We start from the raw sequence: 57,671 nt of genomic DNA, 5'->3' as shown, positions 1-57,671 counted from the left end.
CAGACCGCGGTCACGGCGACCAGCAACGCCGCGGCGTAAACCGACATCCTTCGACGCCATCGGGAAACTTCGGTCATGTCACCGCCAGACTAGCGAAGCGATGGCGAGCCACTGGCCGCTTGCTTTACCGCGCTATACCGAGATCGCCGAGGGAATTCCTGATTCCGCCGTCCATGTGGATCTGCGCCGCTGCCACCGCGACCATCACCGCCGACGTCACCAGATGCACCACGGCATCGGTGATGTTGTTGGGGAAGGTGAACACGTACGCGACCTGATGCGAGAAGAATGCCCAGACACCCGGTGCCGCACCGGCGAGTGCGGCAAGCACGAGGTAGAGCACGGCCCACGATTTGCGGAGGGCGAACACCAGGCCAGGACCGAAGAGTGCCAGGCCGGCGACGGCATGCCAGCCGTTGTAGTCCATGCCGAGGAGTTGGACGGTCGGCGCGTGGGGTCCGGTCGCGAAACTGGGTTCCATAATGAACCCGATCACGGCCTGGATGACGTGCAGAGCACAGATGATCAGCAGCCCGATCTGGGCGAAGCTCCACCTCATACGGCACCTCCTCGTGCTGACGGGTTCGACCCAATACTACGCCCTGTAGTAGGGGTCCCCGCCGAGTCGCGGCAACGTGCAACCGCGGCGCCGGCAAGCGGACACACCCGATCTGCGCATAATTCTCGCGGCGCCAGCTAACGCAGTAGACCCTCGCCAGGCGAATGGTCCCAATCCAGGAAGCGCCGTAGAATGGGCGCGCCGATACATATTGTTGAATTTGTCTAACCAATAGTCATACGCGTGTCCCAGAAATAGCTGCACCACCTGGCAATCTCTGCCAAGAACGGCGCGGTCCCTCCCCAAGCCGGGTTAAAGTCGCAGCTCAGCGCAATACCTACCGGCACAGCGGGATTTCCTGCGGTCGGAGCAGGCCGACCGTAATAATTTTCTGGATTAGTCGGCACGAACAGTTGAAACCGGCGTCACTCTATGGCAGCCTTCGTGTCCGTGATGAAATCGTTATAGAGATCCAGGCGCGACCCAGCCTGAGGCAGATATAAGAAAGTTATGTGGCTGTTATAAGACCGTGATTGAGCAAAGGATTGTGCATGTCGTATGTGATCGCGACCCCCGAAGCGCTGGCTGCGGCGGTGACGGATATCGCCGGAATCGGATCCTCGCTCAGCGCCGCCAATGCCGCGGCAGCCGTTCCGACGACCGAGATTCTGGCCGCCGCCGCCGATGAGATATCAACCGCCGTCGCCTCGTTGTTCGGCGCCCACGCGCTGGACTATCAGTCACTGAGCGCCCGGGTGGCCTCATTTCAGACCCAGTTCATGGACTCTCTTTTCGCCGGAGCGCAGCGGTATGCCGGCGCCGAGCTGCTCAACGGTTCGCTGTTGCGCGGCGTTGCGGACCGGTTGCTGAGCGGCGGACGGCCGGGCAGCGACGTTTCGAGTGCGCGACCCGCCAGTGCCGAGGCGACCGGTGCGGCAACGAGCCAGCCGACCGGCACGACGGCGACGACGACGGCAGCCGCCGCGACCGCCACCTCGACACCGGCGTCCGGCAGCGCGACCGGCGCCGGGATAAAGGCGACATATGCCACCACATCGCAGTGGAACAGCGGTTTCGTGGCCAATTACACGATCACCAACACCGGCACAGCGCCGTTGACCAACTGGCAGCTCCAATTCAGCCTGCCCACAGGCGAATCCGTGGCGAACCTGTGGAACGGACACGTCACGCAGTCCGGCGCGCAGTACACGGTCACCCCGCAGAGCTACAACGCCACCATCGCTCCGGGTGACTCGGTCACGGTCGGATTCCAGGGCGCTCAGTCCGGGATCTATTCACCGCCGACCAGTGTGTCGATCGGCGGTCAGCCGGTCATCGGCGGCCCGACCCCGCCCGTCACGACCCCGCCGGTGACGACCCCGCCCGTCACCCCTCCGCCGGTGACGACACCGCCCGTCACCACCCCACCGGTCACGACACCGCCGGCCGGCACCGGCGGGCTGACGGCCGCGTATACGGCGACGTCGCAGTGGAACAGCGGATTCAACGGGAACTACGCGATCACGAATTCAGGTACCACGCCGCTGAGCAACTGGAACCTCCAATTCGACCTCCCCGCAAACGAATCCATCACCAACCTGTGGAACGGCCAGGTCACTCACACCGGCTCGCACTACACGGTGACCCCGGCCAGCTACAACGGCTCGATCGCGCCGGGCAGCACCGTCAACGTCGGCTTCCAGGCGTCCCAGACCGGCTCCTACGCCGCGCCGACGAACGTGCTCATCAATGGTCAGGCCGTCACGGGCGGCACGACCACGCCACCGATTACCACGCCCCCGACCACCACACCGCCGATCACCACACCGCCGACCGGCGGCACCCTCATCTCCAACCAGTACGGGACCACCACGGTCGGCAACGCCTACGTCGTGCAGAACAACGCGTGGAACAACCCGGGCGGACAGGCGATCACCGTCAGCCAGACCGGCTTCACCATCACCACTGAAAACGGCTCTGCCCCGACCAACGGCGCACCGCTGGGTTACCCGTCCATCTACACGGGCTGGCACTACGGCACGGGTTCACCGGGCACGATCCTGCCGATACAGCTAGGGCAGATTCAAACGGCGACCAGCAGTATCAGCTACACCTATCCGACCAGCGGGATCTACGACGCCGCCTACGACATCTGGCTGAACCCGACGCCCATCACCACCGGCGTCAACCAGCAGGAAGTGATGATCTGGTTCAACCACACCGGCCCCATTCAGCCGGTCGGCTCGGTGGTGGGCAATGCGACCATCGACGGACAGAACTTCGTGGTGTGGAAGGGCAGCAACGGCCAGAACAACGTGGTGTCCTATGTGGCGAACTCGCCGATCACCACGTGGAACAGTTTCGATGTGATGGGTTTCATCGACAACACCCAGACATGGGAGCCGGTGACCGACTCGTGGTACCTGACCAGCATCCAGGCCGGCTTCGAGCCGTGGAGCGGCAGTGTCGGCGCGGGCGTCAACAACTTCTCCGCCAGCATCAACGGCCACAATTAAGCGTCGATATTCATCCGAATTCATCCGACCGCTGAACTCAGCACAGGCAGCGACACCCCACTCGCGGTTCACTCGGCTTGCATCGCCGGCGAAGGTCTCGCACCCGGCATTCGACTTACACCAGCGGCAATCTGTGAGAATCTGCCACGCGATGCTCGACAGTCTGAATACGGTGGATCGTCATCAGGGAGATCGCCGGCAACGCCGTTCAAGGATGTTTCGATGAATCGTGAGCGCCTCTTGCGTGCGACGGCAGACTATGTGAGTCGCCGCCCCAGTGCCACCCAAGATGAGATTGCGGCTGCGGTCGGGGTGAGCCGGGCGACGTTGCATCGCCAGTTCGCCGGTCGCGAGGCTTTGTTCGAGGCGCTGGACGTGCTGGCGATCACGACGGTGCGCGACGCCCTGGAAACCTCGCGGTGGCAGGAGTGTCCACCGGAGGAGGGGCTGCGGCGACTGGTCGCTGCCTGCGAACCGGCCGCTGGTTACGTGGCTTGGCTTCACTCTCGAATCGAAGAAGGTGAACGCCGGCAGTCCAGCGCCGGTTGGGATGAGATCAATGCTGAGATCGAGCGATTTTTTCTGCACGGCCAGCAAGCAGGCGTATTCCGCCCTGATGTGACCGTGGTTTGGCTTGCCGAGGCTTTCTACAGGCTCGTTTCGGGGGCTAGTTGGTCGATTCAGCTCGGACACGCGGCCAGTCGCGATTTCACCCGGATGATCACCGAGTTGATGCTGCACGGCGTACGGGCTTCAACCAAGGGCAATCTTCCCGCGCCGTTGCCGGGCTTTGTCGGACGCGCGGCCGAACTCGCCGAACTGGAAGAGATGATCCCGGCGTCGCGGCTGGTCACGCTCACCGGAATCGGCGGCATCGGCAAATCCACCCTCGCGCTGCAAGCCGCCCGTCAACGCGTCGCCGACTTCAGCGGTGGAGTGTGGCTGATCGAGCTCGGTGAGCTGAGCGATGGCGAGCTGCTGGCCGCCGTGGCCGCCGCAGCGCTGGGGGTTCGCGATCTGAGCAGCCGGCCGCTGCTGGACGTGATGGTCGATGCCTTGGCCGACCGAGAGGCCCTGCTGGTGCTCGATAACTGCGAGCACGTTCTGGACGCGGCGGCCCGCTTTGTCGAGACGCTGCTGGCAGGGTGTCCGAAGGTACGGATTCTGGCGACCAGCCGCGAATTTCTCGAGGTCGACGGAGAAGCGGTGCTGCCGGTACCGCCTCTTCCCGTTCCCGACACCGATGCGGTCGGCCACGAAGAGCTGGCGCGCTGCGACGCCGTGGCATTGTTTCTCAAACATGCCCGCACCACCCAACGCAGTTTTCTGCTCACCGAGCGCAATGCGCCGGCGGTGGCGCGCATCTGCAACCAGCTCGATGGCTTGCCGTTGGCGATCGAACTGGCAGCCCCACTGCTGCGGACTATGTCTATCGAGCAGATCGCCGCCCGAATCTCGAACCGATTCAAGCTGCTTTCCCACGGCAAGCGTGCGGCATCCAGTCGTCAGCAAACTCTGGATTACTGTGTGGCCTGGAGTTACAAGCGGTGTACCGAAACCGAGCGGCAACTCTGGTCGGGGTTGTCGGTGTTCGCCGGCAGCTTCGAGCCGGCTGCTGTCCAACATGTCTGCGCCCCGGACACGCCCGAGGACAAGCTGCTCGAGATGCTGTGCACCTTGGTGGACAAATCCATCCTCATCCGCACATCGGCCGATGACGCGGTGTATTTCCGCCAGCTGGCGACCCTGCGTGAATACGGCCACGATCAGCTGAGTTCGCAGGAGCAAGCGGAACTACGTCGCCGACACCTCGACTGGTATCACCAACTGGCCGCCGAACAAGCCGGCTTTGAATGGTATGGCGAGCACCAGCTCGTCTGGCTGCAACGCCTCCGACACGAAACGTCGAATCTCCGCGCAGCGCTGCGGTTTGCGCTGGACGAAGCACCGTCGGTCGCTCTGCAGATGGCCACCCACCTGCGCGGCCTCTGGACTGCGATCGGCATGATGCAACAAGGGCGCCGCTGGATTGAGCAGGCGTTGGACGCCGCCTCCGCCGAACCTTCCGTAGCGCGCCTCGCGGCCGTCATCTCGGTTGCTGAAACGGCCGTCTTACAAGTCGATATACCCACGCTGGCCGCACGGCAGGCCGAAGCTCGCGAGCTGCTCACCAGCGTCACTGAGGAGCGGGCGCTTGCCCACTTCACGGCCAACGAGGCAGCCCTCGCCTTGCTTCGTGGACAACCACACTCGGCGCAGACCCTGGCCGAGCAATCTCTGAATGGCACCACGTATGTACCCGTGCAGATTTACGCCTTGCTGTTGATGATCGGAGCCTGCGCGGCGGCCGGTGATGCGCACACAGCGATCGCGCACGCCGAGCGCGGTCTTGCGCTGTCCGAAGCCAACGGCCACGACATCGTCCTACGGACCTACCTGCTGGCGGCGCTCGCGCTGAGCCGCCTGGCGCTGGGTGAACTCGACCAGGCCGAGCAGGGAGTGCGTGAGGGGCTGCAACTGGCTCGGATGATCAACGACAGCGTCACCTGTGCCACCTTCCTCGAGACGGCATCGTGGATTGCCGCGGCCAGACAGGATCCGCGGCGTGCCGCGGTGCTGATGGCCGCCGCAGCCGCCATCGGCCGCGCTGCCGGCGCCACCGGCGCCGTCTCGGCATACATAGGGCCTTTCCACGAAGCCTGCGAGCGCCAAGTGAGAGACCAACTCGCGCCTGCCGATTACCGAATGGCGACCAATGAAGGCAGACTGCTGTCCCTCGACGAAGCCGTCGCCATCGTCCTCGAGGAACTGGTGTAATTGAGCTGACCGCTAACCCCGGCCCAGTCGAATATTGCTGCGCGAGAACAGGTTTGATCAGTTCGCCGGCGCGGGGGTCATCGATCCGATGAAGTACGTTTCGCGGCCGGTGGGATAGCCACCGCCATTGGTGGCGATATGGACGTGGTCGTAGTGGTTGGCCGTTTCGTTGCCCAGGTCGGCGGTCCAGCTTCCCGAGGCGGGGCCGAGGTAGATCTTCTGCCGCCAGATGACGTGGTCGATTCCCCAGCGTTTGGCGTTGGCCAGGGCCAGCCCCGCGATCTGATTGCCCAGCGCGATGCCTTCCGGGCTGTCATGGTTCGGGATCATCACGTCGATCGCCAGACCACTTGGGTGCCAGCGCAAGGCATCCTGCCGGAAGCCGCCGATGGTCTTGATCTCCGGGAACAGCAACTCGATGACCCGGGCCGCCCAGATCGTCTTGACCTGCAAACCTCCCTCAGGGGCGATCCCGGCAGGTAGCGCCATCTGAAAGTCCTGGGCTGACATGGGCGCGTTGCCGGCCAACATCGCCGCCTCGGCCGCGCTTGCGGTCTGCGGGGCGGCGACCGAGGGGGACGCCGTCGAGCTTGTCGCCGGCGGCGCCGCGACCAGAGGGCTGTCGGCGCAGCAGGGCGTGTTCTGCTTGGTGTCCTGGGCGTAGATCATCCCGCCGGCCAGCACCAGCGAGGCAGCGATCGCCAACCAGCGGCCCCAGCCTTTCGCATCGGCGTCTTTGCCCACCTGGAGCACTCTAGTGTCGTGTGGGGCGGATGTGGCACTCTTCGCCAGGTTGTCGGCGTTTTCTCAGCTCACTTGCAGCTCAGTTCCGCCCTGGCAGTTTCATCACGGTGCGCACGATGGGCAGCAGCGACTTCTGCCAGAGGGTCGAAGGAAGACCAAAGGGCGGATCGAGATTGAACACCCGCGCGGTCGCGATCGTCTGCGACTCGGTGTATTTCAACAGGCCCTCGGGTCCGTGCCGGCGACCGACACCGGACTGGCCCATTCCGCCCATCGGTGCGCTGAGGCTGCCCCAGGCGAATGCGTAACCCTCGTCGACGTTCACCGTTCCCGAACGCAACCGGGCGGCGATCTGCTGGCCTTCGGCCGGCGTGCGGGCCCACACGCTTGCGTTCAGCCCGTACTCGGTGTCGTTGGCCTTCTCTACTGCTTCATCGACGTCGGCCACCGGGTAGATCGAGACCAGCGGCCCAAACGTCTCGTTGGCCGCGCATTCCATCTCCGGGGTGACGTCGGTGAGCACCGTCGGCTCATAGAACAGGGGGCCGACGTCGGGCCGGGCCTTGCCGCCCGCGATCACCTTGGCGCCCTTGGACGTTGCGTCCTTCACGTGCTCGGACACGGTCTCGAGCTGGCCTTCGGAGATCAGACTGCCCATGTCGACCGAGAAGTCGTAGGCGGTGCCGAGCTTCATACTGCGCACGGCATCGCCGAACTTGCGGGTGAACTCGTCGGCGATGTCCTTCTCGACGTAGATCCGCTCGATGGAGATGCAGAGCTGGCCGGCGTTGGAGAAACACGCACGGGTGGCCGCCTTGGCCGCTTTGTCCAGGTTCGCGCCCCGGGTGACGATCATGGCGTTCTTGCCGCCGAGCTCGGCGGAGAAACCGATCAGACGGCGACCGGCCTGTTCGGCGAGGTGGCTGCCGGTCTGGGAGGAGCCGGTGAACATCAGATAGTCGCAGTTCTCGGTAATCGCGGTGCCGACCACCGAGCCCGGGCCGGGCACGATCGCGTACAGCGCTCGCGGAAGACCGGCCTGGTACAACAGTTCGGCGCAGGCCAGCGCGCAGTACGGTGTCTGGCTGTCCGGCTTGAGCACCACCGCGTTGCCGGCGAGCAGCGCCGGCACGGAGTCCGATGCGGTCAGCGTCATCGGGTAGTTCCACGGTGAGATCACACCGACCACGCCCTTGGGCTGGTAGCCGACCGTGGTCTTGCCGATCGCCGGCAGCAGCGCCTGCACTTTCTGCGGTTTGAGCAGCTTGGCGGTGACGCGAACGTAGTAGTTCGCGTTCGCCATCAGGTCGACGATCTCCTCCTGCGCCGCCCACCGCGCCTTGCCGGCCTCGGCCTGCAGCAGGTCCATCAGGAACTCGCGGTTCTCGATCACCAGGTCCCGGTAGCGGCGGATGATCTCGATGCGCTCGGCGACGGGTCGCCTGGCCCATTCGACCTGTGCCGCCCTTGCCTGGGCGAACGCGGCAGCGACGTCGTCGGCGGTGCCGACCGGGATGGTGGTCAGCGGCTTGCCGGTGAAGACTTCGTCGATCGTCTTGGTCGGACGTTCGTTGATGTCCTTGATCGCGGCGAGCTGACGCAAGCGGTCGAAGACCTCGGCTGACGGTGCAGGCATATCGCTACCTCTCCAAGCACACGGGGTATCTGTGACCTCAGCCTATCCGGCTGGGCAATGTGGCGATTGCGCGCTGGTCAGCGCTGAGCTGTCAACGAGCCGAAATACGTTGCGCAATATCGCCGTATCGTTCGAACCGGTCCGGATCGCTCAGAGCGTTGTAGAGAACGATGCGGGTGGCGGTCCCTTCGTACTTGTCGACGAGCGCGTCCGCCAGCCCGTCCCAGGTCGCCTCGGTGGCGAATACCGCGATGTGCTCGTCGGTGATCTGGGCTGCCATCCCTTTGACGTCACCCGCCTTCTGCTTCTCCCGGATGCGCGCCGTTGTGCCGTCGAATCCGGCTTCGTCCAGGATGAAGGCGTAGTTGGGGGTACTGGCGTAGAAGCTAAGACTTGCCCGCACGAGTTCCCGCTCGTTGTCCTGCTCCTCGTCGGTGTCACCGACGATCGTCATGACCGGCACGATCACCGCGATGTCGGAGGTGTCGCGACCGGACTTCTCGGCGCCGGCGGCGACGTTCGGTGCGACGTGGCGCGCCAGGTATCCGGGTTCCCCGAGGGGGTGGATGTGCACGCCGTCGGCGACTTCGCCGGCCATGCGCAGCATCCAGGGATTGACCGCGGCGACATCGACCTTGGGGTCCGCCGCATCGATCGGGCCGGCGCTCCACTGGGGGGTGATGAAATCGAGGTCGTAGAACTCGCCGTGGTGATCGAGTTTTCCGGTTCGGAACGCGCTGAAGCACGCCTTGACGGCCCGCACGTAATCGCGCAGGCGCGGGCCGGGACGTTCGAACGGCATTCCGTAGCGACGCACCACGTGGGTGCGCACCTGGGTGCCCAGACCGAGCCGGAAGTTGCCGTTGGTCGCTTCCTGCAGTTCCCACGCCGTCGCGGCCGTGACGAACGGACTGCGCGGGAAAGCGACGGCGACACCGGTCGACAGCTCCAGACCGGGAGCGGCCTGGGACGCCACGGCGGCGTTCAAGTAGGCCGTGCGTCCGGTTTCGGTGAACAGCAGGCCGGAGAACCCGGCTGCCTGAGTGCGCCTGGCGGTGTCTCCGATCTGCTTCAACGGCTGCGGGATAGTCATCGCGTCGACCTGCACGGACTGAACGCTACCTGCGGTGGCCCGGTGTGCGCATCAACACCGCACATCTGACCGACCCGGCGCCGGCGCGACTGAATGCGGCTGATCGTCAGCCGATTTCGGCGCAAGAATTCCGCAAGAAGTTCGCGAACTTGTGGCAAGCGTTGTGGCGCATCGTATGTGGTGACCGACGGTTGCCTGGCGATCTTGGGATCGGTAGCGACCCGATGGGCATGCAATGTGACCCGACCGGCCCGGTCTCGACAACGTGGGAGGCAGTGGCCGGTAGGGGTTGGGAAAGCCGGGCCGGCCCGAGCGGAATATCGCAGCTCGTTCCGGCCGCGGATTGAAGGTTGCTGGTGCTATGTTGACGACGCTGTCGGTCTTGTCCTTGGATAATTACTGCTGGGTGGTTAGGGGAACGAGTGAGTGCCAACCCATTCGACGATGACAATGGTCGCTTCTTCGTACTCGTCAACGATGAGGAGCAGCACAGCCTTTGGCCGGAATTCGCCGACGTGCCCGCCGGCTGGCGCGTGGTGTACGGCTTGGCCGACCGGGCCGCTTGTCTTGAATACATCGAGCAGAACTGGCCCGATATACGACCGAAGAGTCTGCGCGAAAGGCTTGCGCAGGACGCGGGCCGCTGACCGACCAGCCGTCTGGGCATCGGCGGCGTCATGACAACACTTGAGGGCGAACTCAAGCACAGCGACTCGCAGGAACCTTCGGTCGAACAGGTTTTGACCGATATCTACGCTCATGTGCTGGGTGTGGAGCGCGTCGGTGTCGATGAGTCGTTCTTCGACCTCGGCGGGGATTCGCTGTCGGCTATGCGGGTGATTGTCGCCGTCAACGCCGCGCTGAACGCCGACCTGCGCGTGGGCACCCTCTTCGAAGCGCCGACGATAGCCCAACTGGCGTCGCGGATCGCGGGTGATTCCGGGCGGCTCAAACCTCTGCGCGCCGGTCCGCGGCCTGCGGTCGTGCCGTTGTCCTATGCGCAGAGCCGGTTGTGGTTCATCGACCAATTGCAGGGCGCGTCCCCCGTATACAACCGGGCGGTGGCGTTGCAGCTTCGTGGTCAGCTCGATGGGCAGGCGCTGGGTGTCGGTCTGACCGATGTGGTGCGCCGGCACGAAGCGCTGCGGACGGTGTTCCCGGCCGTCGACGGAGTCCCCAGGCAGGTCGTGTTGCCGGCCGCGAGTGCCGACTTCGGCTGGCAGGTGGTGGACGCGACGGGGTGGCCAGCCGAACGGCTGGCTGCGGCGATCAAGGAAACGGCCCGCCACCCATTCGATCTTTCTGCCGAAATTCCCTTGTGGGCAAGGCTTTTCCGGGTCGATGCGCAGAATCACGTGGTGGTGGTTGTGGTCCACCACATCGCCGGGGACGGTTGGTCGATCAGCGTTCTGGCGAGTGACCTGATTGCGGCCTACATCAGCCGGTGCGCCGGGCGGGCGCCGGACTGGGCCCCACTGCCGGTGCAGTACCCCGATTACGCGCTGTGGCAGCGGGACAATCTCGGGGATCTGGCGGATCGTGACAGTCCGCTCGCGGCTCAGGTGGCCTACTGGGAAGAGACCCTCGCCGGGATGCCGCAGCGGCTGGAGCTGCCCACCGATCACCCCTATCCGCCTGTCGCCGATCATCGGGGCGATCAGGTCCGCGTGGACTGGCCGGCGCTGTTGCAGCGGCGGATTCACCAGCTTGCCCGTGAGCACAACGCCACCAGCTTCATGGTGGTACAGGCCGCACTCGCCGTGCTGTTGTCACAGCTGAGCGCCAGTCCTGATGTGGCCGTGGGCTTTCCGATCGCCGGCCGCGGCGACCCGGCACTCGACGCCCTGGTGGGATTCTTCGTCAACACCCTGGTGCTGCGGGTAAACCTGGACGGCGACCCCACTTTCGCCGAGTTACTCGCCCAGGTGCGCCAGCGCAGCCTGGCCGCTTACGAGCATCAGGATGTGCCGTTCGAGGTGCTGGTCGACCGGCTCAACCCTCCTCGCTCGCGGACGCACCACCCGTTGATCCAGGTCATTCTGAACTGGCAGAACAACGACCCCACGGTCGGACTGGTGGCGGGCGAGTTGCAGATCACGCCGATTCCCGTCGACACCGACACCGCCCGTATGGATTTGGCGTTCTTCCTGATCGACCGCGTCTCCCCGAGCGGGGAACTCGACGGCATCGGCGGGCGGGTGGAGTTTCGGACCGATGTGTTCGAGGTGAGCACGATCGAGGCGCTCATCGCGCGACTGGAAACGGTGCTGGCGGTGGTCACCGCCCATCCGCGACAAGCGTTGTCGAAGCTGGACCTGTTGGATGACCGTGAACGCGCCCGGTTGGCCAGGTGGGGTAATCGCGCCGCACTGACCCGTCCGGCCCCTGCCGCGATGTCGATCCCAGCGGCGTGGGCGGCCCAGGTGACCCACACACCCACGGCGGTCGCGCTGACCTACCGGGACCGGTCGTGGACCTATCGTGAGCTCGACGAGGCGTCGAACCGGTTGGCGCATCTGCTGTCTGGTTTCGGGGCAGCTCCGGGCGAAGTGGTGGCGTTGTTGATGGAACGCTCCGCGCAGGCCGTGATCGCCATCCTGGCGGTGCTCAAGACCGGCGCCGCCTACCTGCCGCTGGACCCCGGGCTGCCCGTCTCGCGGCTGGACTTCATGCTCGACGACGCCGCGCCTTGCGCAGTCTTCACCAGCGCCGGCCTCGCCACCTCGCTGACCGGGCGGGAGTTGCCGACGATCGATGCCGCCGCCTTCGATTCCGCTGAGCTGCAATCGAGTTCGTACACAGCCTGGTCCGGGCCGGATCCCGGGGACATCGCCTACCTGATGTACACCTCCGGAACCACAGGTGTGCCGAAAGGTGTGGCTATCGACCACCACAACGTCACGCGGCTGATGGCGTCGCTGGACGCGCAGCTGGGATACGCGCCGGGGCAGGTGTGGACACAGTGCCACTCGCTGGTTTTCGACTTCTCGGTGTGGGAGATCTGGGGAGCGCTGCTGCACGGCGCCCGGCTGGTGGTGGTACCCGACGACGTGGTGCGCTCACCCAACGACTTTCGCGCCCTGCTGGCTGCCGAACAGGTCAGCGTGCTCTGCCAGACCCCGTCGGCGTTCTTTGCGCTGGCAGCCGTGGACGCGGCTCGACGCGGTGTGGCCGGGCGGCTTCCGTTGCAGGCTGTGATCTTCGGCGGTGAGGCGCTGCAGCCGCAGCGTCTGCGGGGGTGGCTGCACGACAACCCGACGTCGCCGCGGCTGTTGAACCTCTACGGGATCACCGAGACGACCGTGCACGTCTCGGTGCGAGAGATCGTCGCAGCCGACGTCGATTGCATCGTGAGCCCGATCGGGGTGCCGTTACCCGATATCACGTTGTTTGTGCTGGACCGCTGGTTGCGAACGGTGGCTGTCGGGGTGGTGGGCGAGTTGTACGTGGCCGGCCACGGGGTCGGCGTCGGTTATGCGGGCCGGGCGGGGTTGACCGCGTCCCGGTTTGTGGCGTGCCCGTTCGCCGGGGCGGCAGCGGCGGGAACACGCATGTATCGCACCGGAGACCTGGTGCGGTGGGGTGCCGACGGCCAGCTCGTCTACGTGGGACGTGCGGACGAGCAGGTCAAGATCCGCGGGTACCGGATCGAGTGTGGTGAGGTGGCCGCCGCGTTGGCAGAGGTCGACGGGGTGGAGCAGGCCGCGGTGACGGTCCGCGAAGACCGCCCCGGCGACAAACGTCTGGTGGCGTACGTGACCGGGCCGTTCGCGGCGAACCTGGACCCGCAGGCGGTACGTGATGCGGTGGCGGAGCGGCTCCCGTCCTACATGGTGCCGGCCGCGGTGATCGCTCTCGAGGCGCTGCCACTGACGATCAACGGCAAACTCGACACCAGGGCCTTACCGGCGCCGGCGTATGTCGCCGACGATCACTACCGGGCCCCCTCAACGCCGATCGAAGAAATCATCTCCGGCATCTACGCTCACGTGCTCGGCCTCGGGCGGGTCGGTGTGGATCAGTCGTTCTTCGACCTCGGCGGCGATTCGCTGTTGGCCATGCGGGTGGTCGCGGCGATCAACGGGGCCCTGGATGCCGGTCTTGCCGTCCGGACCCTTTTCGATGCGCCGTCGATCGCCCAGTTGGCGCCGCGGGTCGGAGTGGGGGACAACCGGACAGAGCCGCTCACGGCGTTCTCGCGGCCCCCCGCGATTCCGCTGTCGTACGCCCAGAATCGTTTGTGGATCATCGACCAGTTCCAGGGGCCGTCCGCGATCTACAACATACCGGCGGCCGTGCGGATGTGTGGCCCGCTGGATGTCGAGGCACTCGGTGCCGCGCTGACCGACGTGGTGCGCCGCCACGAGAGCCTCCGCACGGTGTTCACCGCGGTCCAGGGAGTGCCCAGTCAGACCGTGATCCCGTTGCGGCAGGCAGACTTCGGCTGGCGCGTCGTGAATGCGACGACGTGGCCGGCGGACCGGATCACCGCGGCGGTCGCTGCCACGGCGTGTCACCGCTTCGACCTGGCCAGCGAAATCCCGCTACACGCAGCACTTTTCAGGGTCGCAGACCAGGAACAGATCCTGGTGGTGGTCGTACACCACATCGCCGGCGATGGCTGGTCGGTCGGTGTGCTGGCGGCCGACCTGGGTACGGCGTATGTGGCCCGGTCTGCCGGACAGGCGCCCGCCTGGGCTGAATTGCCGGTCCAGTACGCCGATTACACGCTCTGGCAGCGTCGGACCCTCGGTGATCCGGCCGATCCGGACAGCCCGGTGGCCGGTCAACTGCGGTATTGGGAGCAGGCGCTGGCCGGGCTGCCCCCGTATGTGGAGTTGCCCACCGACCGGCCGTACCCGCCGGTGGCCGAGCACCGTGGGGACAAAGTCGCCATCGAATGGCCGGCCGCGGTGGCCCGACGGGTGCGTGAGGTCGCCGGTGCCTACGGTGTGACCAGTTTCATGGTGGTCCAGGGCGCGCTGGCCGTGCTGCTGTCCAAGCTCAGCGGCAGTCGTGATGTGGCGGTCGGCTTTCCGATCGCCGGTCGCGGCGACCCGGCACTGGACGGGGTGGTCGGATTCTTCGTCAACACCCTGGTGCTGCGGGTCGACCTGAGCGGGAATCCGAGCTTCGCTGACCTACTCGCCCAGGTGCGGGAGCGCAGCTTGGCCGCCTACGAGCGTCGCGATGTCCCGTTCGAAGTGCTGGTCGAGCGCCTCAATCCGGCCCGCTCACTGACCCATCACCCACTGATCCAGGTGATGCTGGCCTGGCAGAACAACACCGCTCCCAACCTCGCGCTGAGCGATCTCGACGTCACGTCCATTCCAGTCGAGACCCACACCGCGCGAATGGATCTGGCGTTCTCGCTGGCCGAACAGAGCACCGAGGACGGCCGGCCCGCGGGGATCGCCGGGACCGTGGAGTTCCGCACCGACGTGTTCGACGCGGCTACCATCGACGCGCTGGCCGGTTGGCTGGAGACGGTACTGGTTGCCGTAACCACCCGCCCGAAGCACCCGCTGTCGTCGGTAGATCTCGTCGCAGCCGAGGAGCGGTATCGGCTGAACCGGTGGGGAAATCGCGCGGTGCTGACCCAGCCCGCACCGCCCGCCGTGTCGATTCCGGAAGCGTGGGCGGTGCAGGTGTCGCGCACCCCGATGGCGGTGGCGTTGACATGCGGAGCGCATTCGTGGACCTACCGCGAACTCGACCAGGCGTCAAACAGGTTGGCCCACTACCTGTCTGCTCGCGGCGCGCATCGCGGAGCTCTGGTCGCGCTGGTCTTCTCGCGATCCGCCGAAGCGATCGTTGCGATGCTGGCGGTGCTCAAGTCCGGCGCCGGCTACCTACCGGTCGACCCGGCGCTCCCGCAGGCGCGGATCGGGTTCATGCTCGCCGACGCCGCGCCGGTGGCCGTGATCACCACCACCGGGCTGATCGAACGCGTCGAGGTGCACGGCGTGCCCGTCATCGACATCGCCGACCCGTACCTGCGGTCCTGCCCCGTCACACCGCGGCCGATGCCGACTCCCGACCATCTTGCCTACCTGATCTACACCTCAGGCACCACGGGTGTGCCGAAAGGCGTTGCGATCACCCACCACAACGTCACGCAACTGTTGCGCATCACCGGCTTCTTCGGCCGCCCGGACCAAAGCGGCCCGGCCGCATTCGCCGCGACACAGTGGCACTCGTATTCGTTCGACGTCTCGGTCTGGGAGATCTGGGGCGCACTGCTGCGCGGCGGACGGTTGGTGATCGTGCCAGAGGATGTGGCCGCCTCACCCAGCGAATTCCATGACCTGTTGACCACCGAGCGCATCGACGTGCTCACCCAGACCCCCTCTGCGGCAGGCATGTTAGAGGTTGCGGGGCTGGAATCGACAGCGCTGGTGGTCGGCGGTGAGGCGTGCCCACCCGAGCTGGTGGATCGATGGGCCCCCGGCCGGGTGGTCATCAATGCCTACGGACCCACCGAGACCACCGTGTACGCCGCGATGAGCGCACCGCTGCAACCGGATTCGGGTGCGCCGCCGATCGGGTCACCCGTGTCGGGTGCGGCGCTGTTCGTCCTGGACCGGTGGCTGCGTCCGGTGCCGACCGGTGTGGTCGGCGAACTGTACGTCGCGGGGCGGGGTCTGGGGGTCGGGTACTGGCGGCGGGCGGCCCTGACGGCGACCCGTTTCGTGGCGTGCCCGTTCGGCGGACCGGGATCACGCATGTACCGCACCGGCGATCTGGTGCGGTGGCGTGCTGACGGGCAGTTGGTTTACCTCGGGCGCGCCGACGAGCAGGTCAAAATTCGCGGCTACCGCATCGAGCTGGGGGAGGTGCAGGCCGAACTTGCCGCGATCGATGGTGTCGGCCAGGCGGTGGTGGTCGCGCGTGAGGACCGTCCCGGCGACAAGCGTCTGGTCGGATACGTCACCGGGGCATGTGACCAGTCCCGCATTCGCGCCACCCTGGCCGAGCGGTTGCCGTCGTACATGGTGCCGGCCGCCGTGGTCGCGCTGGATGCGTTGCCGCTCACCGTCAACGGCAAACTCGACGCACGCGCCCTGCCCGCGCCGGAGTATCAGGACACCGACCGCTACCGGGCGCCGGACGGCGTCGTCGAGGAGATTCTGGCCGCGATCTACGCCGAAGTCCTCGGACTCGATCGCGTCGGCGCCGACGAACCGTTCTTCGACCTCGGCGGGGACAGCATCCTGGCGATGCAAGTGGTGGCGCGTGCCCGGGACGCGGGCGTGGTGTGCCGGCCGCGTGACGTTTTCGTCGAACAGACCGTCGCCGGGCTGGCGCGCGTCGCCGTTCTCACCGACGACGACGCGCGTCAGGGCGACGAAGGCATCGGGGAACTGGTGCCCACCCCGATCATGCGCTGGTTGCAGAGTCAGCGTGGCGCGGTTGATCAGTTCAACCAGACGATCGTGCTGCAGGCGCCGGCCGGCGTCACCGAAGCCGACGTCCTGACGATCCTGCAGGCCTTGATCGACCGGCACGCGATGCTGCGGCTCACGGGTCACGGTGACGGCTGGTGGGTGCCCGAACCGGGCGCGGATGCCCGCGACCGGCTGCAGCGGGTGCCCGAAATCACGCCGGAAACGTTGGCACAGGCCCGGTCTCGGTTGGACCCGGCGGCGGGTCGGATGCTGTGCGCGCAGTGGGATGCCGATGCCGGTCAGCTGGCCCTGGTCATCCACCACATGGCCGTCGACGGGGTGTCCTGGCGGATTCTGCTGCACGACCTCAACACGGCCTGGGGCCAACTGCGCGCTGGCCGTGAGGTGGCGCTGGCTCCGGCCGGCACCTCGTTCCAGCGCTGGGCGTCGTTGCTGAAAGAGCACGCCCATGCTCGGTCGGTGATCGACACGGCCGACATGTGGCGGCAGCTACTGACCGCCGCGACCCAGCTACCGCCGGTGCAACCGCACGTGGACACTCTGGGCACCGCCGGGCACGTCTCGGTGGCCTTGGACACCGAGACCACTCGAATGGTGCTCGCAGCGGTGCCGACGGCGTTTCACGCTGGGGTGCAAGACATTCTGTTGATCGCATTCGCCCTGGCGTGGGCCGAGTTTCTCGGCAGTGACGGCGCGCCGATTCTGGTCGACGTCGAGGGACACGGGCGTCACGACGAGATTGCGCCCGGGATGGACCTGTCGCGCACGGTGGGCTGGTTCACCACCAGATACCCGGTGGCCCTGACCGTCGCGGGACCTGATTGGGCCCAGGTGGTGACCGGGGCCGCGGCGCTCGGGTCAACCATCAAGGATCTCAAAGAGCAACTGCGCAGTGTGCCGCATCCCATCACCTACGGCCTCTTGCGCTATCTGAACAACGATGTCGATCTGTCCGGGGCCGAGGCGGCGATCGGCTTCAATTACCTGGGCCGCCTCGGCGCGCCCGCCAAGTCGGATGGCCAGGGCTGGTCGATCGGCACCCGAGTCGCCGACAGCAACGCGGGGCTGGCGCTGTCGCTGTCGCACACCGTGGAGGTGAACGCCTTCACCGTCGATACCGAGGCCGGCCCACAACTGCACGCGGACTGGATGTGGGCGCCGTCGGCGCTGGACCGGGTGCAGGTAATCCGGTTGAGCCAGTTGTGGTTTGAGGCCCTGTCCGGCGTCTGCGCGCAGGTGCGCGGCGGTGGGGGCGGGTTGACGCCGTCGGACATCGTGCCGGCCCGGCTGACCCAGGAACAAATCGACGAACTGCAGTCGCAGTACAGCATCGTTGATGTGCTGCCGCTGACCCCCGTGCAGCAAGGTTTACACTTCCACGCCGCCGCCACCGGCGGCGACGTGTACGCGGTGCAACTTGATTTCGAGATCGTCGGTGCTCTCGACCCCCAGCGGCTGCGTGATGCCGTGCAGATCGTTCTCACCCGGCATCCGAATCTGGCGGCCCGCTTCTGTGACCATGCACCGGTTCAGCTCATCCCGGCCGACCCTGCGCTGCCGTGGCAGTACCTGCAACTCGGCACCGACGAGCAGGTCCGGCAGGTGTGTGCCGCCGAACGCGCCGCGGTGTGCGACCTCTCGGATCCACCTTCCTTTCGCGCGGCCTTGATTCGCACCGGGGAGGACCGGCACCGGTTGGTGCTCACCAACCACCACATCGTCGTCGACGGCTGGTCGATGCCTGTCATCCTGCGGGAGATCTTCGCCGCGTATCACGGGCAGCGGTTACCGGCGGCGGTGCCCTACCGGCGCTTCGTGACGTGGCTGGCCGACCGAGATGGTGTAGCCGCGGGGGAAGCCTGGCGGCAGGCCCTGCGGGACTTCGACACCCCCACGCTGATCGGTACGCCCGGTCGGTCGGGGCCCGGCCCTCGGCGCGCGACTTTGTTCCGGCTACCTGCCGCTACCACGCGGGCCCTCAACGAGCTGGCGCGCGCTCACCACACGACTGTCAATATTGTGCTGCAGGGTGCATTTTCGCAGCTTTTGGTGCGCCTGACCGGTCAGCACGACATCGCCTTCGGCACCACGGTATCGGGGCGGCCCGCCGAGGTGGCCGGTGCCGACGCGATGGTTGGCCTGTTCATCAACACGGTGCCGGTGCGCGCGAAGCTCACAGCGGGCACCACCACGGCGGACCTGCTGAGGCAATTACACGGCGCGCACCGCGACACCCTCGAGCATCAGCACCTGGCGCTCAGTGAGATCCATCGAATCAGCGGTCACGACATACTCTTTGACACGCTGTTCGTGTATCAGAACTTTCCGATCGACGCCGCGGCGCTCTCGGATGCCGACGGGTTGGTCATCTCGGAGATGTCGCGGCACGACTACAACCACTATCCGCTGACGATCCAGGCGCTCCCCGGCGCCGAACTGGGGTTGCGGGTCGAATTCGATCCCGACGTTTTCGAGACCGCCGGCATCGACGCGCTGATCCATGGCTTCGAGCGGGTACTGGTCGCGATGACGGCCGATCCGGGCCGGCCGCTGTCGTCGGTGGACGTCCTTGATGACACTGAGCGTGCCCGCATGGAGCAGTGGGGTAACCGGGCAGTGCTCAGTCGGCCGGTGCCCGCGGCGGCATCGATTCCGGTTTTGTGGGCCGCTCAGGTCGCGCGGTCGCCCGACACGGTAGCGCTGCGCTTCCAAGGTGATTCGATCACCTATCGCGAACTGGAGGACACTGCGAACCGGCTCGCGCACGTATTGGCCGGGGCCGGCGCACGCCCGGGAACATCTGTGGCGCTGGTGTTTCCGCGTTCGGCCCAGGCAGTCGCGGCGATGCTGGCGGTCCTGAAGACCGGGGCCGCGTATCTGCCGATCGATCCGGCACTGCCGGAGGCCCGCGTCGCCTTCATGCTCGAGGACACCGCTCCGGTTGCCGCGGTGACCACAGGTGCGCTTGCCGACCGGCTCGCCGGGCATGACCTACCTGTCATCGACATCAGTGAGCTTGCGGATCTCGGCAGTCCACCGGGCACCGCCTTACCCGCGCCTGTGCCCGACGACATCGCCTACCTCATTTACACATCGGGCACTACCGGCGTCCCGAAAGGCGTTGCCGTCAGCCACCGCAACGTCACGCAACTGCTCGGTTCGCTCGTTAGCCACATCCCGCACTCGGAGCAGGTATGGTCCCAGTGGCATTCGCTGGCGTTCGACGTCTCGGTGTGCGAGATCTTCGGTGCCCTGTTGTCCGGCGGCCGCCTGGTCGTGGTGCCCGAGTCGATGAGTCGCGCACCCGAGGAATTTCATGCACTGCTTGCCGCCGAGCGGGTGACGGTGCTCAGCCAGACACCTTCGGCGTTCTACGCGCTGCAGGCCGCTGACGGGCTGTCACCGGCCGCACGCCGGTCGCTCCACCTCGAAACGGTGTTGTTCGCCGGGGAAGCGCTGGAACCGCAACGGCTTCGGGCCTGGCTGAGGCATCACCCACGATCGCCGCGTCTGCTGAACCTGTACGGCACCACCGAGACCACGGTGCACGCCTCCGTGAGGGCGATCGCCGCGAGCGACATCGATGCCGGCGACAGCCCCATCGGTGTGCCGTTGAGCCATCTCGGCTTCTTCGTGCTGGACGGCTGGTTGCGTCCGGTGCCGCCCGGGGTGGTGGGGGAGTTGTACGTGGCCGGCAGTAGCGTGGCAGTGGGGTATTGGCGTCGGGGTCCGTTGACGGCGGCACGGTTCGTCGCCTGTCCGTTCGGGCGCCCCGGGGCACGGATGTACCGCACCGGGGATCTGGTGTGCTGGGGAGTGGACGGTCAGCTGCGCTATCAGGGGCGCGCGGACGAACAGGTCAAAGTCCGCGGGTACCGGATCGAACTCGGCGAGGTGCAGAACGCGCTACTGGCCTGCCCGCAGGTCGACCAGGGCGTTGTCGCCGTGCCGGAGAACGTCACCGGCGGCGCCAACCTCGTCGCTTACATCACCCTGTCGCACGACACCACAGCCGCACCGGATACCGGTCGGGACACCGAGATCGTCGAACAGTGGCAGCATCTCTACGACGACCTGTACGGGCCCGGCGACCCAGCCGCCGCAACGGGTTTCGGCCAGGATTTTCGGGGCTGGAACAGCAGCTACACCGGTGAGCCCATCCCTGTCGAGCAGATGCGGGAATGGCGTTCGGTCACGGTGGATCGGATCCTGGCACTGCAGCCGCGGCGCGTGCTGGAGATCGGCGCCGGCTCCGGACTGCTGCTGTCGCAGATCGCCCCGCACTGCCAGGAGTATGTCGCCACTGACCTGTCCGGGGTTGTCATCGGCAACCTCGCGGCGGCATTGCGGCACATCCCGTGGCGTGACCGTGTCCGGCTGCTGGCCCAGCCCGCCCACGTGCGGGCCGGACTGCCGCACAACCACTTCGACACCGTCGTCCTCAACTCGATCGTCCAGTATTTCCCGAACGCGGGGTACCTGAAACAGGTCATCGACAACGTCATGGACCTACTGGCCCCCGGCGGCACCCTGTTCCTCGGTGATATCCGCAATCTCACCCTGCGGAGCGCGTTCTACACGTCTGTCGCGTATGCCCAAACCGCCGGTGACGCCGACGAGATCCGCAGACGGGTCCGCCGCGCCGTCATCAGCGAATCCGAATTGCTGCTGGCGCCCGAATTTTTCACGACCTGGGCGGCCGATCATTCGTCGGTGGCCGGGATCGACATCCAGCTCAAACGCGGGTCCGCCGACAACGAGCTGAACCGGTACCGCTACGACGTGGTCGTACACAAGTCGCCGGCCCCGGTGCGGTCACTTGCCACTGCACCCAGGTGGCCGTGGAGCGGGGGCGCGCAGTTGCTCGCCCGGTTGCGCTCGGATCGTCCCGCCGCCGTGCGCATCACCGACATTCCCCGCATAGGACTGATCGACGACGTACTCCGCGAGCAGTCCCTCGTCGCCGGTCTGTCCCCGGCCGACGCCGGTACCCGTGTTGAGAGCGTCAGGCCCGAAGAGCTGTACCGCCTCGGGGCGGCCGCCGGATACCGCGTCGCGGTCACCTGGGGTGCCCAGCCCGGAACCCTCGACGCCGTCTTCCTGACCGACGAAGCGCCATTGACCGATGTGTATCTGTCCGGCAGGGACATTCGGCGGGGCGCCGCTCACGCCAACGACCCGCACACCAGCAGCACGATCGATGCGGTGCGCCGGCAGTTGAGCGCGCAGCTGCCCGCCTACATGGTGCCGGGGCACATAGTAGTGCTCGACGAGTTCCCTCTGACATCGTCGGGCAAGTTGGACCGGAAGTCTCTGCCCGCACCGGAATATCAAGACGCGCAACACTATCGGGCGCCGGTCGGCGTCGTCGAGGAGATTCTGGCCGGGATCTACGCCCAGGTGCTGGGGTTGGCGCGGGTCGGCGTGGACGAATCCTTCTTCGAGTTGGGCGGCGACAGCATCCTGTCGATGCAGGTGGTCGCGCGGGCGCGGGCCGCCGGGGTGCTCTGTAAGCCCCGCGACATCTTCGTGGAACAGACCGTTGCCGGGGTGGCCAGGGTGGCCACGGCCACCGACGGCGCCGTCGGCGTGGTCGACGACGACGGCGGGACGGTTCCGGCCACTCCGATCATGTGGTGGTGGCGCGGCCTCGAAGGCGGCCGCGACCAGTTCAGTCAGGCCGTGGTGTTGCAGGCGCCCGCCGACGTGACCGAGGACGACGTGGCGGTCGTGCTGCAGGCCCTGCTCGACCACCATCCCATGCTTCGGCTACGAGTCGTCGAAGACGCGTCGGGGCAATGGTCACTCACGGTGCCCGACCCGGGTACGGTGTCCGCGGCGAGCTGCCTGCAGACAGTGCCGGAATGGTCCGATGAGGCGCTGACGGCGACCCGGTCGCGCCTGCGGCCGGCCGCAGGAGTGATGTTGAGCGCCCTGTGGGTGGCCGGCGATCGACAGCTGGTCTTGATAATTCATCACCTGGCCGTCGACGGCGTATCGTGGCGAATCCTGCTCAGCGACTGGATAACCGGGTGGGCTCAGCACAGTCATGGACAGCATGTGGCCTTGTCCGGAACCGGCACATCTTTTCGGCGCTGGGCGTCGCTGCTGGGCGAGTATGCGGGCCGCCCCGAGGTGGTGCGAACGGCGCGGGCATGGCGGCAGGTGTTGGCGACTCCCGCCGCGCTACCGGGGGTTCGTCCGGACGTGGACACCCACGCCGGTGCAGGCCACCTGTCGGTGTCTCTCGACGCCGAGACCACATCCATGCTGCTCGGTGCCGTACCGGCAGCCTTTCATGCCGGCCTGCAAGACATCCTGCTGATCGCCTTCGGTTTGGCATGGGCAGAGTTCGCCGGCCGCGGGCGCACCGCGATCGGCATCGACGTCGAAGGGCACGGACGATACGAGGACGTGGTGGCGGATGTCGACCTGTCCCGCACCGTCGGTTGGTTCACCACGAAATACCCGGTGGCCCTCGAAGTGGACCGGATGGACTGGACGCAGGTCGTCACCGGCGACCCGGCGCTGGGCGCAGTGATCAAGGCAACAAAGGAACAGCTGCGCGCGCTCCCGCACCCGCTGACTTTCGGGGTGTTGCGTTACCTCAACGAGGACGTTGACCTGTCCGGCCCCGATCCGGCAGTCCTGTTCAATTACCTGGGCCGGCTGGGTGATTCGCTGGCGCTGCTGCCCGCAGACGGTTGGCGCCCGGTGCAGCGGCCACTACCCACTGACGCGATCCCGACTCCGTTGACGCACGCCCTCGCGGTCAATGCCGGCACGCTCTACACCGGGGAAGGGCCGCGCCTGCAGGCGAACTGGACATGGGCGCGCTCGGCCCTGGACGAAACGCAGATGAGTCGGCTGAGCCAACTCTGGTTCGACGCCCTGGCCGGCGTATGCGCGCACGTGCGACGCGGCGGAGGGGGGCTGACGCCGTCCGACATCGCTCCGGCCCGGTTGAGTCAGTGCCAGATCGATGAGCTGCAGTGCGGTCAACCGGTTGCCGACGTGCTGCCGCTGACCCCGTTGCAACGAGGGTTGCTCTTTCACGCGGACACCGCGGAGGACGATGTCTATGCGGTGCAACTGGATTTCACCGTCACAGGTCCGCTCGATCCCGATCGCCTGCACGCCGCGATACGGGCCGTGGCCGCGCGGCATCCCCACCTGTGCGCCCGATTCACCGAAGAGTTCGACGAACCGGTGCAGATCATCCCTGCCCGTCCGGACGTGCCGTGGCAGTACCTGGAACTCGAGAACCACCAGATCGAGGCGGTATGCGCGGCCGAGCGTGCCGCCGTCTGCGACCTGACGAACCCGCCCGCGCTGCGGACGGCTCTGATCCGCACCGGCGAACACCGGCACACCTTCGTCCTCACGAACCACCACGTCGTGCTCGACGGCTGGTCGCTGCCGATCCTGCTGCAAGAGATTTTCGCCAGTTATCACGGGCACGCGCTGGCTTCTCCCGTGCCGTTCCGCCGTTATGTCACCTGGCTCGCCGATCGAGATGTCTCCGCGGCCCGGGCCGTATGGCAGGAGATGCTGGCCGGTTTCGAGGTACCGACGCTCGTCGCGCCGGGCAATCAGTTGCAGGCAGGGCGGCAAAGTGCTGCCTCGTTCACGCTGCCCGCCGAAATAACTACGGCGGTCGGCGATTTGGCGCGCTCCTGTCACACCACCGCCAATATCGTGCTGCAAGGCGCGTGGGCGCAGCTGCTGATGTGGCTGACCGGAAGCCGCGACGTCGTCTTCGGGACCGTCGTCGCCGGGAGGCCGTCCGAGCTGGCCGGCGCCGAGACGATGCTGGGACTCTTGATCAACACGGTGCCGGTGCGCGCCACGATCACCGCGGCCACCACCACCGTAGAACTCGTCGACTTTCTGCAACGCGCCAACAACGACACCCTGGAGCATCAGCATCTGGCGCTCAACGAGATTCATCGCATCGCCGGCCAGCAACTGCTGTTCGACACGCTTTTCGTATACCAGAACTACCCGGTGGACACCGCGGCGCTGCTCGATGCCCAAGATCTGGTCATCGCCCAAGGCGTCGGCCGCGACCTGACCCACTACCCGTTGACCATTCGCGTCCTGCCAGGGACCGAGTTGACCCTGCGGGTGCAATTCGACGCCGACCGGTTCGCCGCCGAAGACATCAACACGCTTGTCGCGCGGTTCGAACATCTGTTGGCGGCCATGACCGCGGACCCGGCGCGCCGATTGTGCTCTCTCGATGTGCTCGACGACGATGAGCATGTCCGGCTGGCCGAGTGGGGCAACCGGGCGGTGCTGGGTCGGCCGGCCGACGAGACAGCGTCGATTCCGGTGACGATAGCGGGTTTGTGGGGTGCTCAGGTTGGGCGTACCCCCGCGGCGGTCGCGGTGTGCGCCGACGGCGATTCGATGACTTACCGCGAGCTCGACGACCTCGCGGATCGAATCGCGCAGCTGTTGGCAAGACACGGTGCCGGCCCTGGAACGGTTGTCGCTCTGCTGCTTTCGAGATCCGCCCCGGCCATCGCGGCGATTCTGGCGGTGCTGAAAACGGGGGCAGCCTATTTGCCGATCGACCCGGGACTGCCCGCGGCGAGGATCGAATTCATGCTCACCGACGCCGCGCCGATGGTCGCGCTCACCACCGGTGCCCTGGCTGCACGGCTCGACGGGTTCGCCGGCCCGGTGATCGATGTCGATCACTCTGACCTGCAGGAGTTCCCGGGCACACCGCTGCCGGGACCGGCGCCCGACGACATCGCCTACCTCATCTACACCTCTGGCACTACCGGAGATCCCAAAGGTGTTGCCATAACTCATCACAACGTGACCGAAATGCTCAAGGTGCTGGCTGACCGCCTGCCGCGCCAGGGAGTGTGGTCGCAATGTCATTCGCTGGCTTTCGATTTCTCGGTGTGGGAGATCTTCGGCGCGCTGCTCAGTGGTGGGCGGCTGGTCGTGGTGCCCGACTCAGTGGCCCGTTCGGCGCAGGACCTCCATGCCATGCTGGTCGCTGAAGAGGTCAGCGTGTTGAGCCAAACCCCTTCTGCCTTCTACGCGTTGCAGTCCGCGGACGCGGTCAGCTCCGAGTCGAGCCTTCGATCGCAGCTCGACACCGTGGTCTTCGGTGGCGAAGCGCTCGAACCGCAGCGGCTCGGCGCATGGCTGGACGATCACCGCGGCTTACCGCATCTGCTCAACCTCTATGGCATCACCGAGACGACGGTGCACGCGTCGATACGGGAGATCGTCGCCGACGATCGTGACAGAGCTTGCAGCCCCATCGGAAGGCCGCTGGATCACCTCGGCTTTCTCGTGCTGGACGGCTGGCTGCGACCGGTGCCCGTGGGTGTGGTGGGTGAGCTGTACGTCGCCGGTGCGGGGCTGGGAACCGGTTATGTCGGACGGCCCGGGCTGACGGCAGCGCGATTTGTGGCGTGCCCGTTCGGCGCTCCCGGAACCCGCATGTATCGCACCGGGGACCTGGCGTCGTGGGGCGCCGACGGGGAACTGGTGTATGTGGGGCGGGGTGATCATCAGGTCAAGATCCGTGGCTATCGCATCGAACTCGGAGAAGTCCGCGCGGCTCTGGCCGGGTTGCCCGGGGTGGAGCAGGCGGTGGTCATTGCCCGCGAGGACCGTCCCGGGGACAAACGGCTCGTCGGTTACCTCACCGAGTCAGTGCCCGGTGTGGTCGACGCGTCAGCAGCGCGGCAAGCGCTCACTCAGTTGCTGCCCGCGTACATGGTGCCGGCCGCGCTCGTGGTGGTCGACGCGATGCCGTTGACCGTCAACGGCAAACTCGACCAGCGGGCTCTGCCCATGCCGGATTACGGCGCCGGGGTGTCTAGTGCTCCCGCCAATCCGCTCGAGGAGATCCTGGCCGGTATCCAAGCGCAGATACTCGGTCTGGAGCGGGTAGGCGCGGAGGAGTCATTCTTCGATTTGGGCGGTGATTCGCTGTCAGCGATGCGTCTGGTCGCCGCAGTCAACACCACACTCCATGCCGGGCTGTCGGTGCGCATGGTGTTCGAGTCGCCGACAGTTGCCCTGCTGGCGGCGCGCGTCGGTTCCACCCCTGCCGGCCGGGATCCGCTGACCGCGGGCCGGCGGCCCGCCGTAGTTCCGTTGTCGTCCGCGCAGAGCCGATTGTGGTTCCTGCACCAATTCCACGGCCCCTCAGCGATATACAACATTCCGGTGGTGTTGCGGCTGCGCGGGCAGTTGGACGAGAACGCCTTGGGCGCGGCGTTCGTCGACGTGCTCACCCGCCACGAAATCCTGCGCACGGTGTTCGCGATGTCGGAGGGGATACCGCAGCAGGTGGTGCTGCCCGTCGGCAAGGCGGACCCGGGCTGGCGCACCATCGACGCGACAGCGTGGCCGGACCGGCAGCTCACCGAGGCCATCGACGCGGTGGGCCGGTACGCATTCGACCTGACCACTGAAATCCCAATACGAGCAGAGCTTTTCGCGGTGAAACCGGACGAGCACCTGCTGGCGATCGTCGTGCACCACATTGCGGGGGACGGGTGGTCGGTGGCCCCGCTGGCCCGCGACCTGGGACTGGCCTACGCGGCGCGGTGCGCGGCGGGCTCGCCGCAATGGTCGGAGTTGCCGGCCCAGTACGCCGATTACGCGCTGTGGCAACGAGAGAGCCTCGGCGATCCGTCGGATCCGGACAGCCGGTTGAGTCGCCAACTGGCCTACTGGGAAGACGTGCTGGCCGGCCTTCCCGAACGGGTGCAGTTGCCCACCGACCGCCCCTACCCGTCGGCGGCCGACTATCGCGGTGCCAGCGTGGCGGTGGAGTGGCCGGTGCAGTTGCAGCGGCAGGTGCGCGATCTGGCCCGCGCGCACCACGCGACCGCTTTCATGGTGGTGCAGGCCGCGCTCGCGGTGTTGTTGGCCAAACTCAGCGCCAGTTCTGATGTCGCAGTCGGGTTTCCGATCGCCGGCCGCAGCGACCCGGCGCTGGATGATCTGGTGGGGTGTTTTGTCAACACCCTGGTGCTGCGGGTCGATATCGCCGGTGACCCGACGGTGGGTGAGCTGCTGGACCAGGTGCGCGAGCGCAGCCTGGCGGCCTACGAACACCAGGACGTGCCTTTCGAGCTCCTGGTCGAGCGACTCAATCCGACCCGGTCACTGACCCACCACCCGCTGATTCAGGTGCTGTTGGCCTGGCAGAACAACATCGCGCCGCGTTCGGTTCTGGGCGAGCTGCAGGTCGAGCCGCTGCCCATCGATACCCACACCGCCCGAATGGATCTCGCATTTTCGCTGTCCGAGCGATTTACCGGGACCGGAGAACTCGCGGGGATCGGTGGGTCGGTGGAGTTCCGCACCGATGTCTTCGACACGGCCACGGTCGAGAACGTGGTGTCGCGGCTGCAGCGCCTCCTGCAGGCCATGACGGCCGGGCCGAACATGCCGGTGTCGTCCCTGCACCTGCTCGAGGCCGCCGAACTGACGAGACTGTACGGCTGGGGCAACCGCGCCGTGCTGACGCAACCCGCACCGCCGGCGACATCGATCCCGGCGGCTCTGGCTGCCCAGGTCCGGCGCACTCCCGACGCCGATGCGTTGACCTGTGACGGGCGGTCGATGACGTATCGACAACTCGACGAGGCGTCAAATCGCCTGGCACATCTGCTCGCCGAGCACGGCGCGGCGCCGGGGGCCTGCGTGGCGTTGCGGTTCGCAAGGTGCAGCGAGGCCATCGTGGCGATAGCGGCGGTGCTGAAGACGGGTGCCGCCTACCTGCCGATCGACCCGGCCTGGCCGGCCGCCCGGGTCGAGTTCATGATCGGGGACGCGGCGCCCGTCGTCGCCCTCACCGGACTGGCCGGCAGCTTCGACGGCTACGACCTGACGGTCATCGATATCGGCGACCCGAGAATCGCGAACTGCCCCGCCACCGGCCTGCCGGCGCCCTCGGCGCAGGACGTCGCATACCTCATCTACACCTCGGGCACCACCGGAGTACCCAAAGGCGTTGCTGTCACTCATCACAACGTCACGCAACTCGTCGGGACGCTGGATGACTCGCTGCCTCCCGCGGGCGTCTGGGCGCAGTGCCACTCCTATGCCTTCGACGTGTCGGTGTGGGAGGTCTGGGGTGCGTTGTTGCGCGGCGCCCGACTGGTCGTGGTGCCCGAGGACGTGCTGGCTGCGACCGACGACTTTCACGACCTGCTGGTCGCCGAGCAGGTCAGTGTGCTCGATCTGAGTCCGTCTGCGGCACAACTCCTTTCCCCGCACGGCCTCGAGTCCCTGGCCCTGGTCGTCGGTGGTGAAGCCTGCCCGGCCGATGTGGTGGACCGGTGGACCGCTGATGGCCGGCTGATGATCAACGCCTACGGACCGACCGAGGCGACGGTCGACGCCGCCAGAAGCGCGCCGCTGACGGGCGGCGTGCCCCCGATCGGATCGCCGGTGTCGTCGGCGGCGCTATTCGTCCTGGACGAGCGGTTGCGACCGTCGCCCGCCGGGGTGGTGGGGGAGTTGTATATTGCAGGGCATGGCCTCGGCGTGGGGTATTGGCGCAGAACGGCTTTGACCGCGTCGCGGTTTGTCGCGTGCCCGTTCGGCGGGACCGGAACACGGATGTACCGGACCGGGGACCTTGCCTACTGGGGTGCTGACGGGCAGTTGCGGTACGTCGGGCGCGCCGACCAACAGGTCAAGATCCGCGGCTACCGCGTCGAACTCGGAGAGGTGCAGGCAGCGCTGGCCACCGTCGAAGGGGTCGATCACGCGGTGGTGATCGCCCGCGAGGACCGTCCCGGGGACACCCGCCTGGTGGGATACATCACCGGAACAGCGGACCCGATCCGGGTCCGCGCCGACTTGGCCGGACGCCTGCCGTCGTACCTGGTGCCCGCCGCCGTGGTCGCCGTCGACACAATCCCGTTGACGATCAACGGAAAACTCGATTTCCGCGCCCTTCCGGCACCGGACTACCACGATGCGGTCCAGTATCGCGCCCCCGCCACCCCCCTCGAAGAAATCCTGGCGGCCAGCTACGCCGAGGTTCTCGGCCTGCCCAAGGTCGGCGTCGACGAATCGTTCTTCGATCTGGGCGGCGACAGCATCTCGGCCATGCGGGTGATCGCCGCGATCAACAAGGCCCTCGATGTGCCGGTGAGCGTACGCACCCTATTCGACACACCCACGGTGCGCGGGCTAAGCCGGGTGATCGGCACGGCACCGGCCGTCGATCCGCGCTATGCCGCCGTGCACGGGCAGGGCGCCGGCGAGATACACGCCGCTGATCTGTCGCTGGACAAGTTCATCGACGCCGCGACGCTCAATGATGCGCCCGGCCTGCCGGGGCCGAGCGCGGAGGTGCGAACCGTCCTGTTGACCGGCGCAACCGGTTTCGTCGGGCGCTACCTGGTCCTGCAGTGGTTGCAGCAGCTGGAACTGATCGGCGGGACACTGATCTGCCTGGTGCGTGGGCAATCGGACGAGGACGCGCGGCGGCGCCTGGACGAGACCTTCGACAGCGACCCGCACCTGTGGCGCCTCTATCAGGAGCTGGCCGCCGACCGTTTGCAGGTGATCGCCGCTGACAAGGACCAGGTCGATCTGGGACTCGACCGGCGGATTTGGGACCGCCTGGCCGAAACGGTTGACCTGATCGTGGATTCCGCGGCGGTGGTCAGCGCGGTTCTGCCCTATCGCGACCTGTTCGGGCCCAACGTGGTGGGGACCGCCGAACTGATCCGGCTCGCCATCAGCACCAAGTTGAAGGCCTACGCATTCGTGTCCACGGCTGACGTCGGGCGCCAGGTCGAGCCGTCTGAATTCACCGAAGACGCCGATATCCGAGTCGTGAGTCCCAGCCGCGCCATCGCCGCCGACCCGGCCAACGGTTACGGCAACAGCAAGTGGGCCGGTGAGGTGTTACTGCGTGAGGCCAACGACCTGTGCGGGCTTCCTGTCACGGTCTTCCGCTGCGGCATGGTGCTCGCCGACACCACCTTCGCGGGCCAACTGAACCTGTCGGACACCTTCAGCCGGATGGTGCTGAGCCTGGTGTCGACCGGCATCGCGCCGGCATCGTTCTACCGACCTGATCCCGACGGCAACCGGCCGAGGGCGCATTTCGACGGACTGCCCGTCAACTTCGTCGCCGAGGCGATCACCACTCTGGGCGCCCAGAGCGGTTCCTCGGTGACCGGGTTCCAGACCTACCACGTCATGAATCCACACGACGACGGCATCGGACTGGACGAGTACGTCGACTGGCTCGTCGAGGCCGGCTACCCGCTCCGGCGCATCACCGACTTCGGCGAGTGGGTGCGCCAATTCGAGGCAACCCTGCATACCTTGCCGGAGTGGCAGCGCCGCCATTCCGTGCTGCCGATGTTGACGGCCCGCAATTCCGCTGCGGTGCAGCCACTCCCGCCGACGAACGGTGCCTACGCGCCCACCGATCGATTCCGCGCCGCGGTGCTGGAGTCCAAGATCGGTCCCGACAAGGACAATCCGGATATTCCGCACATCTCCCCGCCGGTCATCGTCAAGTACGTGACCGATCTGCAGTTGCTCGGACTGCTCGGTGCAGGACCACCCGAATGCTGAGTCTGCTTCGCCCGCACTGGGTCTCGATGACCATGAGTATGTCGCTGCTCAGTGCCGCGACAGTGCTCATCATCTGGCAACCGCTGCTGGTCGGCCGGCTCGTCGACCGGGCGACGACGGGTGCGCTGCACCTCGGCGCCGCACTCGCGGTGCTCGCTGTCCTGATGTGCCAGCTCGCGCTGGAAGGCGTGGGGCACTTCCAGCTGGACCGCACCGGTGAAAGGATCGTGCTGCGGCTGCGCGCCGAGTTCACCGAACATGTCGTACGCCTGCCGATCGGACTGCTCGACCGGGCCCGCACCGGTGACCTGCTGGCCCGCGGAACGAGCGATGCCGGGCAGTTGCGAGACATGCCCCGCGCCGTGGGCGACATCGCGTTCGGAATGCTGACGCTGCTGGGCGCGGGAGCGTTCATGCTGTCGATCGACGCGCTCACCTTGTGTGTGGTGGTAGCGGTCATGACGGTTGCGTTCGGTGCCGGTAGCCCGTTCCTGTCCCGGATCCAGCGTGACTCACTGAATCGCCAAGTGGCCCTGAGTGACTACACGGCCGGCTTGGACCGGGCGCTGGGCGCGGCCCGCACGGTCAAACTGTTCGGGGCCGAAGGCCGCGAAGTGGGATTCATCGGTCTCAGCGGGGCAGCCGCCTACCGGGCCGGGGTGCGGGTGGCGTCGTCCACGGCCATCAACATCCTGGCAATCCGGCTGGGCGTCACGGTCTCGTTCCTGACCATCATGGTCATCGACGGACGCCGGGTGGCCGACGGAGGACTGTCCGTGGGTCACTTCGTCAGCCTCTTCGCTTTCGCCATGTACGCGGTCTTCCCGATCACCGCCGGCTTCGCCGCACTCGCCACCTTCCGCACCGCCGCGGGTGCGTATCAGCACCTCGTCACCACCCTGCGCGAGCTGCCCGAGGGCGACCCACCGGTGCGTGCGGAGGCCGCCGCGCCGCCGAGCCCGATGCCGCACGCGGCCGGCGCGCCATTGGTCGAGTTCGACCACGTGTCGTTCTCCTATGGTTCCGGCGCAGCGGTGCTCGACGATGTCTCTTTCACACTCCACGGAGATCAGATCACCGCGCTGATCGGCCCGTCCGGCGCGGGAAAATCGACGATCCTCGCGCTGCTGTGCCGCTTTCACGATCCCGACGCCGGGACGATCCGGTGGGAAGGCCAGGACATCCGCACCATGACGCTGCGGGACCTGCGCGGTCGACTCGGGCTGTTGGAGCAGGACGCGCCCGTGCTGCACGGCAGCATTCGTGACAACCTGCTCATCGCCGACCCCGACGCCACCGACGACGACCTTTGGCGCGTCCTGCGACAAGCAAACATCGCCGACGAGATCGCCTGTCTGCCAAACCAACTCGACAGCCCCGTGCTGGAGCGGGGCCGCAGCCTGTCTGGTGGGCAGCGCCAGCGCCTGGCCCTGGCCAGGGCTTTCCTGTCCCGGTCGCAGCTCATCCTGATGGACGAACCGACCTCACATCTCGACCGCGCCAACGAGTACGACGTCATGGCCAATCTTCTGCACGCGCGCGGGCGGCGCAGCATTCTCGTGGTGGCGCACCGCTTGTCCACCGTCACCAACGCCGGGCAGATCCTCGTTCTGCAGGGCGGCCGCATCCAGGCCACCGGAACCCATACCGAGCTGATGGGCACGCCGATCTACCGCGAATTGATCGAACACGAACTCGTGCGGCACTAGAGAGCCAGGGGAGAGATCACCGTGCTGTACCGGATCAGTCTGCTGGCCATCGCGTTCCCGCGACGGGTCATCTCTGTGGCCCTGCTGGTGCTGGTCGGCGCCGCGATCTTCGGTGTCCCAGTGGTCAGGCAACTTTCGGGCGGGGGCGGGCTCGACCCCGGCGCGGAATCATCCAAAGCCACCGAGCTGCTGTCCCGCAAATTCGACCAGGGTGACACGACCCTGGTGATCGCCGTGACCTCTCCGGACGGCGCGAACTCGGCTCGGGCCAAGGCGGTCGGCACCGATCTCGTTCGGCGGCTGAAGAACTCGCCGGATGTGCGCGAAGTGCAGTCGGGCTGGACCGCACCACCGGAAGCGGCGCCGGCATTCTTCAGCAAGGACGCCAAGACGGGCCTGATCGTGGCCGCCATCGGCGGCGGTGAGAACAGAGCACAGCAGAACGCCATGCGACTGTCCGACGAACTCGTCCATGACCGCGACGGGGTCACGGTGCGGGCCGGCGGCGACGCCGCCGTCTCCTGGCAGGTGAACGCCCAGACCCAAAAAGACCTTTTTCTGATGGAATCCGTCGCGCTGCCGCTGAGCTTTGTCGTGCTGGTCTGGGTGTTCGGCGGACTGGTCGCCGCGGCGCTGCCGGTGGCGGTCGGTGTCTTCGCGATCCTGGGCTCACTCGCCTGCCTGCGCACCATCGCACTGTTCACCAACGTGTCGATTTTCGCCTTGAACCTTTCGGTCGCGATGGGCATGGCGCTGGCGGTGGACTACACGCTGCTGATCCTCAACCGGTTTCGGGATGAGCTGGCGGCGGGCCAGACCCGGAACGATGCGCTGGTCCGCACCATGGCCACCGCCGGGCGCACCGTGCTGTTCTCGGCGATGACGGTGGCGTTGTCCATGTCGACGATGGTGCTCTTCCCGCCGTACTTCCTGAAATCCTTCGCCTATGCCGGATCTGCGGTGGTGGCGTTTGCCGCGGCGGCAGCGATCATCGTGACGCCGGCGGCGATCGTGCTGCTGGATCGCCGTCTGGATTCCGGGGATGTGCGCCCGTTGCTGCGCCGAATCTTCTGGGGCAGCGCCGGCCGAAGCCGATCCCGGCAGCAGCGAACCTGGTATGACTGGGCCAAATCGGTGATGCGCCACGCGCTGCCCATCGGCCTCGCTGTCGTCGCTGTGCTGTTGCTGCTCGGCTCACCGTTTCACCGTGCGCGGTGGGGCTTCGCGGACGACCGGATCCTGCCCACCTCAGCCTCGGCCCGCCAGGTGGGAGACTTGTTGCGCAACGACTTCCCGAACCGGGGAGTGCCCGACATCACCGTCGTGTTGCCGGACGCTGCCAATCTCAGTGCAGCCGAACTCGATTCGTATGCCGCCGCGCTGTCGCAGGTGCCCGAGGTGGAGTGGGTCGCCTGGCTGGGCGGCACGTTCGTCGACGGCAGACGGTTCGGTCCACCCTCGGCCCCCTACGGGATCAGGGACGGCAGCGCCTTTCTGACCGTCGGCACCGCCGCGCCGCTGTACACCATCGCCTCAACCACCCAGCTGGACCGGCTGCACGCCGTCCCTACTCCGAAGGGCAGACCCGCCTGGCTCACCGGTGTGGCACAGAGTAATCGGGACAGTGTGCACGCCATCGCATCCCGGCTGCCGGTGGTGCTGGCGTTGATCGCCGCGATCACCCTGGTGCTGGTATTCCTGTTGACCGGAAGCGCGGTGTTGCCCGTCAAAGCACTGTTGATGAACACGCTGTCGCTGACCGCCGCGTTCGGTGCCCTGGTGTGGGTATTCCAGGAGGGCCATCTGGGCGGGCTGGGCACGGCGGCCACCGGCACCCTGGGTGTCGAGTTGCCAGTTCTGTTGTTCTGCATCGCTTTTGGCCTGTCCATGGACTACGAAGTGTTCCTGATATCGCGGATCCGGGAGTACTGGCTGGCATCGGAACAGGGGCCGGGCGCCAACGACGAGAGCGTCGCGCTCGGGCTGGCGCACACAGCGCGGGTGATCACCGCCGCAGCGCTGATCATGACGATCTCTTTTTCCGCCCTGATGGCCGCGCAGGTGTCCTTCATGCGGCTGTTCGGATTCGGCTTGACCGTGGCGGTGGTCGCCGACGCCACTCTGGTCCGCATGTTGCTGGTGCCGGCGTTCATGCATGTGATGGGCCGGTTCAACTGGTGGGCACCGAAGCCCATGGCCCGCTTGCACGAGCGGGTCGGGCTGAGCGAGGAACTCCCAACCACTCGTTGAGGCGGTTGCGCCGCAAGAATTTCGCAAGAATTGCGACAAGATGCGGCAAGCGTTGCGGGGCAGGGTATGTATGCCGGCCCATCGGGCGGCCCCGGCAGGGTTGACCGCAACGCAGAAGGAAAGACACCGTGGACACCACTCATCCGCTGACGCTGACGACCGGACAGCTGTTCGCCGGATTCCGGATCATCCGGGTGCTCGGCGCCGGGGGAATGGGCACCGTATACCTGGCGGCGCACCCGCGACTGCCGCGCGAGAATGCCCTGAAAGTGCTGCCGGCGCAGTGGAGCGCCGACCCGGTGTACCGCGCGCGCTTCGAGCGCGAAGCCGAGTTGGCCGCGAATCTCTCGCACCCGCACATCGTCCAGGTCCACGATCGCGGTGAGCACGACGGTCAGTTCTGGCTCTCGATGGACTACGTGCCCGGGACGGACGCGGCCCGCCTGCTGCGCGAAAGATTCTCCGGCGGAATGCCGTTGGACGAGGTGGTGAAAATCATCGGCGCGGTCGCGTCGGCGCTGGACCACGCCCACCAGCGGGGGCTGCTGCACCGGGACGTCAAACCTGCCAACATCCTGCTCAAGGATGACGGCCCCCAACAGCGAGACGTTTTGCTCGCCGACTTCGGCATCGCGCGGCGCATCGACGACGTGGGCGGACTCACCTCCACGAACATGACAGTAGGGACGGTGAACTACTCCGCCCCCGAGCAGCTTCGCGGTGACCCGGTCGATGCGCGCGCCGATCAGTACGCGCTGGCCTGCACCGCGTTTCATCTGCTGACCGGCGCACCACCCTTCGACGACGCCAATTCCGCGGTGGTGATCGGTCGGCATGTAGGCGCGCCACCGCCCTCGATCGGGGCGCTGCGTCCCGAGTTGGCCGGGCTGGACTGGGTTTTCGCCACCGCGATGGCGAAGGAACCGGCCCACCGATTCGGCACTTGCCGGGAATTCGCCGACCATCTGGCCGGGCAACCGGCCCCGGCGTTCGCCTATGCAGGCGAGATCCCGGAAGGCTCGGTCCTGCAGTACCCGACGCACCCCTCGCTCAGCGCGACGCTGCCGGCTCTGCCACGAGTCACCGACGGGCGCGCCCGACGCACCCGGGTGCTCGTCGCCGCCCTGTTCTGCATCGCACTGCTTATCGGCGGCGGCATCATCGCGGGAGAAAAATTGATTTCCCACTACCGCTCGGGCGCGGCCGCCAAGACTCCGGTTGCCCTGCCTACCACCACCACTCCCACACCCAATACGGGGCCGTTCACCGGGTCGTTTCAGGTGGAGTACGGCGTGGTGACCGGCGTGGACGGCCAGCGTGCTGAGAAGCCGGTGCCGCCGACCAGCGAAACATGGTCGGTGCGATCGGTATGCGGTACCGCCGGATGCGTGGCAACCGCGTCACGGTACGGCGGTGAAACCATGCAGGTGCCGGAGATCGTGTTCGACCAGGTGGATGGGACGTGGGTGGCAGTCAGCGTCGGCTCGACCAACTGCGGTGACGCCGTAGGTGAAGTGTGGGAGACGTTCACGCTGCGGGCCCGGCCGGATGGCACGCTGGCCGGTGAAGCGACTCAGACCATGGCCAAGGGTTGCGCGAACAAGCGGACGGTAACTTTCACCCGCACCGGAGACGCCGACGTGAACAGCCTGCCGGATCCGGCCGCATTGCCCCCGCGGAAGACGTCACCGGCGGCGGCCCTGCACGGCCAGTACCACCAATTCTCGATCCAGCCGAATGGATTCAAAGATCAGAACGATCTTGCTGCCCGGACCGACTGCCTGCGCGCCGGTGATCGGTGCGTGACCCTGCTGCATACAGCGCCGGCCACCGCCATGGTGTTGATTTACGCCGACGGAACCTGGAACTATGACCGGGAATTCGACGGCACTTGTGGGCGGGGCCGCGCCACGCATGTGAGAATCGTTGTGCCCTTTGCCCTTCCGCAGCCGCCACAAGACCCGATCACGACGCTGAGCGGAAATGGCCACGAAGACCTCACGGGCGGTTGCCCCAGTACCGACGTCCAGGTGACCCTTACCCGCACCGGCGACTGAGGCGGCGGGTTATCGGGTTCAGGAAGTCGTCGCGATGTGCTGACGTGCCCGTGGGCTGAAGTGGAAGCGCCGGCCGGTCACCGATTCCGGAATCACCCGGACATAGTGCGATTTCTCTGAATCCGTCCAGGGCAGCAGGTGCGCGCGCTCGGCCTCGGCGATGTCGTCGTCGCTGCGCACAGAACGCGCGGTGCCCTTGACGATCACGCTCCAGCCCTCGGCGATGTTGTGGTCGTCCACCTCGAACACGACGTTGTTGTTGATCGCGGTGCTGACCAGTTTGGTCCCGCCGGCGGTCCGGAACAGGATGGTCTTGCGCTGTACGACGTAGTTCACCGGAAAGATCTCAGGGCGCCCGTCGACGGCAGTCACCAACCGGCCCAACGTCATACTCGCCAGCAGCTGCCAGCATTCGTGTGCGGACAGGATGGTGGCGCCGACGTGGTCCTCGCTCTGGTGCGTCATGACCTCAGACTATTGAATGAGGACCCCCCGGCGCGCCTGCCAAAGGTCCTCTTCTGGCGGTGACCAAAAGCCGTACGGCTCAGGTGACTGCGGTCCCGAAGAGGTGGCCGACCCCGTAGGTGAACGCCAGACCCGCGGCACCGCCTATGGTCACGCGCAGCACCGCGCGGCGCACGCTGCTGCCGCCGATCCGGGCACTCAGGGCACCCGCGACAGCCAACGCGACCAACACCGCGACAAACGTCACGGGCACCCGCCAGGCCGCCGGGGGCAGGAGAATCGCCGCAAGCGGAAGCAACGCTCCGCCGATGAAGGAACCGGCCGAGGCCGCCGCGGCGTGCCACGGGTTGGTCAGTTCCTCCGGATTGATCTGCAACTCGGCTTCAGCGTGCGCGGCGAACGCGTCATGGGCGGTCAGTTCCTTCGCCACCGTCACGGCGGTCGTCGGCGAAAGACCCTTGGCCTGGTAGATGGCGGTGAGCTCAGCCAATTCCGCCTCGGGCGTGTCGCGCAGTTCGTGACGTTCCTTGTGCAACAGGGCCTGTTCACTGTCGCGCTGACTGGACACCGAAACGTACTCGCCCAGCGCCATCGACACCGCGCCGGCCACCAGACCCGCCAGTCCGGCGGTGAAGATCGGGCCGCGTGCGGCGGTGGCTCCGGCGACGCCGACCACGATGCCGGCGACAGAGACCACCCCGTCGTTGGCGCCGAGCACCGCGGCCCGCAGCCAGTTCAACCTGCCGGACGCACCTTCGCGGTGTGGCTCGGACGGATGATGTCCTCGTTGATCCCCACGTCGGCTCTGTTGTTCGTCAACCACGGGGTAAAGCCAACAGCACCGGCGCGAGTACCGCCAGCAAGCCCAGGCTCACCAATCCCGTCGCAACAGGCGCCGCACCCAGAACACCACGGCGCCCAACGCGAGGAAAGCGGCACCCGCGATCACCGATGTCACCGGCAGGGCGAAGGCCACCACAATGCAGCCCAGCGCCCCGAACACCGGAACGACCTTGGGCAGAGCGCCCTCCTGTGGCCGCAGCGTGAAGGCGGATGCGTTGGCGATCGCGTAGTAGGCCAGCACAGCGAACGACGAGAATCCGATCGCGCCACGCAGATCGACCGCGGCGGCCAGTGCGGCGGCCACCACTCCGACCGCGATCTCGGCGCGATGCGGCACCGCGAACCGCGGATGCACCGCGTCGAGCTGGTGCGGAAGATGGTGGTCGCGTGCCATCGCCAAGGCGGTCCGTGACACCCCCAACAGCAGCGACAGCAGGGAACCGAGCGCCGCGAGCACCGCACCGACAGCGACGACCGGCACCAGCCAGCTCGCGCCCGCCACCCGCACCGCATCGACCAGGGGCGTGGCAGTCGAGGCGACCCGTCGCGGCCCGAGCACTGTCAGCACGGCGACCGCCACGGCGGCGTACACCACCAGCGTGATCGCCAGCGCGATCAGAATGGCGCGCGGGATGGTTCGGGCCGGGTCACGAACCTCCTCGCCCAGGGTGGCGATGCGGGCGTAGCCGGCGAACGCGAAGAACAGCAGCCCCGCCGACTGCAGCACGCCACCTGCCGAAATGCCGTGCAGCGTAGTGAGATTCGCGACAAGATCAGGCGGTCCGGATCCGAACGCGGCGAAGATGACGGCCATCAGCACGAGTAACACCGTCGCGACGATGCTCCGCGCCAGCCACGTCGACTTCTGCACGCCGAGGTAGTTGACGACGGTGAGGGCCAGCACCGAGATCACCGCGACCGCGTGTGCGTGGGCGGGCCAGGCGTACGTCCCGACGGTGAGAGCCATCGCCGCGCACGAGGCGGTCTTGCCGACGACGAAGCCCCAGCCCGCAAGATATCCCCAGAACTCGCCCAACCGCTCGCGGCCGTAGACGTAGGTTCCGCCCGACGCGGGATACAACGCCGCCAACCGCGCCGACGAACTCGCGTTGCAGTACGCCAGCACACCGGCCGCCGCCAGGCCGATCAACAAGCCGGCCCCGGCAGCCCGCGCCGCGGGCGCCAGCGCCGCGAAGATGCCGGCGCCGATCATGGAGCTCAGGCCGATCACCACCGCGTCGCCGACACCGAGGCTGCGTCGCAGCCGATTCGAAGGCCGGCCGTCGCTCGTCACCCGGCCACGCTATCCCGCCGCGGCGAGCAACTCCTCGAAGGCGTTGTCCATGCAGTGGGCGTAGTGGGCGGGATCGGGCAGCGCGTCGCGGTCCGCGGTGGCGCTGATCGACAGAATCCCGTTGTAGCTGGCCACGACATGGCACAGGTTCAAGCCGCCGATCAGCGGGCCGAGGCCGGCGGCGCGCAGCAGCCGGGCACCGCGGAAGAAGATCGGAGCCGGCGGACCCGGGACGTTGGTGACGGTCGTATTGGCGACGGTGGGCCCCGAGAAAGGAAGCACGCTGGCGGCCTTGGCGGTGACCCCGAGCAGGGCCGTCGGCAGGGTCGCCACCAGTTCCAGCATCTGCGTCCTGGTCGTCTGCTCGGCTTCCGAGCGGCTCTGCGCGGTCGACTCGGCAATAGCGGTCAGCCGTTCGAGCGGATCGGCGATGTCGGTCGCCAGCGTCTGGAGCCGGCCGGCCAGCATGTTCCCTTTGCCGCTGGTATCGCCGGACTCGCGCAGGGAGATCGGGCACGCCGCGACGAGCGACTCCTCGGGAAGCTCGTCGTGCCCGGCCAGGTACCGGCGAAGGGCGCCACCGACGTAGGCGAGGGCCACGTCGTTGACGGTCGCGCCGGGCACCCGCGCCTTGATCTTCTTGAAGTCGGCGAGATCGTGGAACCGGGCTTCGAAGACGCGATGCGGCGACGCCGTCTCGTTGAAGCGGGTCCTCGGTGCAAACGTGGGCCGGGCACCGTCGGCGACTCTGCTCACCAGGCCACTGGCCAGTTTGCCGGGCAGTCCGGCCAGTCCGCGGACCAGTTGCGGAGCACTCGACAGCACGACTTTGCCGGCCCGCACCGGGTACAGCGCCGCATTGACCGCCGTTCGGGACAGCAGGTCTGACGTCGAGGGCAGCGGGGCCGGGCGCCAGGGCCGGTCCGGGCCCGGCGGGCGTGGGCTGTCGGCGGCCAGGTCGTGCAAGGCCGCGATCATCTGGACGCTGGCCATCCCGTCCACTGCGCAGTGGTGCAGTTTCAGCGCCATGGCAAACGAGCCCGCGGGAACGCCGGGCACGGCGTTGAGCCCCTCGATGACCGTGATCTCCCACGGCGGACGGCGCAGATCGATCTGCCGGGCGTGCAGCCGGGCGACCTGGATGCACAGCTGCCGCCAGTCTCCTGGCTGTGGCAGCCCGATATGGCGCACGTGATATTCGAGGTCGAAGTTCGGGTCCTCCACCCAGTACGGCATGTGCAGGCCGCCCGGAAGCTCGGTCAGCCGCCGGCGGAAGACATCGGCCAGATGCAGCCTGGCGTCCAGTTCCTCCAAGATGCCCTTGAACGTCACCTTTCCGCCCGGTGCGGTGGACGGGTCGTAGATCAACAGCATTTGAATCTGCAACGGTGTGGCTGGGCCTTCGGCCCGCAGCATCATGTCGTCACTCCAACTCAACTGCTGCACGTCAAGCCCCCTTCGCGCTTCGCGTCTCACGTTCGCAACCAATGCTGCGCCACCGTTGACGCGTGCGTAACAAGATCGCCATCGAACCTACCTACGGTGAGGCGGTCTAGCGTCCGTCGGCGATGAGTCACGGACCCCCCTCAACGCACGATAGTGATAGGAACTCCATTGAGCGGAAACGCGGTCCGCCTGCAGGCGATCAACAATGTCGAGGCATATGTACCCCCGGCGATCAGTTTTGTACCGGGTGAAGCTCCGGGCGAGATCTTCGGCTCCAACGTCTTCACCAAGGCCGAGATGCAGGCGCGGTTGCCGAAAACGGTCTTCAAGTCGATCGTCGCCACCATCGAGAAGGGTGCTCCGCTGGACCCCGCCGTCGCCGACACGGTCGCGGTGGCGATGAAGGACTGGGCGCTGGAGAAAGGTGCCACGCACTACGCGCACGTCTTCTACCCGATGACCGGCCTGACCGCGGAGAAGCACGACAGTTTCCTGGAGCCGGTCTCCGACGGCGCCACCCTGGCCGAGTTCGCCGGCAAGACATTGATCCAGGGCGAGCCCGACGCTTCCAGCTTCCCGTCCGGCGGCCTGCGCAGCACCTTCGAGGCACGGGGCTACACCGGCTGGGATGTCACCAGCCCGGCCTACATCCTGGAAAACCCGAACGGCAACACGCTCTGCATCCCAACGGTTTTCGTCTCCATGACCGGCGAGGCGCTGGACTACAAGACCCCGCTGCTGCGCAGCCAGCAGGCCATGGGCATTCACGCCGAGCGCATCCTGAACCTCTTCGGTCACCAGGACCTCAACAAGGTCGTGTCCTTCTGCGGCCCCGAACAGGAGTACTTTCTGGTCGACCGGCACTTCTTCCTGGCCCGGCCCGACCTGATCAACGCCGGGCGCACGGTCTTCGGCGCCAAGCCGCCCAAGGGCCAGGAGTTCGACGACCACTATTTCGGCGCGGTGCCCGAGCGTGTCCTGGGCTTCATGATGGACACCGAGCGGGAGCTGTTCAAGCTCGGGATTCCGGCCAAGACCCGGCACAACGAGGTGGCCCCGGGCCAGTTCGAGGTGGCACCCATGTTCGAACGGGCCAACATCGCCTCGGACCACCAGCAGCTGCTGATGACGATCTTCAAGACGATCGCCAAGAAGCACGGCATGGAGTGTCTGTTCCACGAGAAGCCGTTCGCCGGCGTGAACGGCTCCGGCAAGCACGTCAACTTCTCGGTCGGCAACTCCGAGCTGGGGTCGCTGCTGGTGCCGGGCGACACGCCGCACGAGAACGCCCAGTTCCTGGTGTTCTGCGCGGCGGTGATCCGCGCCGTGCACAAGTTCGCCGGACTGCTCCGGGTGTCGGTGGCCTCGGCCACCAACGATCACCGGCTCGGTGCCAATGAGGCGCCGCCGGCGATCATCTCGATCTTCCTCGGCGAGCAGCTGGCCGACGTCTTCGAGCAGATCGCCAAGGGCGCGGCAACATCGTCAAAAGGCAAGGGCACCATGATCATCGGTGTCGACACGCTGCCGCCGCTGCCGACCGATGCCGGCGACCGCAACCGCACCAGCCCGTTCGCGTTCACCGGTAACCGGTTCGAGTTCCGGGCACCGGGGTCCGGGCAGACGGTCGCGGTGCCGATGATCATCCTCAACACGATCATGGCCGACTCGTTCGACTACATGGCGACGATCCTCGAGCAGGCGGTGGAGGCCGGCGAGGATTTCGACGCCGCGGTGCAGAAACTGCTCACCGATGTCATCACCGAGCACGGCGCCGTGGTGTTCAACGGCGACGGGTACTCGGAGAATTGGCAGATAGAGGCCGCTGAGCGCGGATTGCCGAACCTGAAGACGACGCTGGACGCCATCCCGGAGCTGATCAAGCCGGAAGCGGTGGCGGTCTTCGAGAAGTACGGAGTCTTCAACGAACGGGAGCTGCACAGCCGCTACGAGGTGCGCTTGGAGCAGTACGCACTCACCATCGCGGTGGAGGCTAAGCTGGCGCTGGAAATGGGCACGACGGTCATTCTGCCGGCGGCCTTGCGTTACCAGACGGAGCTCGCCCAGAACGTCGCCACTTTGAAGGCGGCCGGTGTCGAGCCGAACACCGCAGCGCTGGAAGCAGTTTCGGCTCCGCTCACGGACCTGACCTCGGCGCTGGCGACATTGAAGGCGGCGTTGTCGGACCACTCGTCGAGCACCGCGCTGGACGAGGCCACCCACGCTCAGAAGGAGCTGCTGCCGGCGATGGATGCGGTGCGGGCGGCGACTGACGCACTGGAAGGCATTGTGGCGGACGACCTTTGGCCGTTACCCACTTACCAGGAGATGCTCTACATCCTCTGAGAGACCGTCGTCGGGCGTGAGGGCCGGCCGCAACAGCGGACCTGGTGATTCCCGGCCCTCACGTCCGGCGACCCGTGTCATCCCAGGTGGTCGGCGTCATCGGGACGGCCGGCGAGTCGGTGAAAGAGCTGTCGGCAAGCGTGGCCAATCCGGCGGCGTCTATGCCGGATACCGTTGCGGTTCCGGTGAATCCGAATGATCCTGCCCCGGCGCTCGAGTGTCCGGCCGGCGGTTCCGGCGGCGCCGCCGGCTCCTCGATGGTCAGAAACTCGTCGCGGTAGCCACGGCTGTCGACGGTGCAGCGACGGCGCCGGCGGGGCGCAACCGCACCTCTGGCATCGGCTGCGGCGGACGTGGCGATCTGCGCCCCAGGGGCACTCGCTGCCGCCTTGGTGCGCAGAGCGGGACCGAGCGTCGGCCCGGCGCCGGGACCCGGGCCGACAAGATATGCGACACCAAGGGCGGGCGTCGGTGCGGGTGCGCCGGCAGGAGCGGGAGCAACCGGCGTCTGCGGGGCAGGGGCAGCGCCGGGTGCCGGTGCCGCACCCGCCGTCAGGGGCGCGGTGATGCCGGCGCCGGGCACGACGCGTTCGGCGGCCGCGACGGGTGCTTCGGCGCCGGCTTCGGCGGCGACGGCGGGGAGGGCGCACAACGTGGAGAGGCCGAGCGCGAGCGGGATCGCGGCGAACCCGGGGGCCGCGACCACGGTATAGATGGGAGAGCCCAACAACGCGAACGTTGCGGCGTAGGCAAACACGTAGATCAGGGGGAGCCAGGTGGTCAACGCGGCCGCCGGGTTGGTGGCGAAGTCGGTGATGATCTGCACTACCGTGCCGAACGGGTTGGTGACCAGGCTCTTGAGCACCCGGTACATGCTCGAGAAATGTTCGGACCAGGCCAACGCTTCTTCGATGGGATCGGTGGGAGGCAGTTTCGCCGGTTCCGCGGTGCCGATCGGCGGCGCCGCGTCCGTGGGCGTCACCGAAGTGACCGCCGATGACGAAAGTGCCTGGTACACAGTCATCGTCGTGGCTGCCTGAATCCACATCCGCACATAGTCGGCCTCGTTGAGCGCGATCGGGATCGTGTTGAGCCCGAAGAAGTTCGTCGCGACCAGTACGCCGTGCACCGCATGGTTTGCGGCCAGTTCGGCCGGGGTCGGCATCGCTGCCAATGCCGCGGTGTACGCGGCGGCGGCCAACTCGTGTTGCGCGGCGGCGTTTGCGCTCTTGGCGCTCGCGCGCGTCAGCCAGTCCAGATACGGCACGTGGGCGGCGGCGTATCGCGACGCCGTCGGGCCGTCCCACACTCCGCCCTGCACGGTGGCCAGCAAGGTGGTCAATTCGGTTGCCACCACGGCAAACTCGGTGCTGAGCGTCTGCCATCCCGACGCTGCGGCCAGCACTGCACCGGGTCCCGGACCGCTGCTCAACAGGCTCGAATGCAGTTCGGGGGGTATCGCCATCCATACGGTCATCGGGTGCCTCACTGTCCTCGCCGCTCTCGGTATCTAAACTATGGGTAACCTAACCTAACTTAGGGTGACCTATCTATACTTCTGGGCAACTGCGCAGACGCCTCTTCGCCGCTCGGCCCGGCAAAGCACGCCTGCTGCTTGCCGAAACCATTAGCCTTATGCCTGGCACGCCACCGCGTACTCGTGTCCGGCGCAGGTCATGGTCGGAGGCGCGAAGGCGCTTCGGATCGGATTGCTGTGCGAAAGGTGGGTGGGAAGTCGGCGATGGGTGACACGTCCGAAGGTTCGCGGGAGGGGACGCAGTTCGGGCCGTACCGTTTGCGGCGCCTGGTGGGGCGCGGCGGCATGGGTGACGTGTACGAGGCCGAGGACACCGTGCGCGAGCGTGTCGTCGCCCTGAAGCTGATGTCGCAGTCGCTGTCGCAGGACCCGGTCTTTCGCTCCCGGATGCAGCGGGAAGCCCGCACGGCCGGACGTTTGCAGGAACCGCATGTCGTGCCGATCCACGACTACGGCGAGATCGACGGTCAGCTGTATGTGGACATGCGCCTGATCGACGGCAAAGACCTGGCCGCCATCTTGAAGCGCTACGGACCCCTCACCCCGCCGCGCGCCGTGGCGGTCATCCGGCAGATCGGCGCCGCACTGGACGCGGCACACGCCGCCGGAGTGACGCATCGTGACGTCAAACCGGAGAACATCCTGGTCAGCGGCGACGACTTCGCGTACCTGGTCGACTTCGGCATCGCCAGCGCGGGTTCGGACGAGAAGCTCACTCAGATCGGCAGCACGGTGGGGACTCTCTACTACATGGCTCCGGAGCGCTTCGGCGAGGCCGAAGTGACCTACCGGGCCGACATCTACGCGTTGGCCTGTGTGCTGTATGAGTGCCTGGCCGGCACCCCGCCCTATCGGGGCGACCAGCTCAGCGTGATGGGCTCACATCTCAATCAGCCGGTTCCGCGGCCCAGCGTGGCGCGTCCGGGCATTCCGGCGGCCTTCGACCAAGTCATTGCCCGGGGTATGGCCAAGGATCCGGCGGACCGTTACCCCACCTGCGGAGACCTGTCGGCCGCGGCATATGCGGCGCTGGCGACGCCCGACCAGGACCGGGCTGCGGACATCCTCGAACGCAGTCAGGTCGGGAAACTGCCGCCACCGTTCGCCGGTCCGACACCCGGAAGTTTTCCGGCCGCCGCGCCGCCCGCGATGACGCCGGGAACACCCTGGCCGGCGCCTCCGGCACCAATGCCGGGAACGCAGCCGGCCGCCCAGGGTGGCCCCGCGCCGGGGCAGTGGGCTCCCACCCACGGCTGGGGAGCCACGCCCGCGGGCACCACCGGAGTACCCCCGTGGGGCCAACCGCAGCAGTCGCGGGGGACCGGCCTGCTGCGCAAGCCCTGGCTTTGGGCGGGTTTAGCGATCGCCGTGATCGTTGCGGTCGCGGGCGGGCTGATCATCGGTTTCTCCCACCCCAAGCATTCAGCCTCGCCGTCGAAATCCTCCACGCCGCCGCCGGCCCCGGACGCCGTGCAACTCAACGTGCTCAATGACGGCGTGTTCATCGGCAGCTCGGCGGCCGTCGCGACGATCGACGTCTTCAACGAACCGATCTGCCCGCCGTGCGGTGCGTTCATCAGGTCCTACGCCAGCGACATCGACACCGCGGTCAACAACAAGAAACTCGCGGTGCGCTACCACCTGCTCAACTTCCTCGACGAGCAGTCGCACACCAAGAATTACTCGACCCGCGCCGTGGCGGCATCGTATTGTGTTGCGGCGCAGAATGACCCGAAGGTATACACCGGCTTCTACTCCGCTCTGTTCGGAAGCGACTTCCAGCCACAGGAGAGCGCTCCCGCCGACCGTACCGACGCGGAACTGGCGCACCTCGCCCAGACCGTGGGGGCCAACAGCACCGCGACCAACTGCATCAAGTCGGGCGCCGACCTCGGGACCGCCCAGACCAAGGCCAACAACGCCAGTGCGTCGCTGGCCGGGTTCAACGCCAACGGCACACCGTTCGTGTGGGACGGCAGCAGCGGCGTGGACCTGCAGAATCCCAACTGGCTGACGAAACTGATCGGATAATCCGATGACGGAACGCATTGAAACCGAACGCACCATCGCGGCTCCCGCCGCGCAGATCTTCGCGCTGCTCTGTGAGCCGCGCGGGCATGTCGCGATCGACTCGTCGGGGATGCTGCAGGACGCCGAAGGTGACCCGGTGAGGGCTGTCGGCGACACGTTCGTGGTCCACATGGACCGCGAGTCGTTGAACGACTTCCCGCAACTGGGGAAGTACGACGTCACGGTCGAGATCACCGAGTTCGAGCAGGACCGGCTGATCGCCTGGACCATCCTGGGCCAGATCCGGCCCCAGATCGGCCATGTCTACGGCTATCGTCTGGAGTCCACCGACGACGGCGCGGGCACCGTGGTCACCTCGTTCTACGACTGGTCGAACATCGACCAGCAGTGGCGCGACGCGGGAATTTTTCCGGTCATCTCCGAAGCCGCGCTGCGAGCGACGCTGGGCATCCTGGACCGGACCGTACGGGGGCGCGCCGGACCCGGTTGACGGGTGCCGTCGGAGGTGTTCGGTAGGGTCCTCCGCGTGACGCCGACAGCCACCATCAAAACCGTAAATGCCCGTCTCGCTGAGGAACTGGCGGTAGAGCTGCCCCAGGTGGCCGCCGCGGTCAAGCTGCTCGACGAGGGCGCCACCGTGCCGTTCATCGCCCGTTACCGCAAAGAGGCCACCGGAAGCCTCGACGACGGGCAGCTCCGCCTGCTCGAGGAGCGGCTGCGGTACCTGCGGGAGCTGGACGAACGCCGGGCCGCCGTGCTCGCGTCCATCGCCGAACAGGGCAAGCTGACCGACGAATTGAAGGCCGCGCTGCTCTCAGCGGACACCAAGGCCCGGGTCGAAGACATCTATCTGCCGTACAAGCCCAAGCGCCGGACCAAGGCACAGGCCGCGCGGGAAGCGGGCCTCGAGCCCCTGGCCGACCGGCTGGTCGGCGACCCTGCACAGCTCCCCGAAACGGCCGCCGCCGACTTCGTCGGTGACGACTTCCCGGATGTCGCTGATGCCGCGGCGGCGCTGGAAGGCGCACGGCACATCCTGATCGAACGCGCCGCCGAGGATGCCGAACTGGTGGGCGCGATCCGTGAGACGTTCTGGGGGCGGGCCGCGCTGCGCACTACGCCGTGGTCCGAGGAAGCGGCGAAAAGTCCTGAAGCGCAGAAGTTCCGCGATTACTTCGACTTCTCCGAGTCGCTCGAGAGTATGCCGTCGCACCGGGTGTTGGCTGTGCTGCGCGGCGAGAAGGAGAAGGCGCTGGCGTTCAGCTTCGACGGCGGACCCGACGATGTCTACGAGGCCATGATCGCGCGCACCCTCGATGTCGACCTGTCTGTCAAGGCCCCGGCCCAGCCATGGCTGGCCACCACCGTCAACCTCGCCTGGCGGGCCAGGCTGATGTTCTCCGCGACGGTCGACGCCCGCATGCGGTTGCGGCAGCGGGCGGAAGAGGAGGCGGTGGCGGTATTCGCCAGAAACCTCAAGGACCTGCTGCTGGCCGCACCGGCGGGGGCCCGCACCACACTGGGCCTCGATCCCGGTTTCCGGACCGGCGTGAAGGTGGCCGTGGTCGACGGCACCGGCAAGGTGCTCGACACCTGCGCCATCTACCCACACCAACCCCAGCGGCAATGGGATGCCGCCAAGGCGGCTCTCGCCGCGCTGGTCGCCCGGCACGGCGTCGAGCTGATCGCGGTGGGAAACGGTACGGCCTCGCGTGAGACCGATGCGCTGGCAAGCGAATTGATCGCCGATATCCGGGCAGCCGGGGGCGGTTCGATCCGGGTCCCGGCGAAAGCAATGGTGAGCGAGGCGGGCGCATCGGTGTATTCCGCCTCGGCCTACGCCGCGCACGAACTGCCCGACCTCGACGTGACCCTGCGCGGCGCGGTGTCGATTGCCCGGCGCCTGCAGGACCCGCTCGCGGAACTGGTGAAGATCGAGCCGAAATCCATCGGCGTCGGGCAGTACCAACACGATGTGACCCCCGGGATCCTGGCCCGCAGTCTGAACGCGGTGGTCGAGGACGCGGTGAACGCCGTCGGCGTGGATCTCAACACCGCCTCGGTGCCGCTGCTGGCGCGAGTCTCCGGCATCTCCGAATCGCTGGCGGAGGCCATAGTCGCGCACCGGAACCACACCGGCCCGTTCGCGAACCGGCGCGCGCTGCTGGACGTTCCCCGCCTCGGGCCCAAGGCATTCGAACAGTGCGCGGCCTTCCTGCGAATCCGTGGCGGTGACGATCCGCTCGATGCCTCGGGTGTGCACCCGGAGGCCTACCCGGTGGTGCGGCGGATCCTGGACCGCTCGGGCGTCACCTTGGCGGAGATCATCGGTGACGAACGTGCGCTGCGCAAGCTTCGCCCCGCCGACTTCGCGGACGACAGATTCGGTATTCCCACGGTGACCGACATTCTGGCCGAACTGGAAAAGCCGGGCCGCGACCCGCGCCCGGCCTTCACCTCCGCGACGTTCGCGACCGGCGTCGAGAAGGTCGCCGACCTCAAGCCGGGCATGGTGCTGGAAGGCGTGGTCACCAATGTGGCGGCTTTCGGCGCCTTCGTCGACGTCGGCGTGCATCAGGACGGTCTGGTGCACATCTCCGCGATGGCCGACCGCTACGTGTCGGATCCGCATGAGGTGGTCCGCTCCGGTCAGGTGGTGCGGGTGAAGGTGATGGAGGTCGACGTTGAACGTCAGCGCATCGGGCTGAGCCTGCGCCTGGGCGATCAGCCGCAGCGCGACAAGCGGCCGGACCGAACGGCAGCGTCCCGTCCCGGGGTCAAAGGCTCACCGCAGCAACGAAATTCGCAGCACTCCGGGAGTTCCCGGCGCAGGGCGCCCGAGCCGTCGGGCAATTCGATGGCGCAGGCCCTGCGGGACGCGGGCTTCGGGCGGTGAACTCCGACGCGTAGTACTACTCATCCGGCTGCCGGGCCGGCTGGGCATGCTGGACGAATGCCCCTCGCTACTTCCCTGCCTGATCCTGCTGTGCTGGCATCCGACCGCAAGCGCGACCGTGCCGTCGACGTCGCGCGCCTGACCGCTCTGGTCGTGGTGATGTTCGGGCACTGCGCGCTGTTGCTGGCCACCATCGATTCCGGTGGCGTGCGGATCGGCAACCTGCTCGGAGCCATCCCGGCGATCGCGCCCGTGACCTGGGTGGTTCAGGTGATGCCGTTGTTCTTCCTGGCCGGTGGGGCCGCGGGCGCCTACGGCTGGCATTCCGGCTCGGCCTGGGGTTCGTGGCTGTTCACCCGGGCGCAGCGCCTGTGCCGGCCGGTGTTCTGGTACCTGGCGGCGTGGACGGTGGCGCTGGTGGTGGTGCGGATCACGGTCGGGGACGAATCCGCCGACGGACTCGGACGCGAGTGCGTGGCGCTGCTGTGGTTTCTCGGCGTCTACCTGGTGGTACTGGCTTTCGTCCCGGCGTTGACCCGGTTGCGGTCGGGACGGGCCGCAGTGCTGACCGTGGCGGGTCTGCTCGTGGCCGCGTACGTGATCGACAGGATCCGTTTCGCGGTGGGAACACCCGAGTCCGGTGTCGCCAATTTCCTGGTCGTCTGGTTGATTCCGGTGGTGATCGGGGTTGCCTACGCCCGCGGGCTGACCAGCGTTCGGGCGGCGGTGGCCGCCGCGGTTTCGGCCCTCACTGCGCAGGTCGCGCTCGCTCTCGCCGGCACGTATGAGGTTTCGCTGGTGGTGACCGGCGCGGAGAAGGTGTCGAACGTGTCGCCGCCGACGCTGTTGCTGGCGCTGCACTGCACCTGGATGTCGTGTGCGTTCGTGGCCGCCGCGGCGCCGATCCGCCGCTGGGCGCAGCGTCCCAGGGTCTGGCGCGCTGTCGCGGTGGGCAACGGGGGAGCGATGACGTTGTACCTGTGGCACATTCCGGCGATCGCGATCGCCGCCGTCGGTCTGAATGCCGTGGGACTGGACGCGTATGACGTGCACGCCCCGGGGTTCTGGGCGCTGCTCGCTCTGCGGGCGGTGGTTTTCGCCGCGGTCATGACAGCGATGTTCCGGCTGCTCTCACCCCTGGAGCACCGGCGTCTGCCCTGGTGGGACGAGCCGGTCCGGATCGCGGGGATCGGCACCACGGTCGCCGGGGGGTTGATCTGCATTGCCGGGGTTGCCTTGGTGCTGATGGCCAAGAACGGTCTGGCCGGTGCTGACGGTTGGGTGGCGCTGGGCGGCTTCCTGGCAGCGGCGGCGGTTGCGCGGGTGGTCAGTCGCGAGCCATCTGCGAGGCCGGGGCTGCCCAGTCGGTCGACACCGTCCGCTGCTTGATCAGCCACGTGCCCTCGGCGGGTACCAGCACGTCGCGGTAGCGCCCGAAATGGTCCAGCCCGACGTGGGTGACCACCGTGAAGTACGACGAGACGTGCGCTTGCTCCGCGGTGAGGTCGGTGAACCGCACGTTGGCCACGATGTGCCGGACGACGGCTTTGTCGCCTGCACCGGCGGTGGTGGCTACATCGGCCGTCACACCACGTAGAAAGCCGGCGATCTCCGTTCTGCCGCGTAGTGACCGCGAGCCGCGTATCTCCAGCAGGCCGTCGACACAGAACGTCGCGGCGAGGTCGTCGACCCGGCCGGCGTCACCCGACCAGTTGTACCGTGCCAGCGTGTCGCGAATCTGTTCGCGCGCAACGAGTTCCCAGATCTCCATCGTTGTGGCGGCTCACCCGAAGGGACGGTTCTCGCGGATGCCGCGATACATTCCCCAGCGCACGATCAACGGCATCACCACATGCTCGACCGACCACAGCGGGAAGCGGAAGGCATGCCCGGTCGGGAAGAACACCTCCAACCCGTCGCTCTGAACACCCACCAGCGAACCCCAGCGCCGCCCCGGCGCCTTGAAGGAACGCAACGGGCGGTCGGCGAACAGGGCGCGAACGTTCCGTGCTACCAACCCATCCCCGCGGTTGCGCGCGGAGCTGCGCAGGGGATCCGTCGCCGCCACGTCACCGACCGCGAAGACGTCGGGGTGGCCGGGGACCTGGAGTTGTCGCGTCACCCGCACGAACCCACCCTCGTCGAGCAGTTCCGGCGGCAGCCAGCCGGTATTGGGGCGCACCCGGCCGATCGCCCACAGCACGGCGTCGGCCACCGCCGGTGTCTGGCCGGTGCTCCAGCGCACCGGTTCGCTGGTGATCTCGTCGCCGGTGAAGTCGTCGGTGATCACGGCCCGATGCCCGGGATGCAGGCCCACGCCGAGTTCGGCCAGCCGACCGGCGACGCGTTTCCAGATCCGCGGATGGTAGTCACCCAGCGGCCGCTCCGCGGGAAAGTACAGGTCGATCTGTTTGTCCGGCCACGTGGTCGCGATGTTGACGGCGCTGCTGACCGCCGCCGCGCCACCGCCGATGACGATCACCGATCTGGCCGTTGCGACCTGCTCATGTGCCGCGTAGAGGCCGGCACCTATCTCGGCCGCGGACCGCAGCGACGGCTCACGCCAAAAACCGTTGCTGACGCCGGTGGAGATGACCAGGGCGTCGTACGGCTCGGCGATCGGCGTGCCATCCTCGCGGCGGCCGAACACTTTCCGCCCGTCGAGGTCGACTCCGGTCAGCTCGGCCTGCACCGTCCGGACCTGGTCCAACTTGCGGAACCTGTCGAACGGAATCCAGTAATCCCTTGCCCAATCGTCGGGGCGGGCGAGCCGGACGCCGAGTTCCTGACCGCTGACCAACCCGGGTTTCGCCGAGATCCCGACCACCTCGAAGTGTGGCGCAAGATGGATCGCGGTCAGCACGCCGACGTCGCCCAGGCCCGCGATCACCACCCGCTTGCGGCTCATGCCGCCACTTTCCGCGGCGGTCGCGGCACGAAGCGCGACACCCGGTCGATGACGCGCTGGTATTCGGGGCGACGGGCCAGGCTGCGTGTCTCCATCATCGGAATACTGGCGCCGAGGAACATAGCCAGCATCGCCGCCGCTCCGACGAACAACCACCACCAATCCGATGGTGCCGCCGCCACTCCGAACAACGCGAGAGAGAACCAGAACCCGAACTCGCCGAAGTAGTTCGGATGCCGCGACCAACTCCACAGCCCGCGGTCCATGGCCGCACCGGCGCGGGCCTCGCGGACGAACCGGTGCATCTGCACATCGGCCACGAGTTCCAGGGTGACCGCGGCCAACCCGATCACAAAAGCGAGGAGCGTGAGCCAGCGGATACCGGCGCCGGGGCGGGTCACGCAAACGTAGACCGGCAACATGCCCGCGAAGACCTGCAGCGTGGGGATCAGGTGGATGGCGACCAGGTCGACGACGAACTCCCAGCGCCCCGCCCGCTCCTTGAACATCGGGTAGCGCCAGTCCTCGTGGTGCAGGCCGGGAAATCCGTAGACCCAGTTCCCAGTCAATCGCACCGCCCACACCATGATCACGACGACCACCAGCCAGCAACGCAATTGGTCGACTCCGGGCCCGGCCTGGCTCCACCAGTACAACACCAGCAGCGGTGGTATGACGCTCCAATACGCGTCGTAGAAACTGGAATTGCGGTAGCCCCGGCTGAAGGCGAAGACCACCAGGGTGGCCAGCACGTCGGCGATGAAAGTGTCCAGCCACAGGCGTCCGGTTCGCGGGCCCCAGGCCAGCCAGCCGGCAGCCGCACCGATCGCGATCACATACGCGAGGGTGACCAGCGTCAACGATCTCGCTTTGCCCATCGGCTTCGTCATGGCACTGAGTTCATCTCTGCCACCGCGCTTTTCGGCAAACACGCGTCATCCGGGTCTCCTTCAGCGCATAGCCCGGTTGGCCCGGGCGCCCGGCCACGGTAGGCAAAACTGTAACACGTTCTACCAACGTGACCGAGGGCCTCCGTCAGGGGGCAGGGGACTCGTGGGTGACCGCTCGGTAGCCGCGGGCGCCCGCCCGGTCGACCGCGGCTTTGACCACACCGAAGATCAGCCCCTGCAGGCCGGCGCCGATCAGGGCGGAGCGGGTGGAGTTGCTCAGATCCTTCGGGTCGGGCGGGGCCTGGTCGTCGTCGCTGAACCGTTTCCATACCTGACTGAAAACGGCACCGGCCAACAGGCCGCCGGTAACGCTGGTGGCCATCGACAGCGGCAGGTACAGGGCTTTGGGCTTTGCGCTCATTGTCGTTCCTTTGCTTGTGCGGTTTGTTGTTACCGGTGTTCCCAATCCGCCCGCTCTCCAACGCTGCTAGCCGAACCCGACTTCAATTGGCGAAATCCGAAACAGAATCCTCCGGTGCCATATATGTTCTTGCTGCCGGCTGCTCTGTTTTTCCGGGTTGCTCTATCTCGTCAGCAGGAGGCGCGTTCGTGATGGTCAGTCGGGCAACCGAGTCGGTCCACACGTGAGCCGCTGGTGCGGAGTTGCGACCGGCGGTCGCCGCATCGGGAGCGGCGGTCGGCCGGAGGAGCCAGACGCTGAGAATGGATACGTTCGATGAATTATTCGATGCTGCCCCCGGAGATCAATTCGCTGCTGTTGTATTCCGGTGCCGGGCCGCGGCCGATGTTGGAGGCGGCCACCGCCTGGACGAGTTTGGCCGACGAGTTGCTGTCCGCGGCATCGTCATTCAATGCGCTGACCGCCGGGCTGGTGGGCGGAGCGTGGCAGGGGCCGGCGTCGGCGGCCATGGCTGCCGCGGCCAGTCCCTACGGCAACTACCTCAACGCGGCGGCGGCGCAGGCCGCCGGAACCGCCGGCCAGGCCGCTGCCGCCGCGGCGGTCTTCGAGGCCGCGCAGGCCGCGATCGTGCATCCGGCGCTCATTGCGGCGAATCGTAACGATTTTGTGGCGCTGGTGATTTCGAACCTGTTCGGGCAGAATGCGCCGGCGATCGCGGCAACCGAAGCTGTCTATGAGCAGTTATGAGCTCAGGATGTCTCGGTGATGGCGGGCTACCACGCGGGGGCCTCAGCCGTGGCCGAGGCGCTGGCACCGTGGCAGCAGGCGCTGGCTCTGCCGGGCGAAGGCGTGGACTTCAGCATCTCGCTCTTCGGGCTGCAACTGCTGCAGACCGGCACCGCCCAGGCCAACACCACCTTCGGTGGCCTGGCCGTTGCCAGCGGCGCCAACAGTTCGGCGAGCGCCGATCTGGCCGACATCGCGTTCGCCTTCGGTAGCGGCAGCAGTGCCTCGGCGACCGGCGGCGTGCTCAACATAGCTGGGGTCATCGGCAGCAACTCGATCGCGAACGCGACCGGCGCGGTCAACATCGGCACCGGCGCGCTGGCGTTCGGCAATAACAACACTGTGCTCGCCAACGCCATCGGCGTCGGCAACATCGGTACGGTCGCGGCTGCCTTCGGCAACGACAACATTGTGTCGGCCACCGCCGAAGGTGTGCAGAACAATGCCACCGTGGCCGCGGCCTTCGGCAACAACAACTCCGGCGTGGCGGCCAAGGTGACTGGAGTAGAGAACACCGGCATCGTCTCCGCGGTCTTCGGCAGCAACAATAGCAACGTGTCGGCCGACGCGTTCGGCGTCGAGAACAACGCCGTCGTGGCGGCCGTCGCCGGCAGCGGCAATGTCAACGTGCTTGCCGCCGCCGGTGGCGCTGGCGGCAACGAGGGAGTGGTGGCAGCCGCGCTGGGCAACAACAACGCGGTCGCGGCAACGGCGACGGGAGTCGGCGGCAACCTCGGCACCGTCGCGGCCTCCGTCATCGGCAACAACAACACCATCAATGCCAACGCGACCGGTGGCGGTCACCTCGGCACCGTGGCCAGTGCCTTGTTCGGCGACAACAACGGCGTCAAGGCGAGCTCTCTCGGCCTAAACAACATCGCCACGGTCGCGACCGTCGGCGGCAGCGGCAACACCGCCGTCTCGGCCGACGCCAGCGGCTCCGAGAACATCGGCACGGTGGCCACCGCGTTCGGCGCCGACAATCCCATCGTCGCGGCCAGCGCGCTCGGCGCCGGCAACGTCGGTAACGTCGCCACCTCGTTGGGCAACGGCAGCACGGTCACCTCGAAGGTGATCGGGGCCGGCAACATCGCCACTGTCGCCACCTCGGGCGGCAACAACAACGGGGTGGGCGCCAGCGCCGTCGGGGTCGGGGCCAACACCGCACAGATCGCCACCGCGTTCGGCAACGGCAACACTCAGGTCAGCGCCGATGCCGGTGGCGCAGGTGGCAACATCGCGACCGTCGCGACGACGTTGGGCGACAACAACACCGCCAAAGCCAGCGCATTCGGCGCCGGCAACATCGCCAGCGTGTCCACGGTGCTGTTGAGCAACAACAACAATTCGGCGGCCGAGACGATCGGCGTGGGAAACATCGCCACCCTGGCCACCTCCTACGGGCACGACAACAACGTCTCCGCCGAAGCCAAGGGCGTCGGCGGCAACACCGCCACCATCGCCACCGCGATCGGTCAGGGCAATTCCAAAGTGGATGCCGACGCAGGCATCGCGGGGGGAAATGTCGCCACCCTGGCGACCGTGTTCGGCGACAACAACACGGCACAGGCCAGCGCGGTGGGCGCGGGCAACACCGCCACCTTGTCCACCGTTCTGTTCAGCAACAACAACACCTCATCGGCGAGCGCCCTCGGCGTTGAAAACATTGCCACCGTGGCCACTTCATACGGCAACGGCAACAATGTCGCGGCCAGCGCGCCCGGTGTCGGACTCAACGTCGCCACCTTCGCCACCGCGATCGGCGAGGGCAACACCCAGGTATCCGCCTCGGCCGGCGGCGGTGGTGGCAACACCGCGACGCTGGCCACCGTGATCGGCGACGGCAACTCGGCGTCGGTCACCTCGACCGGCCTGGGCAACACCGCCAACATCGCCACCCTGATCGGTAACAACAACACCGCCAAGGTCGATGCGTTCGGCGTGGAAAACATCGCCACCGTCGCGACCGCCATCGGTGACAACAATGGCGTCATCGCCGGCGCGCCAGGCGTGGGCGCCAACATTGCCACGTTTGCCACCGCCATCGGCAACGGCAACACTCAGGTCTCTGCCGAGGCGGGCGGTGGAGGCAGCAACATCGCCACCTTGGCCAGTGTGTTCGGTGACAACAGCACCGCCAAAGTCAGTGCGACGGGCCTGGGCAACATCGCCACCATCGCCACCGGCATCGGTGACGATAACGGCCTGTCCGCCACCGCATTCGGGCTGGACAACATCGCGACGGTGGCCACCTCCTACGGAGACGGAAACACCGACGTGGCGGCCGAGGCCGGCGGGGCCGGAGGCAACATCGCCACCCTGGCTACCGTGTTCGGCAGCGGGAACGCCGTGACCGGGGCGCACGCGATCGGGGTCGGCGGCAACATCGTCACCCTAGGCACCGTGATCGGCGACAACAACGC

Annotated in this window: 25 protein-coding genes and 2 pseudogenes (1 of these 27 running past the window's edge); 13 read left to right on the top strand and 14 right to left on the bottom strand. The window is 67.0% G+C overall.

The features are described from left to right. Positions 1 to 47 carry the start of an SGNH/GDSL hydrolase family protein gene (locus ACNQS7_RS04175; protein WP_418011553.1) on the bottom strand. 841 nt of this gene lie to the left of the window's left edge, so 47 of the gene's 888 nt are visible here — the first part of the coding sequence; it begins with the start codon at positions 45 to 47; the stop codon falls past the left edge of the window. Positions 48 to 124: 77 nt separating this feature from the next. Then, a complete protein-coding gene (locus ACNQS7_RS04170; protein WP_418011552.1) occupies positions 125 to 559 on the bottom strand; it encodes a DUF4383 domain-containing protein in 435 nt (144 codons plus the stop codon). Positions 560 to 1,110: 551 nt separating this feature from the next. On the opposite strand from ACNQS7_RS04170, the gene ACNQS7_RS04165 reads away from it, so the two are divergent. Both ACNQS7_RS04165 and ACNQS7_RS04160 read left to right on the top strand, forming a co-directional pair. Continuing rightward, on the top strand, positions 1,111 to 3,075 hold the full coding sequence (locus ACNQS7_RS04165; protein ID WP_418011551.1) for a cellulose binding domain-containing protein: 1,965 nt from the start codon (positions 1,111 to 1,113) through the stop codon (positions 3,073 to 3,075). 222 nt (positions 3,076 to 3,297) lie between these two features. Continuing rightward, positions 3,298 to 5,892, top strand: a complete 2,595-nt coding sequence (locus tag ACNQS7_RS04160; RefSeq protein ID WP_418011550.1) for an ATP-binding protein — start codon at positions 3,298 to 3,300, stop codon at positions 5,890 to 5,892. Positions 5,893 to 5,949: 57 nt separating this feature from the next. On the opposite strand, the gene ACNQS7_RS04155 is transcribed toward ACNQS7_RS04160, so the two are convergent. The 3 genes from ACNQS7_RS04155 to ACNQS7_RS04145 form a co-directional block, all read right to left on the bottom strand. Next, positions 5,950 to 6,636, bottom strand: a complete 687-nt coding sequence (locus tag ACNQS7_RS04155) for a glycoside hydrolase (protein ID WP_418011549.1) — start codon at positions 6,634 to 6,636, stop codon at positions 5,950 to 5,952. A 79-nt stretch (positions 6,637 to 6,715) separates the two neighbouring features. Next, the gene (locus ACNQS7_RS04150) at positions 6,716 to 8,272 is read right to left on the bottom strand and encodes a succinic semialdehyde dehydrogenase (protein WP_418011548.1); all 1,557 of its coding nucleotides are present in this window, start codon (positions 8,270 to 8,272) and stop codon (positions 6,716 to 6,718) included. 91 nt (positions 8,273 to 8,363) lie between these two features. Next, positions 8,364 to 9,380, bottom strand: coding sequence for a TIGR03617 family F420-dependent LLM class oxidoreductase (locus ACNQS7_RS04145; RefSeq protein WP_418011547.1), 1,017 nt, complete (start codon positions 9,378 to 9,380; stop codon positions 8,364 to 8,366). Between the two features lie 407 nt (positions 9,381 to 9,787). On the opposite strand from ACNQS7_RS04145, the gene ACNQS7_RS04140 reads away from it, so the two are divergent. From ACNQS7_RS04140 to ACNQS7_RS04120, 5 genes and pseudogenes are all read left to right on the top strand, one after another. Beyond that, positions 9,788 to 10,012, top strand: a complete 225-nt coding sequence (locus ACNQS7_RS04140) for an MbtH family protein (protein ID WP_055580069.1) — start codon at positions 9,788 to 9,790, stop codon at positions 10,010 to 10,012. Continuing rightward, a pseudogene (locus ACNQS7_RS04135) lies at positions 10,013 to 31,369 on the top strand (non-ribosomal peptide synthase/polyketide synthase); the annotation flags it as partial. Next, positions 31,363 to 33,078, top strand: a complete 1,716-nt coding sequence (locus tag ACNQS7_RS04130) for an ABC transporter ATP-binding protein (RefSeq protein ID WP_418011546.1) — start codon at positions 31,363 to 31,365, stop codon at positions 33,076 to 33,078. The pseudogene ACNQS7_RS04135 and the gene ACNQS7_RS04130, both read left to right, overlap by 7 nt. A 21-nt stretch (positions 33,079 to 33,099) precedes the next feature. Continuing rightward, positions 33,100 to 35,328, top strand: a complete 2,229-nt coding sequence (locus tag ACNQS7_RS04125; RefSeq protein ID WP_418011545.1) for an MMPL family transporter — start codon at positions 33,100 to 33,102, stop codon at positions 35,326 to 35,328. Between the two features lie 128 nt (positions 35,329 to 35,456). Then, a complete protein-coding gene (locus ACNQS7_RS04120; RefSeq protein ID WP_418011544.1) occupies positions 35,457 to 37,385 on the top strand; it encodes a serine/threonine-protein kinase in 1,929 nt (642 codons plus the stop codon). 18 nt (positions 37,386 to 37,403) lie between these two features. On the opposite strand, the gene ACNQS7_RS04115 is transcribed toward ACNQS7_RS04120, so the two are convergent. From ACNQS7_RS04115 to ACNQS7_RS04100, 4 genes are all read right to left on the bottom strand, one after another. Then, positions 37,404 to 37,850: a pyridoxamine 5'-phosphate oxidase family protein gene (locus ACNQS7_RS04115; RefSeq protein WP_418011543.1), complete on the bottom strand. Its 447-nt coding sequence runs from the start codon at positions 37,848 to 37,850 to the stop codon at positions 37,404 to 37,406. Between the two features lie 79 nt (positions 37,851 to 37,929). Continuing rightward, entirely contained in the window at positions 37,930 to 38,589 is a 660-nt protein-coding gene (locus tag ACNQS7_RS04110) for a VIT1/CCC1 transporter family protein (protein ID WP_418011542.1), read from the bottom strand. Between the two features lie 132 nt (positions 38,590 to 38,721). Continuing rightward, the gene (locus tag ACNQS7_RS04105) at positions 38,722 to 39,987 is read right to left on the bottom strand and encodes an APC family permease (protein ID WP_418011541.1); all 1,266 of its coding nucleotides are present in this window, start codon (positions 39,985 to 39,987) and stop codon (positions 38,722 to 38,724) included. Positions 39,988 to 39,996: 9 nt separating this feature from the next. Further along, positions 39,997 to 41,433 (bottom strand): WS/DGAT/MGAT family O-acyltransferase, encoded by a 1,437-nt coding sequence (locus ACNQS7_RS04100; protein ID WP_418011540.1) that lies wholly within the window; start codon positions 41,431 to 41,433, stop codon positions 39,997 to 39,999. Positions 41,434 to 41,601: 168 nt separating this feature from the next. On the opposite strand from ACNQS7_RS04100, the gene ACNQS7_RS04095 reads away from it, so the two are divergent. Continuing rightward, a complete protein-coding gene (locus ACNQS7_RS04095) occupies positions 41,602 to 43,779 on the top strand; it encodes a glutamine synthetase III (protein WP_418011539.1) in 2,178 nt (725 codons plus the stop codon). A 58-nt stretch (positions 43,780 to 43,837) separates the two neighbouring features. On the opposite strand, the gene ACNQS7_RS04090 is transcribed toward ACNQS7_RS04095, so the two are convergent. Further along, positions 43,838 to 45,256 carry a PPE family protein gene (locus tag ACNQS7_RS04090; RefSeq protein ID WP_418011538.1) on the bottom strand — a complete coding sequence of 473 codons (1,419 nt, stop codon included), beginning with the start codon at positions 45,254 to 45,256 and terminating at the stop codon, positions 43,838 to 43,840. Positions 45,257 to 45,520: 264 nt separating this feature from the next. Between ACNQS7_RS04090 and ACNQS7_RS04085 the strand changes: the two genes are divergently transcribed. The 4 genes from ACNQS7_RS04085 to ACNQS7_RS04070 are packed head-to-tail and all read left to right on the top strand — an operon-like array spanning position 45,521 to position 51,632. Beyond that, entirely contained in the window at positions 45,521 to 47,347 is a 1,827-nt protein-coding gene (locus ACNQS7_RS04085) for a serine/threonine protein kinase PknE (protein ID WP_418011537.1), read from the top strand. Positions 47,348 to 47,351: 4 nt separating this feature from the next. Continuing rightward, a complete protein-coding gene (locus ACNQS7_RS04080; protein WP_418011536.1) occupies positions 47,352 to 47,837 on the top strand; it encodes an SRPBCC family protein in 486 nt (161 codons plus the stop codon). 54 nt (positions 47,838 to 47,891) lie between these two features. After that, on the top strand, positions 47,892 to 50,243 hold the full coding sequence (locus tag ACNQS7_RS04075) for a Tex family protein (protein WP_418015872.1): 2,352 nt from the start codon (positions 47,892 to 47,894) through the stop codon (positions 50,241 to 50,243). A gap of 57 nt (positions 50,244 to 50,300) precedes the next feature. Further along, complete coding sequence (locus ACNQS7_RS04070; RefSeq protein WP_418011535.1) at positions 50,301 to 51,632, top strand: acyltransferase family protein; 1,332 nt, start codon at positions 50,301 to 50,303, stop codon at positions 51,630 to 51,632. On the opposite strand, the gene ACNQS7_RS04065 is transcribed toward ACNQS7_RS04070, so the two are convergent. The 4 genes from ACNQS7_RS04065 to ACNQS7_RS04050 all read right to left on the bottom strand — a co-directional run bounded on the left by ACNQS7_RS04065 (position 51,571) and on the right by ACNQS7_RS04050 (position 54,462). Next, the gene (locus ACNQS7_RS04065; protein ID WP_418011534.1) at positions 51,571 to 52,014 is read right to left on the bottom strand and encodes a nuclear transport factor 2 family protein; all 444 of its coding nucleotides are present in this window, start codon (positions 52,012 to 52,014) and stop codon (positions 51,571 to 51,573) included. The genes ACNQS7_RS04070 and ACNQS7_RS04065 overlap by 62 nt on opposite strands. 12 nt (positions 52,015 to 52,026) lie before the next feature. Next, positions 52,027 to 53,151 carry an FAD-dependent oxidoreductase gene (locus tag ACNQS7_RS04060; RefSeq protein WP_418011533.1) on the bottom strand — a complete coding sequence of 375 codons (1,125 nt, stop codon included), beginning with the start codon at positions 53,149 to 53,151 and terminating at the stop codon, positions 52,027 to 52,029. Beyond that, positions 53,148 to 54,041 carry a DUF1295 domain-containing protein gene (locus tag ACNQS7_RS04055; protein ID WP_418011532.1) on the bottom strand — a complete coding sequence of 298 codons (894 nt, stop codon included), beginning with the start codon at positions 54,039 to 54,041 and terminating at the stop codon, positions 53,148 to 53,150. Before ACNQS7_RS04055 ends, ACNQS7_RS04060 begins: the two co-directional genes overlap by 4 nt. A 145-nt stretch (positions 54,042 to 54,186) precedes the next feature. Next, positions 54,187 to 54,462: a DUF4235 domain-containing protein gene (locus ACNQS7_RS04050; RefSeq protein WP_418011531.1), complete on the bottom strand. Its 276-nt coding sequence runs from the start codon at positions 54,460 to 54,462 to the stop codon at positions 54,187 to 54,189. 315 nt (positions 54,463 to 54,777) lie between these two features. Here ACNQS7_RS04050 and ACNQS7_RS04045 point away from each other — a divergent pair. Continuing rightward, positions 54,778 to 55,279, top strand: a pseudogene (locus tag ACNQS7_RS04045) (PPE family protein); the annotation flags it as partial. Positions 55,280 to 57,671 lie beyond the last annotated feature (2,392 nt).

It is taken from the genome of Mycobacterium sp. 23 (assembly GCF_048287075.1).
Lineage (GTDB): Bacteria > Actinomycetota > Actinomycetes > Mycobacteriales > Mycobacteriaceae > Mycobacterium > Mycobacterium gordonae_B.
The sequence above is the reverse complement of the archived record's forward strand: the minus strand, read 5'-3'. Positions and strand labels throughout refer to the sequence as shown.

What these genes read in the sequence shown, in the direction of transcription:
- ACNQS7_RS04080 (WP_418011536.1), top strand. Translation starts at nt 47,352, where the DNA reads ATGACGGAACGCATTGAAACCGAACGCACCATCGCGGCTCCCGCCGCG.
- ACNQS7_RS04150 (WP_418011548.1), bottom strand. Translation starts at nt 8,272, where the DNA reads ATGCCTGCACCGTCAGCCGAGGTCTTCGACCGCTTGCGTCAGCTCGCC.
- ACNQS7_RS04065 (WP_418011534.1), bottom strand. Translation starts at nt 52,014, where the DNA reads ATGGAGATCTGGGAACTCGTTGCGCGCGAACAGATTCGCGACACGCTG.
- ACNQS7_RS04165 (WP_418011551.1), top strand. Translation starts at nt 1,111, where the DNA reads ATGTCGTATGTGATCGCGACCCCCGAAGCGCTGGCTGCGGCGGTGACG.
- ACNQS7_RS04130 (WP_418011546.1), top strand. Translation starts at nt 31,363, where the DNA reads ATGCTGAGTCTGCTTCGCCCGCACTGGGTCTCGATGACCATGAGTATG.
- ACNQS7_RS04085 (WP_418011537.1), top strand. Translation starts at nt 45,521, where the DNA reads ATGGGTGACACGTCCGAAGGTTCGCGGGAGGGGACGCAGTTCGGGCCG.
- ACNQS7_RS04070 (WP_418011535.1), top strand. Translation starts at nt 50,301, where the DNA reads ATGCCCCTCGCTACTTCCCTGCCTGATCCTGCTGTGCTGGCATCCGAC.
- ACNQS7_RS04050 (WP_418011531.1), bottom strand. Translation starts at nt 54,462, where the DNA reads ATGAGCGCAAAGCCCAAAGCCCTGTACCTGCCGCTGTCGATGGCCACC.
- ACNQS7_RS04090 (WP_418011538.1), bottom strand. Translation starts at nt 45,256, where the DNA reads ATGACCGTATGGATGGCGATACCCCCCGAACTGCATTCGAGCCTGTTG.
- ACNQS7_RS04160 (WP_418011550.1), top strand. Translation starts at nt 3,298, where the DNA reads ATGAATCGTGAGCGCCTCTTGCGTGCGACGGCAGACTATGTGAGTCGC.
- ACNQS7_RS04115 (WP_418011543.1), bottom strand. Translation starts at nt 37,850, where the DNA reads ATGACGCACCAGAGCGAGGACCACGTCGGCGCCACCATCCTGTCCGCA.
- ACNQS7_RS04055 (WP_418011532.1), bottom strand. Translation starts at nt 54,041, where the DNA reads ATGACGAAGCCGATGGGCAAAGCGAGATCGTTGACGCTGGTCACCCTC.
- ACNQS7_RS04060 (WP_418011533.1), bottom strand. Translation starts at nt 53,151, where the DNA reads ATGAGCCGCAAGCGGGTGGTGATCGCGGGCCTGGGCGACGTCGGCGTG.
- ACNQS7_RS04170 (WP_418011552.1), bottom strand. Translation starts at nt 559, where the DNA reads ATGAGGTGGAGCTTCGCCCAGATCGGGCTGCTGATCATCTGTGCTCTG.